This window comes from Blastococcus sp. SYSU DS0510 (genome assembly GCF_054050835.1).
Genome location: NZ_JBJHAC010000009.1, coordinates 55740 through 112194, shown reverse-complemented (window position 1 = coordinate 112194; position 56455 = coordinate 55740). Strand labels below are relative to the sequence as shown.

At 75.8% G+C, this 56455-nt stretch carries 58 protein-coding genes (2 of these 58 only partly in view); 30 read left to right on the top strand and 28 right to left on the bottom strand.

Features of this window, described 5'->3' with window-relative positions:
• Positions 1–544: the 3' portion of an N-acetyl-1-D-myo-inositol-2-amino-2-deoxy-alpha-D-glucopyranoside deacetylase gene (mshB, locus tag ACI79P_RS09570; protein WP_456580806.1), read on the top strand. The gene continues 350 nt to the left of window position 1, outside the view; the window shows 544 of its 894 coding nt (coding positions 351–894); the start codon falls outside the window, past its left edge; its stop codon occupies positions 542–544.
• The gene (locus ACI79P_RS09565) at positions 541–969 is read left to right on the top strand and encodes a hypothetical protein (RefSeq protein ID WP_456580805.1); all 429 of its coding nucleotides are present in this window, start codon (positions 541–543) and stop codon (positions 967–969) included. Before mshB ends, ACI79P_RS09565 begins: the two co-directional genes overlap by 4 nt.
• Here ACI79P_RS09565 and ACI79P_RS09560 read toward each other — a convergent pair.
• Together ACI79P_RS09560 and ACI79P_RS09555 are read right to left on the bottom strand one after the other, a co-directional pair.
• Positions 923–1675 carry a GNAT family N-acetyltransferase gene (locus ACI79P_RS09560; protein WP_456580804.1) on the bottom strand — a complete coding sequence of 251 codons (753 nt, stop codon included), beginning with the start codon at positions 1673–1675 and terminating at the stop codon, positions 923–925. The two genes, ACI79P_RS09565 and ACI79P_RS09560, sit on opposite strands and share 47 nt — an antisense overlap.
• A gap of 46 nt (positions 1676–1721) precedes the next feature.
• A complete protein-coding gene (locus ACI79P_RS09555; protein ID WP_456580803.1) occupies positions 1722–4556 on the bottom strand; it encodes an EAL domain-containing protein in 2835 nt (944 codons plus the stop codon).
• A gap of 242 nt (positions 4557–4798) precedes the next feature.
• Here ACI79P_RS09555 and fdxA point away from each other — a divergent pair, with 242 nt between their 5' ends.
• The 3 genes from fdxA (at position 4799) to ACI79P_RS09540 (ending at position 8175) form a co-directional block, all read left to right on the top strand.
• Positions 4799–5125 carry a ferredoxin gene (fdxA, locus tag ACI79P_RS09550; protein WP_012947287.1) on the top strand — a complete coding sequence of 109 codons (327 nt, stop codon included), beginning with the start codon at positions 4799–4801 and terminating at the stop codon, positions 5123–5125.
• Entirely contained in the window at positions 5122–6243 is a 1122-nt protein-coding gene (gene dapC, locus ACI79P_RS09545) for a succinyldiaminopimelate transaminase (protein ID WP_456580850.1), read from the top strand. Before fdxA ends, dapC begins: the two co-directional genes overlap by 4 nt.
• A 444-nt stretch (positions 6244–6687) precedes the next feature.
• Positions 6688–8175: a PxKF domain-containing protein gene (locus ACI79P_RS09540; RefSeq protein ID WP_456580802.1), complete on the top strand. Its 1488-nt coding sequence runs from the start codon at positions 6688–6690 to the stop codon at positions 8173–8175.
• An 83-nt stretch (positions 8176–8258) separates the two neighbouring features.
• On the opposite strand, the gene ACI79P_RS09535 is transcribed toward ACI79P_RS09540, so the two are convergent.
• The 3 genes from ACI79P_RS09535 to ACI79P_RS09525 form a co-directional block, all read right to left on the bottom strand.
• Positions 8259–8933 carry a response regulator gene (locus ACI79P_RS09535; protein ID WP_456580801.1) on the bottom strand — a complete coding sequence of 225 codons (675 nt, stop codon included), beginning with the start codon at positions 8931–8933 and terminating at the stop codon, positions 8259–8261.
• Positions 8930–10324 (bottom strand): sensor histidine kinase, encoded by a 1395-nt coding sequence (locus ACI79P_RS09530; protein ID WP_456580800.1) that lies wholly within the window; start codon positions 10322–10324, stop codon positions 8930–8932. The genes ACI79P_RS09535 and ACI79P_RS09530 overlap by 4 nt, the downstream gene beginning before the upstream one ends.
• Before the next feature lie 180 nt (positions 10325–10504).
• Positions 10505–11158, bottom strand: coding sequence for a hypothetical protein (locus tag ACI79P_RS09525; RefSeq protein WP_456580799.1), 654 nt, complete (start codon positions 11156–11158; stop codon positions 10505–10507).
• A gap of 132 nt (positions 11159–11290) precedes the next feature.
• On the opposite strand from ACI79P_RS09525, the gene ACI79P_RS09520 reads away from it, so the two are divergent.
• Positions 11291–12388, top strand: a complete 1098-nt coding sequence (locus ACI79P_RS09520) for an alpha/beta fold hydrolase (RefSeq protein ID WP_456580798.1) — start codon at positions 11291–11293, stop codon at positions 12386–12388.
• A gap of 18 nt (positions 12389–12406) precedes the next feature.
• Here ACI79P_RS09520 and dapD read toward each other — a convergent pair whose 3' ends face one another.
• Positions 12407–13387, bottom strand: coding sequence for a 2,3,4,5-tetrahydropyridine-2,6-dicarboxylate N-succinyltransferase (gene dapD, locus ACI79P_RS09515; protein ID WP_456580797.1), 981 nt, complete (start codon positions 13385–13387; stop codon positions 12407–12409).
• A gap of 267 nt (positions 13388–13654) precedes the next feature.
• Here dapD and dapE point away from each other — a divergent pair, with 267 nt between their 5' ends.
• The 5 genes from dapE to ACI79P_RS09490 all read left to right on the top strand — a co-directional run bounded on the left by dapE (position 13655) and on the right by ACI79P_RS09490 (position 17373).
• Positions 13655–14767 (top strand): succinyl-diaminopimelate desuccinylase, encoded by a 1113-nt coding sequence (dapE, locus tag ACI79P_RS09510; protein ID WP_456580796.1) that lies wholly within the window; start codon positions 13655–13657, stop codon positions 14765–14767.
• Positions 14764–15594, top strand: coding sequence for an LOG family protein (locus tag ACI79P_RS09505; RefSeq protein WP_456580795.1), 831 nt, complete (start codon positions 14764–14766; stop codon positions 15592–15594). The genes dapE and ACI79P_RS09505 overlap by 4 nt, the downstream gene beginning before the upstream one ends.
• 1 nt (position 15595) lies before the next feature.
• Positions 15596–15964: a DivIVA domain-containing protein gene (locus ACI79P_RS09500; RefSeq protein WP_456580794.1), complete on the top strand. Its 369-nt coding sequence runs from the start codon at positions 15596–15598 to the stop codon at positions 15962–15964.
• Positions 15957–16409, top strand: coding sequence for an SRPBCC family protein (locus ACI79P_RS09495; protein ID WP_456580793.1), 453 nt, complete (start codon positions 15957–15959; stop codon positions 16407–16409). Before ACI79P_RS09500 ends, ACI79P_RS09495 begins: the two co-directional genes overlap by 8 nt.
• A gap of 61 nt (positions 16410–16470) precedes the next feature.
• The gene (locus ACI79P_RS09490; protein WP_456580792.1) at positions 16471–17373 is read left to right on the top strand and encodes a DMT family transporter; all 903 of its coding nucleotides are present in this window, start codon (positions 16471–16473) and stop codon (positions 17371–17373) included.
• 4 nt (positions 17374–17377) lie between these two features.
• On the opposite strand, the gene ACI79P_RS09485 is transcribed toward ACI79P_RS09490, so the two are convergent.
• From ACI79P_RS09485 to ACI79P_RS09470, 4 genes are read right to left on the bottom strand one after another with little or no spacing between them, the layout of a single operon-like run.
• Positions 17378–17890, bottom strand: a complete 513-nt coding sequence (locus ACI79P_RS09485; protein ID WP_456580791.1) for a hypothetical protein — start codon at positions 17888–17890, stop codon at positions 17378–17380.
• Entirely contained in the window at positions 17887–19125 is a 1239-nt protein-coding gene (locus ACI79P_RS09480; protein WP_456580790.1) for a molybdopterin-dependent oxidoreductase, read from the bottom strand. The genes ACI79P_RS09485 and ACI79P_RS09480 overlap by 4 nt, the downstream gene beginning before the upstream one ends.
• On the bottom strand, positions 19122–19793 hold the full coding sequence (locus tag ACI79P_RS09475) for a TIGR04282 family arsenosugar biosynthesis glycosyltransferase (RefSeq protein WP_456580789.1): 672 nt from the start codon (positions 19791–19793) through the stop codon (positions 19122–19124). The genes ACI79P_RS09480 and ACI79P_RS09475 overlap by 4 nt, the downstream gene beginning before the upstream one ends.
• Positions 19790–20443 (bottom strand): glycosyltransferase family 2 protein, encoded by a 654-nt coding sequence (locus ACI79P_RS09470; RefSeq protein ID WP_456580788.1) that lies wholly within the window; start codon positions 20441–20443, stop codon positions 19790–19792. Before ACI79P_RS09470 ends, ACI79P_RS09475 begins: the two co-directional genes overlap by 4 nt.
• A gap of 93 nt (positions 20444–20536) precedes the next feature.
• Here ACI79P_RS09470 and ACI79P_RS09465 point away from each other — a divergent pair, with 93 nt between their 5' ends.
• A complete protein-coding gene (locus tag ACI79P_RS09465) occupies positions 20537–21904 on the top strand; it encodes a hypothetical protein (protein WP_456580787.1) in 1368 nt (455 codons plus the stop codon).
• A gap of 10 nt (positions 21905–21914) precedes the next feature.
• Here ACI79P_RS09465 and ACI79P_RS09460 read toward each other — a convergent pair whose 3' ends face one another.
• Positions 21915–22979 carry an NAD-dependent epimerase/dehydratase family protein gene (locus tag ACI79P_RS09460; RefSeq protein WP_456580786.1) on the bottom strand — a complete coding sequence of 355 codons (1065 nt, stop codon included), beginning with the start codon at positions 22977–22979 and terminating at the stop codon, positions 21915–21917.
• Between the two features lie 76 nt (positions 22980–23055).
• Between ACI79P_RS09460 and ACI79P_RS09455 the strand changes: the two genes are divergently transcribed.
• Together ACI79P_RS09455 and ACI79P_RS09450 are read left to right on the top strand one after the other, a co-directional pair.
• Complete coding sequence (locus tag ACI79P_RS09455; RefSeq protein ID WP_456580785.1) at positions 23056–23622, top strand: DNA-3-methyladenine glycosylase I; 567 nt, start codon at positions 23056–23058, stop codon at positions 23620–23622.
• A 117-nt stretch (positions 23623–23739) separates the two neighbouring features.
• On the top strand, positions 23740–23907 hold the full coding sequence (locus ACI79P_RS09450) for a DUF3117 domain-containing protein (RefSeq protein WP_012947303.1): 168 nt from the start codon (positions 23740–23742) through the stop codon (positions 23905–23907).
• Between the two features lie 100 nt (positions 23908–24007).
• Here ACI79P_RS09450 and ACI79P_RS09445 read toward each other — a convergent pair whose 3' ends face one another.
• Positions 24008–24688, bottom strand: coding sequence for a class I SAM-dependent methyltransferase (locus tag ACI79P_RS09445; protein WP_456580784.1), 681 nt, complete (start codon positions 24686–24688; stop codon positions 24008–24010).
• Between the two features lie 202 nt (positions 24689–24890).
• Here ACI79P_RS09445 and ACI79P_RS09440 point away from each other — a divergent pair, with 202 nt between their 5' ends.
• Both ACI79P_RS09440 and ACI79P_RS09435 read left to right on the top strand, forming a co-directional pair.
• Positions 24891–26354: a hypothetical protein gene (locus ACI79P_RS09440; RefSeq protein ID WP_456580783.1), complete on the top strand. Its 1464-nt coding sequence runs from the start codon at positions 24891–24893 to the stop codon at positions 26352–26354.
• A 190-nt stretch (positions 26355–26544) separates the two neighbouring features.
• The gene (locus ACI79P_RS09435) at positions 26545–27399 is read left to right on the top strand and encodes a methyltransferase domain-containing protein (RefSeq protein WP_456580849.1); all 855 of its coding nucleotides are present in this window, start codon (positions 26545–26547) and stop codon (positions 27397–27399) included.
• Positions 27400–27409: 10 nt separating this feature from the next.
• Here ACI79P_RS09435 and ACI79P_RS09430 read toward each other — a convergent pair whose 3' ends face one another.
• From ACI79P_RS09430 to ACI79P_RS09420, 3 genes are all read right to left on the bottom strand, one after another.
• Positions 27410–28912: a phytoene desaturase family protein gene (locus ACI79P_RS09430; protein ID WP_456580782.1), complete on the bottom strand. Its 1503-nt coding sequence runs from the start codon at positions 28910–28912 to the stop codon at positions 27410–27412.
• 37 nt (positions 28913–28949) lie between these two features.
• On the bottom strand, positions 28950–30611 hold the full coding sequence (locus ACI79P_RS09425) for a SpoIIE family protein phosphatase (protein WP_456580781.1): 1662 nt from the start codon (positions 30609–30611) through the stop codon (positions 28950–28952).
• Between the two features lie 135 nt (positions 30612–30746).
• Positions 30747–31865: a spore photoproduct lyase family protein gene (locus tag ACI79P_RS09420; protein WP_456580780.1), complete on the bottom strand. Its 1119-nt coding sequence runs from the start codon at positions 31863–31865 to the stop codon at positions 30747–30749.
• Positions 31866–31917: 52 nt separating this feature from the next.
• Here ACI79P_RS09420 and ACI79P_RS09415 point away from each other — a divergent pair, with 52 nt between their 5' ends.
• Positions 31918–32694, top strand: a complete 777-nt coding sequence (locus ACI79P_RS09415; RefSeq protein ID WP_456580779.1) for a LamB/YcsF family protein — start codon at positions 31918–31920, stop codon at positions 32692–32694.
• A gap of 4 nt (positions 32695–32698) precedes the next feature.
• Here ACI79P_RS09415 and ACI79P_RS09410 read toward each other — a convergent pair whose 3' ends face one another.
• Positions 32699–33427 carry an ANTAR domain-containing protein gene (locus ACI79P_RS09410; protein WP_456580778.1) on the bottom strand — a complete coding sequence of 243 codons (729 nt, stop codon included), beginning with the start codon at positions 33425–33427 and terminating at the stop codon, positions 32699–32701.
• Positions 33428–33510: 83 nt separating this feature from the next.
• Here ACI79P_RS09410 and ACI79P_RS09405 point away from each other — a divergent pair, with 83 nt between their 5' ends.
• Complete coding sequence (locus tag ACI79P_RS09405; protein ID WP_456580777.1) at positions 33511–34140, top strand: 5-oxoprolinase subunit B family protein; 630 nt, start codon at positions 33511–33513, stop codon at positions 34138–34140.
• The gene (locus ACI79P_RS09400; protein ID WP_456580776.1) at positions 34141–34986 is read left to right on the top strand and encodes a 5-oxoprolinase subunit C family protein; all 846 of its coding nucleotides are present in this window, start codon (positions 34141–34143) and stop codon (positions 34984–34986) included.
• Positions 34987–35148: 162 nt separating this feature from the next.
• Here ACI79P_RS09400 and ACI79P_RS09395 read toward each other — a convergent pair whose 3' ends face one another.
• The 8 genes from ACI79P_RS09395 to glgA form a co-directional block, all read right to left on the bottom strand.
• Positions 35149–35952, bottom strand: a complete 804-nt coding sequence (locus ACI79P_RS09395) for an ABC transporter ATP-binding protein (protein ID WP_456580775.1) — start codon at positions 35950–35952, stop codon at positions 35149–35151.
• On the bottom strand, positions 35949–37046 hold the full coding sequence (locus ACI79P_RS09390; protein ID WP_456580774.1) for a FecCD family ABC transporter permease: 1098 nt from the start codon (positions 37044–37046) through the stop codon (positions 35949–35951). The genes ACI79P_RS09395 and ACI79P_RS09390 overlap by 4 nt, the downstream gene beginning before the upstream one ends.
• 13 nt (positions 37047–37059) lie before the next feature.
• Positions 37060–38040: an ABC transporter substrate-binding protein gene (locus ACI79P_RS09385; protein WP_456580773.1), complete on the bottom strand. Its 981-nt coding sequence runs from the start codon at positions 38038–38040 to the stop codon at positions 37060–37062.
• A 256-nt stretch (positions 38041–38296) separates the two neighbouring features.
• On the bottom strand, positions 38297–38788 hold the full coding sequence (gene lepB / locus ACI79P_RS09380) for a signal peptidase I (RefSeq protein ID WP_456580772.1): 492 nt from the start codon (positions 38786–38788) through the stop codon (positions 38297–38299).
• Positions 38789–39075: 287 nt separating this feature from the next.
• Positions 39076–40410 (bottom strand): sensor histidine kinase, encoded by a 1335-nt coding sequence (locus tag ACI79P_RS09375; RefSeq protein ID WP_456580771.1) that lies wholly within the window; start codon positions 40408–40410, stop codon positions 39076–39078.
• Between the two features lie 9 nt (positions 40411–40419).
• Positions 40420–41094, bottom strand: coding sequence for a response regulator (locus tag ACI79P_RS09370; RefSeq protein ID WP_456580770.1), 675 nt, complete (start codon positions 41092–41094; stop codon positions 40420–40422).
• Positions 41095–41315: 221 nt separating this feature from the next.
• Complete coding sequence (locus ACI79P_RS09365) at positions 41316–41726, bottom strand: response regulator (protein WP_456580769.1); 411 nt, start codon at positions 41724–41726, stop codon at positions 41316–41318.
• A 423-nt stretch (positions 41727–42149) separates the two neighbouring features.
• Positions 42150–43340 (bottom strand): glycogen synthase, encoded by a 1191-nt coding sequence (gene glgA / locus ACI79P_RS09360; protein WP_456580768.1) that lies wholly within the window; start codon positions 43338–43340, stop codon positions 42150–42152.
• A gap of 326 nt (positions 43341–43666) precedes the next feature.
• On the opposite strand from glgA, the gene glgC reads away from it, so the two are divergent.
• On the top strand, positions 43667–44887 hold the full coding sequence (gene glgC / locus ACI79P_RS09355) for a glucose-1-phosphate adenylyltransferase (protein ID WP_456580767.1): 1221 nt from the start codon (positions 43667–43669) through the stop codon (positions 44885–44887).
• Between the two features lie 75 nt (positions 44888–44962).
• Positions 44963–45244, top strand: coding sequence for a hypothetical protein (locus ACI79P_RS09350; RefSeq protein WP_456580766.1), 282 nt, complete (start codon positions 44963–44965; stop codon positions 45242–45244).
• 3 nt (positions 45245–45247) lie between these two features.
• Here ACI79P_RS09350 and ACI79P_RS09345 read toward each other — a convergent pair whose 3' ends face one another.
• On the bottom strand, positions 45248–45907 hold the full coding sequence (locus ACI79P_RS09345; protein WP_456580765.1) for an O-methyltransferase: 660 nt from the start codon (positions 45905–45907) through the stop codon (positions 45248–45250).
• A gap of 196 nt (positions 45908–46103) precedes the next feature.
• On the opposite strand from ACI79P_RS09345, the gene sigE reads away from it, so the two are divergent.
• The 4 genes from sigE to ACI79P_RS09325 all read left to right on the top strand — a co-directional run bounded on the left by sigE (position 46104) and on the right by ACI79P_RS09325 (position 49243).
• The gene (sigE, locus tag ACI79P_RS09340; protein WP_456580764.1) at positions 46104–46691 is read left to right on the top strand and encodes an RNA polymerase sigma factor SigE; all 588 of its coding nucleotides are present in this window, start codon (positions 46104–46106) and stop codon (positions 46689–46691) included.
• Positions 46688–47257, top strand: coding sequence for a zf-HC2 domain-containing protein (locus tag ACI79P_RS09335; RefSeq protein ID WP_456580763.1), 570 nt, complete (start codon positions 46688–46690; stop codon positions 47255–47257). Before sigE ends, ACI79P_RS09335 begins: the two co-directional genes overlap by 4 nt.
• Before the next feature lie 32 nt (positions 47258–47289).
• Positions 47290–48819 carry a S1C family serine protease gene (locus ACI79P_RS09330; protein ID WP_456580762.1) on the top strand — a complete coding sequence of 510 codons (1530 nt, stop codon included), beginning with the start codon at positions 47290–47292 and terminating at the stop codon, positions 48817–48819.
• Positions 48820–48880: 61 nt separating this feature from the next.
• Positions 48881–49243: a twin-arginine translocase TatA/TatE family subunit gene (locus tag ACI79P_RS09325; protein ID WP_456580761.1), complete on the top strand. Its 363-nt coding sequence runs from the start codon at positions 48881–48883 to the stop codon at positions 49241–49243.
• A 218-nt stretch (positions 49244–49461) separates the two neighbouring features.
• On the opposite strand, the gene ACI79P_RS09320 is transcribed toward ACI79P_RS09325, so the two are convergent.
• A complete protein-coding gene (locus ACI79P_RS09320; protein WP_456580760.1) occupies positions 49462–50613 on the bottom strand; it encodes an Mrp/NBP35 family ATP-binding protein in 1152 nt (383 codons plus the stop codon).
• A 154-nt stretch (positions 50614–50767) separates the two neighbouring features.
• On the opposite strand from ACI79P_RS09320, the gene ACI79P_RS09315 reads away from it, so the two are divergent.
• Both ACI79P_RS09315 and ACI79P_RS09310 read left to right on the top strand, forming a co-directional pair.
• On the top strand, positions 50768–51457 hold the full coding sequence (locus ACI79P_RS09315) for an AzlC family ABC transporter permease (protein ID WP_456580759.1): 690 nt from the start codon (positions 50768–50770) through the stop codon (positions 51455–51457).
• A complete protein-coding gene (locus tag ACI79P_RS09310; protein ID WP_456580758.1) occupies positions 51454–51765 on the top strand; it encodes an AzlD domain-containing protein in 312 nt (103 codons plus the stop codon). Before ACI79P_RS09315 ends, ACI79P_RS09310 begins: the two co-directional genes overlap by 4 nt.
• A gap of 86 nt (positions 51766–51851) precedes the next feature.
• On the opposite strand, the gene ACI79P_RS09305 is transcribed toward ACI79P_RS09310, so the two are convergent.
• A complete protein-coding gene (locus tag ACI79P_RS09305) occupies positions 51852–52397 on the bottom strand; it encodes a DUF1003 domain-containing protein (RefSeq protein WP_456580757.1) in 546 nt (181 codons plus the stop codon).
• Entirely contained in the window at positions 52390–53628 is a 1239-nt protein-coding gene (locus ACI79P_RS09300; RefSeq protein ID WP_456580756.1) for a magnesium transporter MgtE N-terminal domain-containing protein, read from the bottom strand. The genes ACI79P_RS09305 and ACI79P_RS09300 overlap by 8 nt, the downstream gene beginning before the upstream one ends.
• A gap of 24 nt (positions 53629–53652) precedes the next feature.
• On the opposite strand from ACI79P_RS09300, the gene ACI79P_RS09295 reads away from it, so the two are divergent.
• From ACI79P_RS09295 to ACI79P_RS09285, 3 genes are all read left to right on the top strand, one after another.
• A complete protein-coding gene (locus ACI79P_RS09295; protein WP_456580755.1) occupies positions 53653–54528 on the top strand; it encodes a PhzF family phenazine biosynthesis protein in 876 nt (291 codons plus the stop codon).
• A complete protein-coding gene (locus ACI79P_RS09290) occupies positions 54525–55493 on the top strand; it encodes a DMT family transporter (RefSeq protein ID WP_456580754.1) in 969 nt (322 codons plus the stop codon). Before ACI79P_RS09295 ends, ACI79P_RS09290 begins: the two co-directional genes overlap by 4 nt.
• Before the next feature lie 104 nt (positions 55494–55597).
• Positions 55598–56455 carry the 5' portion of an HpcH/HpaI aldolase/citrate lyase family protein gene (locus ACI79P_RS09285; protein ID WP_456580753.1) on the top strand. The gene runs 96 nt beyond the window's last position, so the window shows 858 of its 954 coding nt (coding positions 1–858); the start codon lies at positions 55598–55600; its stop codon lies off the right edge, out of view.

Sequence of the window (56455 nt, the reverse complement as noted above, 5' to 3'; positions counted from 1 at the left end):
GGCGGTGGCGCACGCCGTCGCCGTGGTCCGCGAGGTGCGCCCCCAGGTCGTCGTCACCTACGACGAGTTCGGCGGCTACGGCCACCCCGACCACATCCAGGCCCACCGCGTGGCCATGCGGGCGGTCGAGGCCGCGGCCGACCCCGGCTACCGCCCCGACCTCGGCGCGGCCTGGGACGTCGCGAAGGTGTACTGGAACGCCATGCCGCGGTCGGTGGTCCGGGAGGGCATCGAGGCCATGGCCGCCCTCGGCGAGGCTTCCCCCTTCGACGGGCTGGGCGACCTCGACGAGGTCCCGTTCGTGGTGCCCGACGAGGTGGTCACCTGCGCCGTGGACGCCCGGGCGTACGCCGGCCGCAAGGACGCCGCCATGCGCGCCCACCCGACCCAGATCACCGTCGACGGTCCGTTCTTCGCGCTGTCGAACAACCTCGGCCAGGAGGTGCTCGGCGTCGAGTACTACCGCCTGGTCCAGGGCGAGCGCGGGCCGGCGTCCGGCCCGGACGGCCGGGAGGACGACCTCTTCGCCGGCCTCGAGGTGTGAGCCGCCGGGGCCCGGTCACGGTGGGCCTCGGCGTCTGCGCGGTGCTCGTCGCGGCGTGGCTGGCGGTCGTCGAGGTGCTGTGGCTGCCGCTGCGGGTCGGTGGCGTGCTGGTGCCCGTGTCGGTGCCGGCGGCGGTGGTGGGCAACGTCCTGCTGGTGTCCGCGGCGCTGCGGCTCAGCGGGTCGAAGGTCGTCGCCGCCCTCCCCGCCGCGACCTGGCTGGTCGTCGTGGTGGCGGCCATGGCCCGGCGTCCCGAGGGCGACCTGCTGCTGGTGTCCGGCGGCGCGCTCGGCATCGTGAGCACCGCCTTCCTGCTGCTGGGGGTGCTCGCCGCGGCCCTCGCCGTGGGCCTGGCGCTGGGCGCGCCGGCCCGCCGGGTCACCCCCGCGGCGCCCACCGGTAGTGGTAGCGGTGGTGCTTGGTGAACCCCAGCCGGGCGTAGAGGGCCAGGGCGGGGGCGTTCGACGCGGTCACCTGGAGCAGGCAGGACGTCGCCCCGCGGGTGCGGGCCTCGGCGGCCAGCGCCGCCATCACCGCCGTCGCCAGGCCGCGCCGCCGGTAGCCCTCGTCCACGGTCACCGCGCTGACCACCAGCCAGCCGTCGCAGACCACGCCCCGGGCGACGGCGGCCGGCCGGGCCGACGCGGGATCGGGCCGGACGGAGGCGAACAGCGGCCGCTCGGCGTTGCGCAGCACCGCCTCGGCCGTGGCCGGGAGCGCCGCCCCGCGGTGCCGGTAGCCGGCGAGCCAGGCCGTGTCGGGGGCGTCGTCGAGCAGCAGCGGCACGTCGGCGGCGGGCCACGGGCCGGCCGGCGCGATGAGCACCAGGGTGTCCTCGTCGCGGGTCCAGCCGGCGGCGGCGAAGGCCTCGCCGGCGGCCTCGGCGCCCGGCGTCGGGACGGCGGCGCACGGGCGCAGCCCCCGCCCGGCGTACCAGGCGGTCACCGCGGCGACGGCCGAGGGCAGGTCGTCCGGCGGGTCCCCGGTCACCAGCACCGAGTTCGCGCGACCGGTGAAGCCGCCCCCGGCACGCAGCAGCCAGTCGCCGTACGGCTCCTCCTCCAGGCCGCGCCAGGTGCGGGCGGCGAGCCGTTCCAGCTCGGCGACCCGGGTGGTGGAGGCGGCGGTCACGGCGACGATCATGACGCGCGGCGCCGCGCGGGGCGTGGGCGCCCCGTCAGTCGCGCGGGGGCGCCGTCGTGCCCAGCGCGGCCGGCAGGGGGCGGGCGTTCAGCCAGCCCAGCACCCGCTCGGCCGGCATCGGCCGGGAGATGTGGTAGCCCTGCGCGACGTCGCAGCCCCACTCGCGCAGCGCGGCCAGGGCGTCGGCGTCCTCGACCCCCTCGACGACCATGCTCATCCCGAGGTCGCGGCTCAGCTGCAGGGTGCTGCGCACGATCGCCGCCGCCCGCGGGTCGGACGTCAGGTGCGTGACGAAGCTGCGGTCGAGCTTCAACTCGTCCACCGGCAGCGCCCGCAGGTAGGACAGCGAGGAGTAGCCGGTGCCGTAGTCGTCGACGGACAACCGCACGCCCAGCCGCCGCAACCCGGCCATGACCTGCTGGCTGCGGGCGGCGTCGGCCATCAGGACGTCCTCGGTGATCTCCAGGACCAGCGCGCCGGCCGGCACGGAGCAGGTCTCCAGCAGCATCGCGACCTGCTCGGGCAGGGCGACGTCCTGCAGGTTGGAGACCGAGAGGTTGACCGCGACCGACAGGTCGTGGCCGTGGGTCCGCCAGCTGTGCAGGTCCCGCAGCGAGCGCTCGAGCACCCGCAGCGCCAGCCGGCGCATGAGGCCGGCCTGCTCGGCCAGGGGCAGGAAGACGTCGGGGTAGAGCAGCCCGCGCTCCGGGTGCTCCCACCGGACGAGCGCCTCCAGGCCCACGACGGTGCCGGTCCGCAGGTCCAGCTGGGGCTGGTAGTGGTTGCGCAGCTGCTCGCCGTCGAGGGCGGAGCGCAGCTGCTCCAGGGTCTGCAGCCGGTCCCGGGTGGCGGGGGTGCCGTCGGGGGCCCACAGCTCGTAGCCCAGGCGCCCGCGCTTGGCCGCGTACATGGCGGTGTCCGCCCGGGCCAGGAGCAGCGAGCGGTCGCGGCCGTGGTCCGGGGAGAGGGCGATGCCGATGCTTGCGTCCACGTGCAGCGACATGCCGGCGAGGACGAAGGCGTCGCGCAGCGCGGCGCCCAGCGCGTCGGCCACCTCGCGGGCCCGGTCGACGTCGGCGTCGGGCAGCAGGACCGCGAACTCGTCACCGCCCATGCGGGCCAGCAGGTCGCCGGGGCGCAGCGCCCGCTCGAGGCGGGGGCCGACGAGGCAGAGCAGGTCGTCGCCGACGCTGTGCCCGAAGCTGTCGTTGATCTCCTTGAACCGGTCGAGGTCGATCATCAGCAGGGCGCACCGCCGGTCGCGGTCGCCGTAGACGGTGGTCTCCACGGTCTCGATGAACTTGCGGCGGTTGGCGAGCCCGGTGAGCGGGTCGTGGTGCGCCTCGGTGGCCAGCTGGGCCAGCCGCTCCTGCTCGGCGGCGCGCAGCTCGGCGTTCTCCACGACCAGCGCGCCCTCGAGGGTGACCTGGCGGACGGCGTCGCGCACCGACGGGCTCCAGGTGCGGGTGGCGCCGACCGATCCGGTGACGACCAGCCCCAGGAGCCGGTCGCCCGACATGAGCGGCACGCTGATGTAGGAGCTCACCTCGAGCGCCCGCACCAGCTCCGGGTCCAGCAGGTCGGTGGCGGCGGCGTCCTCCACGAAGACGGGCGCCCGCTCCTCGGTCGCCAGCCGCCACAGGGGGACGCCGGCCGCCGGCCCGCCGACCAGCTGGGCCTGCACGACCTGCTTGTGCTCCTCGGGCCAGTCGACGTGCCGGACCTCGCTGATGCGGTCGTCGCCGTCGACGAGGTAGGCGGCGCTCCGGTCGGTGCCGGCCAGCCGCTGGACGGCGCGGGCGAGCACCTCCGCGGCGGCGGCGGCCCCGGTCACCGCCGAGCCGTCGACGAGCAGCTGCCGGACGACGCGGGCGGTGGCGAGCGACGCCGCGCGGGCCTGGCTGGTGCGGGCCTGCTCGATGACGCCCCCGAGGTGCGCGCCGGCGGCGGCGGCCAGCCGGCGGACGTCCTCGGAGAACGGCCGAACCTGCGTGCTGTCCAGGGTGAGGACGCCGGCCAGGTCGGGGCTGCGGCCCAGGGGTACCGCGAGCGCGGAGGCGATGTGGAAGGAGTCGACCCACCAGCCCGAGACGAGGTCGGAGTCGCGGTCGGCGGTCAGGGGCGTGCCGGTGCGCAGCACCGTCTCGGCCAGCTCCAGGGGTACGGGCGCGGCGCGGAACTGCCGCCAGGTGGCCAGGTCCTGCCGGCCGTCGGCGTACGCCGCCATGCGGGGCACCAGCCGACCGTCCTCGAGCAGGAAGACGCAGGCGCGCTCGACCTCGCCCAGCTCGGCGAGCTGGCGGCAGGCGGAGCCGAGCAGGTGGTCCATCGACTGCGCCTGCGCGGCGGACTCGATCAGCTTCAGGAGGACGCCGGCCTGCTCCAGCCGACGCTGCTGGGCGCGCCGGGTCCACGCCTCGGCCAGCGCGGCGGCGATGCGGGGGGCGACCTGGCGGAGCAGGTGCGGGGCGGCGGCCGCGGCGGGCTCGACGGTGAGGACGCCGACGACCGCGCCGTCGAGCACCAGCGGCTCACCGTGCGCCGAGCGGATGCCGACCTCGGCGAGCTGCCGGTCCTCGGCGCGCCGGCCGTCCGCGTGGGCGACGACGGGCCGGCGGCCGGTGACGACGGCGGAGAGGAAGGGGGAGTCGCACAGGTTCGCGGGGGTGCGCAGGGCGGGGTGCAGGGGGAGCTGGCTGCGGGTGGCGCTGGTGGACTGCCGGAACGGGACGACGAGCTCGGTGGTGGCCTCGTGGACCCACACCGACACCCGGGTGGCCCCGGAGGACGCGCGCAGCCGGGAGAGCAGGTGCACCAGGGCGGCGTGCGCGTCGAAGGGGGACGCCGGCGGCTCCAGCCGCGGCGTCACCTCACCCTGCGTCGTCCCGGACACGTCGTCGAGATCGGCGCCCCGGCCCGCTGCTTGAGCGCTGAGCGGGAACCCACCCCCATGGGGGGACGCCCGCCGGCAGGCCGCCGGGGTGCCCCGCTCGGGGGACGTGGCGGGTGGCCCGTGGAACGCAGACCGGGCCCGGAGGTGATACTAGGGACGCATCTGACGCGACCGGCCTCGCCCGGCGCGCCGCCCGAACGTCCCCGGGAGGGAACCCCGTGACCTACGTCATCACCCAGGCCTGTGTCGACGTTCTCGACAAGGCGTGCATCGACGAGTGTCCGGTGGACTGCATCTACGAGGGCGACCGGATGCTCTACATCCACCCCGACGAGTGCGTCGACTGCGGCGCGTGCGAGCCGGTGTGCCCGGTGGAGGCCATCTACTACGAGGACGACGTCCCGGACAAGTGGAAGGACTTCTACAACGCCAACGTGGAGTTCTTCTCCGACCTGGGCAGCCCGGGCGGCGCCGCGAAGACCGGGAAGATCGGCAAGGACCACCCGCTGGTGGCCGCGCTCCCGCCCCAGGGCGAAGGTCACTGACCGCTCCGGTCCCCGGCACGCCCCGCGCGCTGCCGGACTTCCCGTGGGACTCCCTGTCCGGGGCGCGGGCGCGGGCGGCCCAGCACCCCGCCGGGGTGGTGGACCTGTCGATCGGCACCCCGGTCGACGACACCCCCGCCGTGCTGCGCGAGGCGCTGGCCGGTGCGGCCGACGCCCCGGGCTACCCGACGGCGCTCGGCACCGTGCCGCTGCGCACCGCCGCCGCGGGCTGGCTGGCGCGGCGGCTGGGCGTGCAGGTGGCCGACCCGCTCGGTGCTGAACCGTCGCTGATCCCGACGGTCGGCTCCAAGGAGCTCGTCGCCCTCCTGCCCACCCTGCTGGGGCTGCAGGGCGGCGCGAGCACCGTCGTCGTCCCCGAGGTCGCCTACCCGACCTACGAGGTCGGCGCCGTGCTGGCCGGTCTCGCGGTGCGCCGGAGCGACACGCCTCCGGCCGAGGGGGCCGGCGTCTCCCTGGTCTGGCTGAACTCCCCGGGCAACCCGCACGGCCGGGTGCTGGGGGTCGACCAGCTGCGTGCGTGGGTCGACTGGGGCCGGGCGCACGGGGTCCCCGTCGTCGCCGACGAGTGCTACATCACGCTGGGCTGGGACGTGGAGCCCCGCTCGATCCTGCACCCCGACGTCGCCGGTGCCGACCACACCGGCCTGCTGGCGGTGCACTCGCTGTCCAAGCAGTCGACGGCGGCCGGCTACCGGGGTGGCCTGCTCTCCGGCGACCCGGAGCTGGTGCGCCGGGTGTGGGAGGTGCGCCGCCACCTCGGGCTGCTGGTCCCGGGGCCGGTCCAGGCCGCGATGGCGGCTGCGCTGGACGACGACGCGCACGTCGACGCGCAGCGGGAGCGGTACCGCCGGCGGCGTGACCGGCTGGCCGCCGCGGTGCGCGCGGCGGGGATGCGCATCGACCACTCCGAGGCGGGCCTCTACCTGTGGGCCACCCGCGACGAGGACTGCTGGGCCACCATCGACTGGCTCGCCGGGCGCGGCATCGTCGCCGCTCCCGGAAGCTTCTACGGACCGGCCGGCGCGCGGCACGTCCGGCTGGCGCTCACCGCGAGCGACGAGCGGATCGAGGCCGCCGTGGAGCGCCTGCGCGGTTGAGAGCCGGCCACGCCGACGTCCGCCTCCGGCCGGGGCGAGGTCGCGGCGTCCAGAGGATGGGCGGATCCCGTCCCGTCCGGGTGGGTCCTGCTCGGTGGTGGCGCCGTGTGCCGTCGCCGGGCGGTGACGCCTCCACGGAGCGGCGCCCGGGGGCTGCCCGCGTGCTGAGGCGTTGAGGGATCTCAACGCCTCAGCACGTCGGCCGGTGACGACGGACGCGGGTGGATGCACCAGGCGAAACCGCAGGTCAGCCGGTGACCGGCTCGCTCCGGGACGGTGCCCTCGCGGCGGCGCCTCCGTGCCGCGACAGGGGCGTTGAGGGATGTCAACGCCTCGCCCTCTGGTGCCTCGGTTCGCTGCGGTCGCAACCTTCTCCCAACGCACCAGCACGGACCATCCGATGCAGGAAGAGGGATCCCCATGCTCCGCAGGAGAACCGCGACAGTGGCCCTGGCGACCGCCGGCCTGATCGCGATGCCGTCAGCCGCCTTCGCCGACACCGTCGACATGGCCCCGACCTCCATCACCGACGACGCCGGCTCGACCGTCGCGTTCACGGTCAAGCTGCTGGCTGACGCGCAGGGCGAGGCGCAGGGCGACGTCCCCGGCTGCAACGCCACCACCACCGCTCCCGTCCGCATCGACCTGACGTCGGACAAGTCGTGGGCGACCACGAACCCGGCGTTCGTGAGCGTGACCGACTGCACGAGCGAGCACAGCGTCAACCTCGTCCTCGCTGCCGGCGCTCCGGACGGCGAGCACGCCAAGATCACCGGTGTCGCCACCGGTGGTCGCCAGGACGTGGCTGTGCAGGTCAAGGTGCAGGGGCAGATGACGACGCAGCTGTTCGACTCCACGTTCCGCCAGGACTTCATCAACGTGCACGTCGACAACCCGACCGTGACGCCGCCGCCCCCTCCTCCGGCGCCGGACGCCGACGGTGACGGGATCCCCGACGCTTCGGACAACTGCACCACCGTCGCGAACGCCGACCAGGCCGACGCGGACGGCGACGGCCTCGGCAACGCGTGCGACAGCAACTCGTACGCCCCCGCAGTCGGCACCCAGGCCGGAGCCGCCAACGGCAACGAGGGAACCGTCGGTAGCCCGGCGACGTCCGGGTCCTTCACCGACCAGGACGGCAACAGCACGCTGACGATCACCAAGGTGGACGGCGCGGGCACGGTCGTCGACAACGGGAACGGCACCTTCTCCTGGAGCCACACCACCACGGACGACGCCTCCGGGAGCGTCACGGTCCAGGCCTCGGACGGCGAGCACGACTCCGTGACGCAGACCTTCTCCTGGACGGCTGCCAATGTCGCCCCCGTGATCACCGGCGTCACGCAGACCCGCGTCACCAACTGCGCCGTCACCCTCGGGGTGACCTACACCGACGCGGGCTCGGCCGACACCCACACCACCTCGGTCCTGTGGGCGGACGGCAGCACGGACCTCGCCCGGACGTTCACCGCTGCCGGCAGCTACGACGCCACCGTCACCGTGACCGACGACGACAGCGGCTCGGACGTCGAGACGGTTTCGGGTGTCCGCGCCTACAACACCGCCAGCGCGATCATGCAGCCGATCAACAGCACCGGCTCCCGCAGCGGCTTCAAGGCCGGCAGCACCATCCCGGTCAAGATCACCGTGACCGGCTGCGACGGCGCCGCGGTCAGCAACCTCACCCCTGCTGTGAACCTGGTGCAGGGTGACACGACGCCCGACGTCACGGTCAACGAGGCGGTCATCAGCGAGGTGGCCACCAACGGCAAGCTGATGCGCTGGGACGGGAGCCAGTACATCTACAACCTGTCGACCAAGCTGAGCCAGTTCACCAACGCCGCCCTGACCCAGGGCACGTACACCGTCTCGGTGAGCGACCCGAGCTTCGCGGCTCCGGTCAAGGCAGCGTTCGACCTCCGCAAGTGACGTGAGCGGGCCGGCCCGCACACGCTGAGACAGGGCCGGGCCCGGGGGGCGATCCCCGGGCCCGGCCTCCGTCTTGTCCGTCGCTACGGGCGGAAGCGGTTCTCCGAACGGTTCGACTCCTGCCGCGAGAGCTGCACCGCGGATTGCCGGTCCTTCACCTGCAGCTTCTTGAGGACGGCGGCGACGTGCGACCGCACGGTGACGGGTGCCACGAACAGCTTCTTGGCCATCTCCTCGGTCGACAGCCCCTCGGCCATCAGGTCGAGGATCTCCGCCTCCCGCTCGGTCAGCTCGATCTGCTTGGCACGGTTGGGCAGGAACAGCCGGCGCCGGGCCGGCGGCTGGAACTCCGCCACGACCTGCTGCACCAGCCAGCGGGGCAAGGTCGTCTCGCCGGCCAGCGCAGACCGCAGTGCCGGGCCGATGCGTTCGGGGTCCATGCCCTTGACCAGATAGGCCGAGGCGCCGGCCCGCAATGCGTTGAACAGGTCTCGGTCGTCCTGCGACGCCGTCAGCATGACCACCGTCGTGCCTGGCAGGGTGCAGCTGATCTCCGCCGCGGCGGCGATACCACCGCCCGGCATGTGGATGTCCAGCAGGCACACGTCGGGGCGCAGTTCGCGCGCCTCCGCGACGGCGGCGTGTGCGCTGTCCACGTCGGCGACGACCTCGAAGCCCTGTTCCTCCAGCGCCTCGCGGACGACCGCCCGCGTCGGCGCGTGGTCGTCGGCCAGCAGGACCTGCAGCACGTCGCTCACGGCCAGTTCACCCGCACGGTGGTGCCCTCCCCTGGAGCGGAATCGATCCGGAGCGCCGCCCCCAGCGCCTCGGCCCGCTGCCGCATGCTCGTGAGGCCGAATCCTCCCGGCCGGGCGGTGGAGGAGTCGAAGCCGCGTCCGTCGTCGATGATCGCCAGGCACGTCGGATCGGACGTCAGCCGGATCTCGACCCGCTGCGCGGCCCCGTGCCGCACCGCGTTGCGCACCGCCTCGGCGGTGATGCGCAGCAGGGCCTCGGCGCGCGTCCCGTCCACGTCCGCCGCTGACCCGAGCTGGGTGATGACCTTCACGTCGTACCGGTGGGACATGTCGTCGGCGAGCCGCTGCAGGGCCACCGAGAACGGCTCGCCGGGAGACGCGGTCAGGGCGCTGATGGCTTGTCGTGCCTCGTCCACGGCCCGCGCGGCGGCGGCGCCGATGAGCTCGGCCGTCGCCCGGTCCGGCCGGGTGGCCAGGCGGCGGGCCTGCGTGGAGATGTAGGTGAGCTCCTGGGTCAGCCCGTCGTGCAGGTCACGCGCCATGCGACGTCGGTCCTCGAGAACCGCTGTGCGCACGCGGAGCTGCCAGTACGAACGGATCTCACCCACCGCGCCCACCAGCAGGAGCAGGTAGAAGCCCAACCGGAGGAAGTCGCCGGTGTGGACGAAGTCGGAGTAGAGCGAAGGGAAGAGCAGGTAGTGCACCCGGGCGAAGGCGGCCAGCACGCAGCCGGCACCTATCCACCGGATCATCTGGTCGCCGGTGCGCGCGCTCTGCCGCGTGAAAGCGACCGCCGCCAAGGCGTACAGCCCCGCACCCACGCCCTGCACCGCGAGGACGGTGGGGTGAGCGACCAGGCGGGGCCCGCTGGCGTCGCCGAGCGTTGTCGGGGGGTCGACCATCGGGGGCAGCGCTTCGCCCAGCGCGACGCCTGCGGCGGTGAGGGCGACGACGACCGCTGCGATGCCCGCCGTCGTCGCCAGGGACATCCAGCGGGTCGCGTGCCGGGCGACCGGCACCAGCGCCGCTGCGGTCAGCACGACGGTCCCCAGCAGGCGGATCGCCAGGGCCTCCCACCGCGCGAAGTGGTCCTCCCGCGGGGCCACTGCGCCGGGCAGCGCGGTGAGCACCAGGTTGGCCACGGCCACGGTGCACAGTGCCAGCACGATGAGCAGGTCCTGGACACGGCGACCGTCCCGGAACCGCCCGTAGACGAGGAGGGCGGTCAGGAGCGCGACCACCGCGTTGAGGGTTTCCAGAACCGCGCGGAGAGCCGGAGCCTGGTAGGCGAAGCTCATCGACGGCAGCGCCACCACTGCCGCCGTGGCTGCGGCCGCTGCCGCGGCGGTCCACCCGGCGGCGGCCCCTGGACGAGCCCCCGTGGCTGTCACGTTCTGAGCCTAGGGGCTCGTCACCGGGGCAGCAGCCGTGCGAGCTGGAGAAATGTCCCGGTGACCCGGTCGGGGGATCGACGGTCGGCGCACGGTGAACGTCGGGACGCGGAGAGCCATGACCCCGTGCGTGGGCGCCGCCGGCCGGCGCGGGTCGCGAGCGCCATCAGCCGGCTCGGGTCACGCGCAGGGCAGCTCGCCGGCGCCCGGCCGCAGGGCCGCGGTGAGGTCGACCGCCATCGCCTCGTGCTTCTGGTAGAGCTCCGGGAAGCCGGAGCGCTGCACGGCCTGGGCGACCTCGGTGAGCCGGCCGGTCTCCCATCCGGGAACGGTCACCAGCCGGTCGTAGAACTGGCCGGCGGCGTACACCGGGTCCTGCACCTGCTCCGGTGTGCCCCAGCCCTGCGAGGGGCGTTGCTGGAACAGGCCGAGGGAATCCCGGTCGCCGTAGTCGAGGTTGCGCAGGGTCGACTCCTGCATCGCGGTCGCCAGCGCGATCACCACGGCCCGGTCCGGCAGCCCGCGGTCGCGGCCCACCTGCGCGATGGTGGCTGCGTTCTGCATCTGCTCGGCGGAGAGGGTCACCGACGAGCCGGGCAGGGTGCAACTCCCGGAAGCGGGGAGTTCGACGGTGATGTCGGCCCGCCAGGCCACCGCGGCGAACAGGGCGGCGCCCACCAGCAGCGCCGGCCACCAGCGCAGCACGCCCGGTCCGCGCTTCCCACGCCGGTGCCGGGTGGCTCCGGAGGCCGGGCGGCGCCGGTTCGCCGGGCGGCGGGTCGTCCTGCGCGCCGGGGCAGCGGCACCGTGGGTCGCGGCTCGGACGGTGGTCATCGCCTGCCGACTGTAGGTGCCGGACCTGACGGTTCCCTGGACGCGGCCACCCCGCGCCGTGCCGGGGGCGGTGGGACGGCCACCTCCCGGCGGCTCGGGCCGATAGCGTGTGCCCGCCGCCGAGGAGGAGCCATGGCCGACGTCCTGCTGCCCGGGATCACCGCGACCCGGGTGACCACCCCACGACTCACCCAGAACGTCCTGCACCCGGCCGGCGTGGAGCCCGGCGGGGCCGGCGGCGAGGTCGTGCTGTTCGTGCACGGCAACGTGAGCTCCGCACTCTTCTGGCAGCAGCCGCTGCTGGCCCTGGCCGAGGAGGCGCGGGTGCGGCCGGTCGCGGTGGACCTGCGCGGCTACGGCGAGACCGACCCGCTGCCCGTGGACGCGCGCCGGGGTGTGCGCGACTGGGCCGACGACGTCGCCGCGCTGGTGGAGACCCTCGGCCTCGAGCGGGTGCACCTGGTCGGCTGGAGCATGGGCGCGGGCGTCGTCCTGCAGTACCTGCTCGACGCGCCCGAGCGGGTGGCCTCCGTGGCGCTGGTCGCCCCGGTCTCGCCGTTCGGCTTCGGCGGCACGGCCGGGCCGGACGGGCGCCGCCTCGCCGCGGACGGCACGGGGTCCGGTGGGGGTGCGGCCAACCCCGACTTCGTCGCCGCGCTCGCCGCGGGCGACACGGGCGCGGACAGCCCGACCAGCCCGCGGTCGATCCTGCGGGCGTTCTACGTGGCGCCGGGGTCGCTGCCGCTGGACCCAGCGATGGAGGACGTGTTCGTCGCGTCGATGCTGTCCACCCGGACCGGCGTCGACCACTACCCGGGCGACTCCGCGCCCGGCTCGGCCTGGCCCGGCCTGGCGCCGGGGGAGCGTGGCGTGCTCAACACGATGGCACCCACGGTCATGGACCTGTCGGGGATCGCCGAGCTGGCCGGCAAGCCGCCGGTGCTGTGGATCCGCGGGGACGCCGACGCGATCGTCTCGGACACCTCCGTGTTCGACCTGGCGTACCTGGGGCAGCTGGGCGCGGTGCCGGGCTGGCCGGGGGAGGTGTGCCCGCCGCAGCCGATGGTGACCCAGACCCGAGCCGTCCTGGAGCGCTACGCCGCGGCCGGTGGCACCTACCGCGAGGTCGTCCTGCCCGGGGTCGGGCACTCGCCGCACGTCGAGCGGCCGCAGGAGTTCCTGGTAGCCCTGCTGGAGCACCTGGACGTCGCCGCGGACGCCGCGGCCTGACCTCCGCCGAGGCTTCGGTCAGTTGGCGTGGAGCTCGGCGTTGAGCGCGCCCCAGTCGCCGTCCCGCGGGAGGGCCTCGAGGGCGCCGCTGACGCTGTTGCGGCGGAAGAGGAGCCCGTTGCGGCCGGAGAGCTCGGCGGCCTTGACCACGGAGCCGTCGGGCAGGGTGACGCGGGCGCCGGCGGTCACGTAGCAACCGGCCTCCACGACGCAGCCGTCGCCGAGGGAGATGCCGATGCCGGCGTTGGCGCCCAGCAGGCAGCCGGCGCCGATCGAGATCACCTGCGTGCCGCCGCCGGAGAGGGTGCCCATGATGGAGGCGCTGCCGCCGATGTCGCTGTCCGCTCCGACGACGACGCCGGCGCTGATCCGGCCCTCCACCATCGAGGGGCCGAGGGTGCCGGCGTTGAAGTTGACGAAGCCCTCGTGCATGACCGTCGTCCCCTCGGCCAGGTGCGCGCCGAGCCGCACCCGGTCGGCGTCGGCGATCCGCACGCCGGAGGGGATGACGTAGTCGACCATCCGCGGGAACTTGTCGACGCTGAAGACCGTCACGTGGCCGACGGCGGCCCGCAGCCGGTGGGCGTTGAACGTCGCCGCCTCGACGGGACCGGAGCTGGTCCAGGCGACGTTGGTGAGCAGGCCGAAGACGCCGGTCATGTTCGCGCCGTGCGGCTGGATCAGCCGGTGGGAGAGCAGGTGCAGCCGCAGCCAGACGTCGTGGGCGTCCACCGGCGGCTGGGTGAGGTCGGCGATGACCGTGCGGACGGCGATGACCTCCACCCCGCGGGCCTCGTCGCGGCGCACCAGGCCCCCGTAGTCGGGGCCGAGCTCGCCGGAGAGCTCCAGCGCGCCGAGGCGTCGGGTCCCCGTGGCCGCGCCGGCGGGCGCGCCGAGCCGGGGCTCGGGGTACCAGGTGTCGAGCACGGTGCCCGAGGGGGTGACGGTCGCCAGACCGGCGGCTACGGCTGAGACGGGAGCGGGCGCTGCGGCGGTCACGCCGGGAACGCTACCGAGGCGGATCCGCGCGGGGGCGGGCCGGTCCGTGAGTTGCTGGAACGGCCTGGCTGCAGGGGCCCGGGGCGAGCGTCAGCGAGTTCCGGGGGGTGGTGAGGTGCTGGAACGGCCTGGCTGCAGGGGCCCGGGGCGAGCGTCAGCGAGTTCCGGGGGGTGGTGAGGTGCTGGAACGGCCTGGCTGCAGGGGCCCGGGGCGAGCGTCAGCGAGTTCCGGGGGGCAGCCAGGTCCTTTCACTAAGCTCGGCAGTCGTGAGTGCCCCGCCGCAGCTGGACCTGTCCGCCGACGTCCTCGCGCTGACCCGTGCCCTCGTCGACGCCCCCTCGGTGTCCGGCAGCGAGACGGCGCTGGCCGACGCGGTGGAGGCGGCGCTGCGGGCGCTCGGCGGGCTGGAGGTCGAGCGCGTCGGGGATGCCGTGCTCGCCCGCACCAACCTCGACCGCCCCACCCGGGTGGTCCTCGCCGGCCACCTGGACACCGTGCCGATCGCCGGCAACGTGCCCAGCCGGCTCGACGACGCCACCGGCCTGCTCTACGGCTGCGGCACCAGCGACATGAAGGCCGGCGACGCGGTCATGCTGCGGCTGGCCGCGGTGTTCGGCGTCCCCGGTGCGGAGCCGGCGCACGACCTCACGTTCGTCTTCTACGACAACGAGGAGGTCGAGGCCGTGAAGAACGGGCTCGGCCGGGTGGCCCGGGAGCGGCGCGGCTGGCTCTACGGCGACCTCGCCATCCTGCTCGAGCCCACCGACGGCGAGATCGAGGCCGGCTGCCAGGGGACCCTGCGCGCGGTGCTGTCCACGTCGGGCCGCCGCGCGCACAGCGCTCGGAGCTGGTTGGGGCAGAACGCGGTCCACGGGCTGGCCGGCGCGCTCGCCGTGCTCGCCGGGTACCAGGCGCGCGAGGTCGAGATCGACGGCTGCACCTACCGGGAGGGGCTGAACGCGGTCGGCATCTCCGGCGGGGTCGCCGGCAACGTCATCCCCGACGAGGCCTCGCTCACCGTCAACTTCCGCTACGCCCCCGACCGGGACGAGGACGCCGCCGAGGCGCACGTCCGCGGGGTGTTCGCCGAGGCGATCGCGGACGGCGCGACGCTCACCGTCGTCGACAACTCCGGGGGTGCGCTGCCCGGCCTGGCCGAGCCGGCCGCCGCCGCCTTCATCGCCGCCGTCGGCCGCCCCGCGCGCGCCAAGCTGGGCTGGACCGACGTCGCCCGGTTCGCCGCCTTCGGCATCCCCGCGATCAACTACGGACCGGGCGACCCGCAGCTGGCCCACACCCGCGAGGAGCACGTGCGGGTCGACCGGCTGCAGCCCTCCGTCGACGCCCTCACCGCCTACCTCTCCGGGAGGACCGCATGACCAGCACCCCACCGCCGGAGGGCCGGCGTCCGCGCCCGACCCGCCACCGCGGGCCGATCGTGCTCCGCGGCGGGGAGCCCGATCGGCAGCGGCAGGGGTCGACCACCGACCAGCGGCTCCTCGACAAGCGCGGGCCCAGCGACTGGGTGCACACCGATCCGTGGCGTGTCCTGCGCATCCAGAGCGAGTTCGTCGAGGGCTTCGGCCTGCTCGCCGAGCTGCCCCGCGCGGTCAGCGTGTTCGGCAGCGCCCGCACCCCGCGCGACCACCCGCACTACGCCGCCGGCGTGGAGATCGGGGCCGCGCTCACCCGTGCCGGGTACGCCGTGATCACCGGTGGCGGGCCGGGGGCCATGGAGGCGGCCAACCGCGGCGCCTCGGAGGCCGGCGGCCTGTCGGTGGGGCTCGGCATCGAGCTGCCGTTCGAGCAGGAGCTCAACGAGTGGGTCGACGTCGGCATCTCGTTCCGCTACTTCTTCGTGCGCAAGACGATGTTCGTCAAGTACGCGCAGGCCTTCGTGATCCTCCCTGGCGGCTTCGGCACCCTCGACGAGCTGTTCGAGGCGCTCACCCTCGTGCAGACCCGCAAGGTGACCCGTTTCCCGGTGGTCCTCTACGGCACGGAGTACTGGGGCGGCCTGATCGACTGGGTCCGGAACACGATGGCCGAGCACGGCGCGATCAGCCCCGGCGACGTGGACCTGCTGCACTGCACCGACGACGTCGAGGAGATCGTCGCGATCGTCCAGGAGGCCGAGCGGGAGCGGGCGGCCGGCGACAACGGCGGAGGGATGCGCGCCCCGGCGACCGGCCCGTCCGACGCCTGACGTGCTCTCCTTCCTCCTGTTCGTCGTCGCCGTCCTGCTGGTCGGGGGCGCGCTGTTCCTCGTCGCCTCGCTGCTGCTCGGCCGCGGCGAGACCCAGCCGCCGGCCGACCCCGACCGTTCCCCGGTCGAGCTGCCCGAGGACCGGCGCGTGGTCGCCGACGACGTGCGGGGGCTGCGGATCGCGGTGACCGCCCGGGGTTACCGCATGGTCGAGGTCGACTGGCTGCTCGACCAGCTGGCGCAGACCCTGGACGAGCGGGACGCCGAGATCGCGGCGCTCCGTGCCGAGCTGGCCGCACGCAGCCGGGAGGAGGCGCCGACCGACCCGGGCGCCGCGCCGGCCGACCCGGAGAGGACGCGGGATGCCTGAGCTGGTGGAGCGGGTGGAGGTGGCGGCGCCGCCCGAGCGGGTGTGGGCCGCGCTCACCGACTGGACGCGGCAGGGCGAGTGGATGCTCGCCACCGATGTCGAGACCGTGGACGGGCCGGCGCAGGGGGTGGGTGGCCGGCTGGCCGCCCGCACCGGGCTGCCGGTGCCCGGCCGCCCCCGCATCGGGTTCCTGGACACGATGGTCATCACGGCATGGGACCCCCCGCGACGGGTCGAGGTCCAGCACACCGGCCGGCTGGTCCGCGGGCCCGGCATCTTCGAGATCGAGGCGCGCGGCGGGCAGAGCACCTTCGTCTGGACCGAGCGGCTCGACCTGCCCTTCGGGGTGCTCGGCCGACTGGGATGGGTGCTGGCCCGGCCGGTCGCCCTGCTCGGCATCCGCTGGTCGCTCCGGCGCTTCGCCGCGTTCGCCCGCGACCACTGACCCGCTGCGGTGCGCCGCCGGCGGTCGGTGAGGATGGGCCGGTGCGGAACGGGAGGGCGCGGTGAGCCGGCGGGGATGGGCGCTGTTCCTCGCCATGTCGGTGATCTGGGGGGTGCCCTACCTGCTCATCAAGGTGGCGGTCGGGGAGGTGTCGCCGGTCACGGTCGTCTTCGCCCGCTGCGTCGTCGGTGCCGCGCTGCTCGTGCCCTGGACGGTGGCCCGCGGCCAGCTGCGGCCCGCCCTGCGGCACTGGAAGGCGCTGCTGCTGTTCACGGCGCTCGAGATGGCCGGGCCCTGGCTGCTGCTGTCCTACGCCGAGCAGACGTTGTCCAGCTCGCTCACCGGGCTGCTGGTGGCCGGGGTGCCGTTCGTGGCGGCGCTCGCGGCCCGGCTGGCGGGTGAGGACGAGCGGCTGACCCCCGTGCGGCTGGCCGGCATGGCCGTCGGCGTCGCCGGCATCGCCCTCCTGCTGGGCCTGGACCTTGACGGGGCGCAGCTGCTGCCGATCCTCGCCGTGGGGCTGGTGGTCCTGGGCTACGCGACGGCGCCGCTGGTGGTCAGCCGGGCGCTGCCCGAGGTGCCCGGCGTCGCCGCGAGCTCGATCGCGCTGCTCGTGACGGCGGTCGTCTACGCGCCCTTCGCCGTCCCGCGGCTGGGCCAGGTGACGGCGGCGTCGCCGGACGCGCTGCTCTCGCTGCTGACCCTGGGGGTGCTCTGCACCGCGGTGGCGCTGGCGCTGTTCTTCGCGCTCATCCGCGAGGTGGGGCCGCAGCGGGCGCTGGTCATCACCTTCGTCAACCCCGTCGTCGCGGTGCTGCTCGGCGTGCTGCTGCTCGACGAGCCGTTCACCCTCGGCCTGGCGCTCGGGCTGCCGCTGGTGCTGATCGGGTGCGTCCTGGCGACCCGGCGCGGCGCGCCCGGCCCCGAGCCGAGCGTGGCGGCGGTGGACGCCTCCGCCCGGTGACCGGTCAGCCGCGGCGGGTGCGCACGACCGCCCACACCGCGGCGACCGCCAGCACCCCGGCGACGACCAGCAGCAGGTTCAGGCCGTAGGAGTCCTGCGGCAGGAAGCCCGGCTCCTGCACGTCCCCCGGGTCCAGCGCGAACACCAGCGCCACCGCGACCAGCACCCCGGCGACGACGAGCCCGACGGCCATCGGCGCGCGGGCGGGTCGGGGGAGGAGGCGGTTGATCAGGGCGCCCCCGAGGACGACGAGAGGCGCGATGACGAGGTCGTGCAGCAGCGCGCTGCCGACGAACCACGGCACCCACGCCGACAGCGGCACCCGGTCGCCGGCGCCCAGCAGGCCGAGGATGCCCCAGCCGACGGCGGCGAACCCCGGCACCAGGAACAGCCACCGCCACCACGGGCGGGCCGCCGACGCGAGGGGCCGGGCGGGGTCGGAGGCGTCGCCGTCCCCTCGACCACCGTGCCCGACCCGCCCCGCCGCGCGCCCGTCGCGGGACATCCCGGTGCTCACGCCGGCCGCACCAGGGCCAGCCACTTCGTCTGCATCACGCCCGGCCGGTTCGGCGCGATGAGCCGCACCGGGTAGCCGTGGTCGAGGGCGAGCGGTTCGCCACCGAGCTGCAGGGCGAGCAGGGTGCGCGGGTCGGCGCTGTGCGGCGGCGCCACCACGCTGGTGCGGTAGAGCCCGCCGGTCTGCAGCGACTCGACGACGACCCGGGCGTTCCGCGGGAGGCCGGCCTCCTCGAGCAGGTCGGCCAGGCGGACCCCGGTCCAGCGGCCGGTCGCGCTCCAGCCCTCCACGCAGGCGATCGGCAGCGTCTCGGTGTGCTGGGGGCGCCGGCGCAGCTCGGCCAGCGACAGCTCCAGGCGGCGGGGCCCGTCGACCACCAGCCGGTAGCCGGGGTCGGTCGCGGACTCCTCGACCTGCGCCGCCTCCGCCGTCTGGTTGACCGGCAGGCCCTGGGGGCCGGCGTCCGGCAGCCGCGGCGCGAGCAGGGACACCGGGGCGAGGGAGGAGACCGTCTGGCCCAGCGTGGTGACGGTGACCGCCGCGACGGAGAGCCCGGAGGCGAGGACGAAGGCGCGGCGGTCGATGGCGCCCTCCTCCTCGGCCGCCTCCGCCGCGCACAGCTCCTCGGCCTGCCCGGGGGCCAGCCCGGCGGTGGCGGCCGGGGACCCGCGGCGGGCCAGGCCGCGCCGGATCTGCGGTGCCTTCGCGCCGACGTGCACCGCCACGGCGCCGATCGCGATCCACCCGGTCCAGTAGTGCGCGGTCGGGAAGAAGAAGCCGAACGGGTACCACTGCGCGATGTTGATCAGCCCCGTGAGCAGCTGCATCGCGGCGGTGCCGACGAGCACGAGGATCGACAGCCGGCCGACCAGCCGGGCGAGGGAGCCGGCCGGCGGCCACTCGAAGAGCAGCGGGTAGACCGTCCAGAGCTTGACCAGCAGCAGCGGGATCGCGGCGAGCCCGGTCGCCACGTGCAGCCCCTGGGTCAGCCGGTAGAGCCACACCGGGGACGACGGCCAGGAGAACCACTCCGGCCCCGACTGGACGAGGTCGCTGACCAGCCCGGTCAGGAAGGACACCAGGAAGGCCAGCCCGAGCCAGACCCCGACCCGCGCCGCGCGCCGCTCGGAGTGCAGAGGGCTGGGGAAGGCGCCGGCGCGGAAGGGACCGCGCCGCAGCTGCTCCGGGGGGTCGGGCAGGCGGGCGCCCAGCAGCCGGTCGAGGCGGCTCGTCACGACGCCGTCCCGAGGGTGGCGGCGAGCCCGGTCACCACCTGGCGGGTCCGGGTGCCGGGAGCGCACCGCTCCGCGACGGCCAGCGCGTCCGGGAAGTGGTCGATGTCGGTGAGCACCGGCAGGTCGAGCACGGTGAGGCCGGCCGCCTCCAGCGCCGCGCGGGTGCGGACGGCGGTGTCCTCGCGAGACATGGGGACGCCGGGCAGCATCTGGGCGGCCCCGGGCGCGTGCAGGCCCAGCGCCCACCAGCCGCCGTCGGGGGCGACGCCCAGCACCGCCGAGCCGGGGCCTGCCCGGACCAGGCGCTCGAGGCAGCTCGCCAGCAGGTCGGGGGTCACCTGCGGGGTGTCCATCCCGATCAGCAAGGTGGGCACGGCGCCGCCCGGCCCGGCCATGGCGTCGGCGAACGCGGCCGCGAGCCGCACGCCGAGGTCGCCGTCGGCCTGCGGGACGACGACGCAGCCGGTGAGGTCCAGCTCGCCCGGGGCACCGTCCAGCGCGACGACCCGCCGTGCGACGGGCGTCGCGCGGACGGCGTCGAGGGTGTCGCCGACCGCGGCCGCGGCGATCGCCGCCGCCTGCTCGGGCGTGCACGGCGGGCTCAGCCGGGTCTTGCTGCGGCCGGGGACGGGGGCCTTGGTGATGACGAGGAGCTGGGTGGGGGTCACGACGAGAGCACCTGCCGCATGTCGCGGATCGTGCGCACCGTGCCGAGCACGGTGCCGGTGACCTTGGAGCGGGTGCCCTCGGCGCGCGGCGCGTAGGGCACGTCGACCTCGCGCACCCGCCAGCCGGCGTCGGCGGCGCGGGTGACCATCTCCAGCGGGTAGCCGAAGCGGCGGTCGGTGATGCCGAGGCCGAGCAGGGCGGTGCGGCGGGCGGCGCGCATGGGGCCGAGGTCGTGCAGGGCCAGGCCCGTGCGGCGGCGCAGCATCACGCCCAGCGCCAGGTTGGCGACCCGGGCGTGCACCGGCCAGGCGCTGCGGCGGGTCGGCCGGCGGCGGCCCAGCACCAGGTCGGCGTCGCCGGCGAGCACGGGGTCCGCGACGAGCGGCAGGTCGGCGGGGTCCATGGAGCCGTCGGCGTCGCAGAAGCAGACGACGTCGTCGCCGGCCGCCTCCAGCCCCGCGTGCGCGGCCGCGCCGAAGCCGCGCTGCGGGACGTGGACCACCGTGGCGCCGTGCTCGGCCGCGATCGCCGGGGAGCCGTCGGTCGAGCCGTTGTCCGCCACGATCGCGCGGTAGCCGGGTGGGAGCCGGCCGAGCACCCAGGGCAGCGCGCCGGCCTCGTCGAGGCAGGGCAGGACGACGTCGGGCACCCCAGGACACAACCACGGACGCGCCGGTCGTGCCCGCCGACGGGGTCCCCGGCCGGCGGGCGGCCACGGGGGCGGGGCCCTACTGTCCGGCTGATGACCGAGGCGACCACGGAGGCACCGCGGGCGACGGCCCCGGTCGCGGGCGTCCGCTGGTGGCGGCCCTGGGTGGGCCTGCTGCTCGCCGTTCTCCTGGTCGCGGGCACGGCGCTGGCCGGCCGGGCGCTGACCCGCGACGGCGTCGACCTGCACCTCATCGGCGGCTACGTCATCCGGGGCCCCTGGGACCCGCTGGTGTCCCCACGGGTCCTCCTGCCCGCCGCGGTGGGGCTGGCCCTCGTGCTGTGGGGGCCGGCCGCGGCGCGGCGCGCGCGGTGGCCGGTGCTGCTCGCCGGCGCGGCCGCGGCGACGGCGGGGTGGGCGGTCGCCCTCGCCCTGGCGAGCGGGTGGGGCCGGCTGACCGAGCCGCTGGGCAGCCCGTACGAGTACCCGTACGACGTCGGCCGGGTGGGTGGGCTGGGGGAGTTCCTGCGCACCTTCAACGACTCGGTGCTGGCCGACTCCGCCGACCCCTGGACGACGCACGTGTCGGGGCACCCGCCCGGCGCGCTGCTGGCCTTCGTGCTGCTGGACCGGGCCGGGCTCGGCGGTCTGGGCTGGGCGGCGGCGATGTGCATCGCGGCCGGCGCCCTCGCGGTGCCGGCCGTGCTGGTGACCGTGCGCGCGGTCGCCGACGAGCCGGCGGCCCGGGCGGTGGCGCCGTTCCTGGTGCTGGCGCCGACGGCGGTGTGGGTGGCCACCAGCGCCGACGCGCTGTTCGCCGGGGTGATGGCCTGGGGCGTCGCCCTGCTGGCCACCGCGGCGGCGCGGGGGCGGGGTGGGGGAGCAGCCGCCCGTGCCCTGGCCGGTGGGCTGCTGCTCGGGCTGGCCCTGCACCTCTCCTTCGGGCTGGCGTCGCTGGGCCTGCTCGCCCTCGCTGTCGTGGTGGTGCAGCGACCCCGGCTCGGCTGGGCGGGCGTCGCGCGGGTGCTCGCCGTCGCGGCCGGTGGGGTGGTCCTGGTCTTCGCGCTGTTCGCCGTCCCCGGCTACGACTGGTTCGAGGGGCTGTCCCTCACCGCCGCGCGGGTGCGCTCCGGCCCGTCCTACGCCGACCGCCCGCTGGCGTTCTTCCTGGTCGGCAACCTGGCGGCGGCCGCGGTGGCGGCGGGCCCCGCGGCGGTGGCCGGGCTGGCCTGCCTGCGCCGGTCGGCGCTCGCGCTGCTGCCGCTGGCGGTGCTGGCCGCGATGCTGGTGAGCGACCTGACCGGGCTGGTCCGGGGGGAGACCGAGCGGATCTGGCTCCCCTTCACGGTGTGGCTGCCGCTCGCCGCGGCGTTCCTGCCGCCGCGGCAGGCGCGGGTCTGGCTGGTGCTGAGCGCGGTCACCGCGCTGGTGGCGGAGGTGGCCCTGCGCACCGAGTGGTGAACCGGCCGGCTCAGCCGCGCGGGGCCGGGCGCAGCTCCGCGGTGGCGAACTCGCGCATGCCGTCGAGGAAGTCCACCCGCGCGCGGAACCCCAGCTCGGCCTCGGCCCGGGCCGGGCTCGCCACCACGTGCCGCACGTCCCCGAGCCGGTACCCGCCGGTCACCTCCGGCTCCGGGCCGCCCATGGCGTCGGCCAGGGCCCGGGCCATGTCGCCCACGGTGTGCGGCCGCCCCGACGCCACGTTGTAGGCGCGCAGCGTGGACTCCGCGGGCGGGTGCTCCAGCGCCCGGAGGTTCGCCGTCGCCACGTCCGACACGTGCACGAAGTCGCGCTGCTGGCCGCCGTCCTCGAACACCGCGGGGGCGCGGCCGGACTCCAGCGCGCTGCGGAAGATGGACGCGACGCCGGCGTAGGGGGTGTCCCGCGGCATCCGGGGGCCGTACACGTTGTGGTACCGCAGCGCGACGACGCTGCCGCCGGTGGAGCCGGCCCAGGCGGCCGCGAGGTGCTCCTGGGCGAGCTTGGTGGCCGCGTAGGTGGTGCGCGGGTCGGGCGCGTCGTCCTCGGTGACCAGGTCCCAGCCGAGCTGCCGCCCGCAGCGGGGGCACGGCGGCTCGAAGCGGCCGGCGTCGAGGTCCGCGCGCCGGCGGGGCGCCGCCGGGACCGGCCCGTGCTCCGGGCAGGAGTACCGGCCCTCGCCGTAGACGACCATCGAGCCGGCCAGCACGAGCCGGCCGATGCCGGCCCGGGCCATCGCGGCCAGCAGCACCGCGGTGCCCAGGTCGTTGATGCCCGCGTAGAGCGGCATGTCCTGCACGTCGACACCCAGGCCCACCATCGCCGCCTGGTGGCACACCGCGTCGACGCCGTCCAGCGCGCCGTCGACCGCCGTCGCGTCGCGGACGTCGCCGACCACCAGGTCCGCCCCCTCCGGGAGCGGGGGGCCGTCGGGGTAGTCGGGGTGGACGGCGGGCAGCAGGGCGTCCAGCACGCGCACCTGGTGGCCGGCGTCGAGGAGGGACGCGGCGACGGCCGAGCCGATGAAGCCGGCACCGCCGGTGACGAGGACGTGCACGAGCGGGGACGCTACTGGGGCCGGCCGGGCCCCGCCGCCCGGCGGGAACGTCGGTGGCCGGCGCTAGCGTCTCCGCGTGCAACGCTGCGCCTGGGCCACGAGCGCCCCCGAGTACGTCACCTACCACGACGAGGAGTGGGGCGTCCCGCTGCGCGGCGACGACGCCCTGTTCGAGCGGCTGTGCCTGGAGGCCTTCCAGTCGGGGCTCTCCTGGATCACGATCCTGCGGAAGCGGCCGGCGTTCCGGGCCGCCTTCGCCGGCTTCCGGATCGACGCCGTGGCCGCCTTCACGGAGGAGGACCGGGCACGACTCATGGCGGACGCGGGCATCGTCCGCAACCGGGCCAAGATCGACGCGGCGGTCGCCAACGCGCGGGTGGCCGGGCAGCTCCCCGAGGGGCTCTCGGAGCTGCTCTGGTCGTTCGCGCCGGAGGGCCCGCGCACCCGCCCGCAGACCCTCGACGAGGTGCCGGCGACCAGCCCCCAGTCGGTCGCCATGGCCAAGGAGCTCAAGCGGCGCGGCTTCGTCTTCGTCGGCCCGACGACCGCCTATGCGCTCATGCAGGCGACCGGGATGGTGGACGACCACGTCGCCGGCTGCTTCCGGGCGGCACCCCCGGAGCGCGACGCGCCGTCACCCTGACGGGCCTCGTGTTGGACGGACGGCCCTCATACGGGATCATTGACCACGGAGCTCACAGCATCGGACACCGCGCGCCTGTCAGCAGAGGCAGACGTGCGGCTGGCGAAGGAGGCACGCATGGCGGCCATGAAGCCGCGCACGGGTGAAGGTCCCCTCGAGGTCACCAAGGAAGGGCGCGGCCTGGTCATGCGGGTACCGCTGGAAGGCGGCGGGCGTCTGGTCGTCGAGCTGTCGCCCGACGAGGCGGCCGCGCTCTCGGAGGCGCTGAAGGGCGCCACCAGCTGATCTCGGCGCGGTCCCGCCAGGCGGCGGCTCCGCGCAGGACACGACCCGGCCCCGGCCGACGGCAGCTCGCCGTCGTCCGGGGCCGGGTCGTTCTCCGTGCTCAGGCGGCGCCGGGCACCGGGCTGCGGCGCAGGGCGGCGAACCAGCGCCCGCCGTCCTCCCAGGACTCCACGAGGCGGAGGCCCGCCGCCGTCGCGATCCGCTCGACGGCGTCGCAGCCCACGTGCGCCCAGTCGAACCAGGAGCTCACCTCGCCGGCCCGCTCCAGCCGCAGCCGCGTCGTCCGCTGGCCCGCCCCGGGGCCCTCCGTCTCGACCAGCACCAGGCCGCCCGGGGCGACGATGGCCCGGCAGCGGCGCAGCAGCGCGGTCGGGTTCCCACCGATGCCGATGTTCCCGTCGGCCAGCAGCGTCGTGCCCCACAGCCCCTCGGCGTCGACCGGCTCGAAGACCGACCGCCGGATGACCGTGGCGCCCGAGCTCCGGGCCAGCCGCAGCGCCGTCGGCGAGATGTCCAGCCCCACCGCGTGCACGCCGCGGCGGGCGAGCTCGGCGGCCAGCCGGCCGGGCCCGCAGCCGACGTCGAGGACGGTGCCCCGGGCCCGGGCGAGGAAGCGGCGATCGACGTCGTCGGCCTCGCCGGTCCACCGGTCGAGCGCACCGGCGAGCGAGTACGTGCGGCCGTCGGCGTCCCGCACCGACCAGGGCACCGGCGCGGGTGCGTCCGCGGTTCCGGCGGACTGCAGGGCCGCCGCGTAGAAGTCGGTGGCTGCAGAGGGCATGGGGCTCTCGCTCTCCCGGTGCGCGGCGGACGGTGACCGGCCGCCGCACCGAGGTCGCGGGACGTCGGGAGGCGGGCGTGCTCCTGCCCATAGCCAGAATCGGACGTGCTCAATCCAGTGACGCCGCTGACCTGCGTCTCCGGGGTGCTGCGCTGGCCTCGCGGGGGGTGCCGCGAGAAGCTGGGCGGGTGGAGGAGGGCGCATGAGCGAGGACCGGGGGGTCGTGTTCCCCGCAGGGGCCGACGGGCGGCGGAGCACGGCGGCCCTCGGCCGGGCCGTCGTCGCGGACGCGCTACGCCCCGCCGACGCCGCCGGCGCCCTCGCGGCCGAGCGGGAGACCAACTGGCGGGCGGGCTACCTGACCCACTTCCGCCGGCTGGTCGAGGCCGGGCTGCCCTCGCCGGACGCGGCACGGGCCATCGCCGGGGCCGGGCTGACCTCCCTGCACGCGCGCATGCGGGTGGCCGGCCCCGAGGGGGAGACCGAGCTGGCGGCGCTCGCCGCCGCACCCGCCGCCCGCGTGCTGCGCACGGTGCAGGTGACCGGCACCGCCGAGCCCGAGCGTGAGCTGTCGCTGCCGTTCCGCGGCGGGCGGCTGCGGGGTGACGCGCTGCAGCGCCGGCTGGACGACTGGGTCGCGGCGGGGGTCGTGGAGCCGTCGTGCGCCGACGCGGTGCGGACCGTCGCGGCGCACCCCGAGTGGCTCGCGCTGCCCGACCGCACCGTGGTGGTGCTGGGCGCCGGCGCCGAGATGGGTCCGCTCACGGCGCTGCTGCGCTGGGGGGCCCGCGTCGCCGGTGTGGACCTGCCCCGCGCGCCGCTGTGGGAGCGGGTGCTCGACATCGCCCGCGCGGGCGCCGGCACCCTGCTGGTGCCGACGCCGGAGCCGGGCGACGAGCCCGATCCGGCGCGGGCGGGCGCCGATCTGATCGCCGAGGTCCCGGCGGTCGCCGACTGGGCCGCCGGGCTGCCCGGGCAGGCGGTGCTGGGCAACTACGTCTACGCCGACGGCGCCACGAACGTGCGGGTCTCCGCGGCGGTGGACGCGCTGACCGTGCGCCTGGCGGCCGAGCGGCCGGAGCTCGCGCTGGCGTTCCTCGCCACGCCGACCGACGTCTTCGCCGTCCCCGCCGACGCGGTCGCGCAGTCGGTGGAGGCCTATGCGCGGCGCTCCCGCACGGCCAAGCTGCTGGGCCGCCCGCTGCGGACGGTCTCGGGTGGCCGCCTGCTGCAGCGTGCCTACGTGCCCGGCACCGACCCCGGCATCGCCGACAGCCTGGTCGCCCAGCAGGGCCCCAACTACGCGCTGGCCAAGCGGCTGCAGCGCTGGCGGGCGACCACCGCCCGCGCGGCGGGCGCCACCGTGTCGATGAACGTCGCCCCGCCCACGCGGACCCGCTCGGTGCTGAAGAACCGGGCCCTGGCCGCGGCCTACGCCGGCGCCCACCGGTTCGGGGTGGAGATCTTCGAGCCGGCCACCTCCAACGTGCTCATGGCCGCGCTGCTGGTGCACGACCTGCACACCGGCGGCGGCCCGGCGCAGGAGCACCCGTGGCAGGACGAGGCGCACGAGGCGGCGCACGGCGGGCTGTGGCGGGCGGCCTACCAGCCGCGCAGCGCGCTCGGGCTGGCCGCCCTGCTCGGCTACGGCGCCGCCCGCGGCTGACCCCCCGGCCCTGGTTGATGGGAGCGAGATGACCCGGCTGTTCGGTGCACGGACCCTGCTGACGATCCTGCGGACGGGCAACGCCCGCGCCCGCCTGCGCGCCACGCGGGACGGCCAGGCCGCCATCCGGCTGAACCTCGGGGCGGCCGGGCTGACCACCGGGGTCCTCGACGCGGTCGGGGACGGGGCGGTGGCGGCCCCCGACCTCGCCCGCCGGCTCGGGGTGGCCGACGAGGCGCTGCTGGGCGCCTTCCTGGAGGTGCTGGCGGCAGCCGGGCTCCTGCGGCAGGACGCCGGCCGCTGGTCGCTGACGGCCGCCGGCCGGGCCGTGGTGGGTGACGACCTCGTGCGCGCCTCGTACGAGGCGTTCGCCGGGTTCCACACCGACGTCTACCGCGACCTCGGGAGGCTCCTGGCCGGCGGGCCCCCGCGGAGGGACGTCGCCGAGCAGGGGACCGTCATCGCGCGGATCTCGGCCGCCTTCGAGCCGTTCGTCGACGACCTCCTGCGGGAGGTGGTGGCCGCGGTCGGGCCGCGGCGGGTGCTCGACGTCGGCTGCGGCGCGGGGCTCCAGCTGGCCACGATGCTGGCCGCGGCGCCCGGGGCCGAGGGCATCGGGGTCGACGCCGACGCCGGTGCGGCGGCGCTCGCCCGGCGCACGCTCGAGCAGCGCGGTCTCGGTGGGCGGGCCACGATCGTGCCGGCCGACGTCCGGGGGCTGGCCGACGACGGCCCGTTCGACCTCGCGCTGCTGGCGAACGTCGTCTACTACCTGCCGGTGGAGGAGCGCGTCGCCCTGTTCACCGACGTGGCCGGGCGGCTCTCCCCGGAGGGCACGCTGCTGGTGGTCACGACGGTGGCGATGCCGCAGCTGTTCAGCCGGCACTTCGACCTGCTGCTGCGGGCGCAGGAAGGGGCCATGTCGCTGCCCACGGCCGAGGACCTCGTGGGCGGTCTGCGCGCGGCCGGCCTGCGACCGCAGGAGCCGAGGCGGATCGCGCCGGGCGCTCCGGTCCTCGCCGTGGCGGCGGTCCGGCCGTCCTGACCGCCGGGTCTCAGGCCGGGCCGACCAGCCCGGCGACGATCTCGGCGGAGAGCCCGACCAGCGGCAGCCCGCCGCCGGGATGGGCCGACCCGCCGACCAGGAACAGCCCGGGGACGCGGGAGGCGTTGCCCGGGCGCAGGAACGCCGCGCGCGAGCCGTTGCTGGAGCTGCCGTAGATGGACCCGCCGACGCTGCCGGTGGCACGTGCCAGGTCGGCCGGCGTGCGGACCACGCGCCAGCGCAGCCGGTCGCGGACGTCCAGCCCCCGCCGGGCGAGGACGCCGAGCACGTGGTCGGCGTACCCCTCGGCCAGCCCCGGGGCGTCCCAGTCCACGCCGTGCCCCGGGTCGTGCCGCGGCGCGTTGACCAGGACGAACCACGACTCGCTGTCGCCGTCGGGAACCAGAGCGGGGTCGTCGGGCGCGCTGACGTAGACGGTGGGGTCGGGCACCGGGCACGGGAGGCCCGCGTGGCGGCCGGTGCCGAAGACGGCGTCGAACTCCGGGTCGTAGTCGGACGGGAAGAGCACGGTGTGGTGGTGCAGCCCCGGGGTGCGGCCGCGCAGCGCCAGGAGCAGCACGAACCCCGACAGCGACGGCGTCGCCCGGCCCAGGTCCCGGCGGACGCGCCGGGTACGCGGGTCCGGCGCGAGCAGGTCGGCGTGCAGGGCGGCGGCGTCGACCCCCGAGACGACGACGTCGGCCGGCAGCCGCTCGCCGTCGGCCAGCTCCACACCGCCGACCCGGTCGCCGTCGACGAGGACCCGGCGGACCGCGCAGCCGGTGCGCAGCACCGCGCCGTGCCCGACCGCCCGGTCCAGCACCGCGAGCCCGAGCCGGTGCAGCCCGCCGCGCACGTACCAGGAGCCGAAGGCCTGCTCGGCGTACGGCACGGTCGCCAGCACCGCGGGCGCGCGGCGCGGGTCCGAGCCGGAGTACGTGGCGTAGCGGTCCAGCAGGGTGCGCAGGTGCGGGTGGCGCAGGTGCCGACGGCCGAGACCGCGCAGCGACTGCCACGGCGCGATCGCCGCGACGTCCGCCGGACGCCGGGCCAGCCGCGCCAGCGTCGTCGCGCCGGCCAGCGGGGTGCGCAGGAACGGCTCCTCGCTGATCCGCCACATCGCGGCCGCCCGCTCCATGAGCGCGGCCCACTGGGCGCCGGTGCCGGCGCCCAGCGTGTCGTCGAGCGCGGCCGGCACGGCGTCCGCGCGGCCCGGCAGCGTCAGCCGGGTCCCGTCGCCGAACCGGTAGCCGACCGCGGGGTCCAGCCGGACCAGGTCGACGGCGTCCTCGAGCCGGCCACCGGTCGCGGCGAACAGGTCTCGGTACACCCGCGGCAGGGTGACCAGGCTCGGCCCGGTGTCGAAGGCGTGCCCGTCGCGGGCGTACCAGCCGAGCTTCCCCCCGACGTGGTCCGCCTGCTCCGCGAGGGTGACCGCGTGGCCGAGCGCCGCCAGCCGCGCCGCGGCGGACAGGCCGCCGAGCCCGGCTCCCACGACCACCACCCGCGCCACGGGCCCACCGTAGCCAGCGCGGCGGCGCCGGCCCGGGTCAGCGTGGGACGGAGAGCGCCAGGACGGCGAGGTCGTCGTGCTCGTGCCGGGAGCCGAGCAGCTGCCGCTCCACCGCGTCGGAGACCGCGGCGACCGTCTCCCGCGCCGCACCGGTGGGCGCGCCGGCCACCACCCGCAGCAGGGCCTCCTCGCCGTACTGCACGCCCCGGTCGTCGCGCGCCTCGGTCACGCCGTCGGTGTACAGGACGAGCGTCGCGCCCGGCGGGAGGTCGACGATCTCCTCGGCGTGGACCGCCTCCGCGTCGATGCCCAGGGGGCGACCGGGGGTGCCCACGAAGGAGGCGGTGCCGTCGGGACGGCGCAGCACGGGGAGCGGGTGGCCGGCCACGCTGATCGAGGCCCGGTGGCCGTCGGCCGAGGGCGCCAGGAGCAGGCAGCAGGCGGTGACGAACCGCAGCGGCCCGCTGCCCTGCTCGTGCAGCAGCGCGGCGTCGACCGCACCGAGGATCCCGGCGGCGGTGCCGGACGCCGCGGCCGCCCGGGCGGTGTGCCGGGTGATGGCGGTGACCGCGGCGGCCTCCGCGCCCGTCCCGCAGACGTCGGCGATGAGGACCATCCACCGGCCGTCGGGCAGGGGCATGACGTCGTAGGTGTCGCCGCCGACGAGCGCCGCTTCGCCACCGGCCCGGTAGGTGGCCGCCAGCTCCACGCCCGGGATGGCCGGCAGGTGTGAGGGGAGGAGGCTGCGCTGCAGGGTGTCGGCCAGCTCGCGCACCACCGACTCGGCGCGCAGCCGGGCGAGGAACTGGCCGATCTGCCGGCCCGCGTGGCCGAGCACCTCCAGCAGCTCCGGCGGCACGGGGCGGGACTGCGCCGAGAAGAGCTCGCAGACGGCGAGCAGCGTGTCGCCGCGGAGCACCGGGAAGGCGACGCCGGTGCTGAGCCCGTCGGCGCGGACGACGTCCCGGCGGACCACGCGGGCGTCGGTGGCGAGGTCCTCGGCGACCACCGGGACCCGCTGCTGCCAGGCCTTCCCGGGCAGGCCCTCGCCGCGCCGGAAGACCCGGCCGGGCGCGTCGGCCGCCAGCGCCGGGACGGCGGCCCCGGGGGCGGCCCAGGTGCCCGCGTGGACCAGCCGCCCGTGCTCGACGTCGGCCTCCCACAAGAGCGCGGCGTCCCAGTCCAGCTCGGTGCACAGGGTCGGCAGCAGCTGCTCGAACGCGACGTCGGCGTCCGGGGCCTCGGTCAGCGCCGCCGTCACCCGCAGCGTCGCCGCCAGGTAGCGGCTGACCTCGAACTGCCGCTCCAGCAGGATGGTGGTGCTGGCGTCCCGGAGGACGGCGACCACGAAGGCGTCCGCCGCGTGACCCGCGGCCGTCGTCAGTCGGGACAGCGTCAGGTCGACCGGCACCTCGTGCCCGGCCGCGTGCAGGGCAGGCACCCGCGTGGTGGCCCCGACGAGCTTTCCCTCGCCCGTCGCCCGGTACCGGGAGAAGCCCTCGGCGTGGCCGTGGCGCAGTCGATCGGGCATGAGCACCTGCAGCGGGCGGCCGGTGACCGCCGCCGGCTCGTGCCCCAGCAGGCTGCTGACCGACGGGCTCACGTACGCGATGCGTCCTTCGCCGTCGGCGACGATCACCGTGTCCGGCAGGGCGGCCAGGAGGGCGTCCGCAGGCAGCATCGGGGCTGTCCCGGGCATGGTTCCTCCTCGAGCACGACGACCCACGACGGGTCCTCCACGCTCCGCCACGGTCGAGAGCTTTTCACACACATGGTGAGTGCGCCGCCACGGATCGTCGACATGTGACCATGTCGACACGGCGACATGTCGCCGTCAGAAGGCATACCGGATGGCCAGCCACGGCGCGCGCCGGGCGACCAGCTCGCGCAGCCGGGCCACGGCCGCCCGCTTGACCGCCGCGCGGTAGCGCACGTTGTCCTGCCCGTTCTGGCTGCGCTTCGGCTCCTGCAGGTCGGGCCGCCACAGCAGCTGCTCCGCGGTGGGGTGCCAGCCGAGGTTCACCTCGTGCAGGGCCTCGTTGTGGGTGAGCAGGATGACCTCGGCGGCGGCCTGCGCCTTCGCTGCGGCCCCGAGCTCGTCGTCCAGGCGCTCGAGCAGGGATCCCCACGCCTCCTCCCAGCCCGCGCGGAGCACGACCGGCGAGAGGTTGAGGTGCACCTCGTACCCGGCCGTGACGAAGTCGTCGACGGCCGCGATGCGGTCGGCCACCCGGCTGGTGCGCACGTCGAGCACCCGCGCGTCGTCCTCGGGCATGACGGAGAAGCGGACCCGCGTGCGCCCGCGCGGGTCGAGGTCGAGCAGCTGCCGGTTGACGTACTTGGTGGCGAAGGAGGCCTTCGCCGTCGGCAGGTCGCGGAAGGTGGCCACCAGGTCGGCGACGTTGTCGCTGACCAGCGCGTCGACCGAGCAGTCGCTGTTCTCACCGATGTCGTAGACCCAGCTCTCCGGGTCGCACTGGTCGGGCTCGGCCTTGGGCCCCTGCCGGGCCACGTGCCGGCGCAGGTGCCCCGTGATCTGGTCGATGTTGGTGAAGACGGTGATGGGGTTGGCGAAGCCCTTGCGCCGGGGCACGTAGCAGTAGGCGCAGGCCATCGCGCAGCCGTTGGCGGTGCCGGGGGCGATGAAGTTCGCCGAGCGGCCGTTGGGCCGGGTGACCAGGCCCTTGCGGACGCCGAGCACCAGCGTCTCGGTCTTGACCCGGACCCAGCGGTCGACGTTGCCGGCGTTGCCGTGCAGGTCGGGGATCTGCCAGTGCGAGGGCACCTCGACGACCTCCGCACCGGGGAAGCGGCCCAGCACCTGCCGGCCGCGGGGGGAGTCCAGCGCGGCCGGCTCGGCGTAGACGCGGCGGACCTGCAGCAGGTGGTTCGGCGGCATCGGTGCCGGCGGCGGCTCGACGTCGAAGAGCGTGAGCGGCTCGGCGGCTCCCATACGGGGTGCAGCGCCGGCGGGGCGGTCCCCATTCCGGTGCGAGACTGCGCGCGTGACCGCACCCGGCGCCCCTCGCATCGACCTCAACGCCGACCTGGGCGAGGGGTTCGGCGTCTGGCGCCTGGGCGACGACGACGCGCTGCTGGAGGTCGTCAGCAGCGCCAACGTCGCCTGCGGCTTCCACGCCGGGGACCCCGTCACGATGCGCCGCGTGTGCACCGCCGCCGTCGCCGCCGGGGTCGCGATCGGGGCGCAGGTGTCCTACCGGGACCTCGCCGGGTTCGGCCGGCGCTTCGTCGACGTGGCGCCGGGTGAGCTCGCCGCCGACGTCCTGTACCAGCTCGCCGCGCTGGACGGCGTGGCCCGGGCGTGCGGCGGCCGGGTCTCCTACGTCAAGCCGCACGGGGCCCTCTACAACGCCGTGGTGCACCACGCGGCGCAGGCGGGCGCCGTCGTCGAGGCGGTCGCGGCCTACGACCCGGGGCTGCCCGTGCTGGGCCTCCCCGGCTCGGTGCTGCTCGGCAGCGCGGCGGCCGCCGGGCTACCGACGGTGGCGGAGGGCTTCGCCGACCGGGGCTACACCCCCGAGGGCACCCTCGTGCCCCGAGGGTCGGCGGGCGCGCTGGTGCACGACCCGGAGGCGGTGGCCGAGCGGGCGGTGCGGATGGCCGCCGAGGGCGCCGTCGTCGCGGTCGACGGCAGCCTGGTGCGGGTGGAGGTGGGCTCGGTGTGCGTGCACGGGGACACCCCGGGAGCGGTGGACCTCGCGCGCTCGGTGCGGGCGGCGCTGGAGGCGGCCGGGCTCGCCGTGGGGCCGTTCGCGGGCTGAACGGTCACTCGCGCGGGCGCAGCTCCTCCATCGGCCGGCGGCCGGAGAGGAGCGCGGCGGCGATCTCGTCGACCGACCGACCGGAGGCGTAGGCGTCGGCGCGGAGCACGGCCAGCGCCTCGGCCGGGTCGACGTCGTGGGTCATGCTCAGCTTGCCCACCGCCTCCCACACCGCCGCCCGCTGCCGCGGCGCCGGGCCGTGCAGCCACTCCGGCCCTTCCGCCGGGGTCCAGGTCGACCACACCGCGGCGTCGCTGAGCGCCGAGGTCACCAGCTCGCCCACCGCCACGGCCTCGAAGACGTCGAGCTCCACCACGCCGGCCGACCGCGTGAAGTAGAGGTCGAGCGCCCCCGCCCCGGCGGGGCCGGGGCCCAGGGGCAGGGCGACGACGGCGCGGAACGGCGTGCTGCCGAGCAGGAGGTCGGCGAAGACCGGCCAGCGGCGCCGGAGCTCCTCCTCCACGGCGAGCACCGGCTGGCCGGTGCTGTCGGCCGTCGCGCACGGTCCCTCGCCGGCGGTGAACTGCAGGCGTTCGGCGTTCGAGGCCTCGGGGCCGCTGGCGCCCAGGGGGAGCCGGCGACCGGTGCCGTCGACCACGCTCAGGCCGGCACCGTCGACGTGGAGCAGCTCGGCGCACGCGCGGCTGAGCCGCAGCGGCAGCCCCTCCGGCCCGGCCAGCCCGGGATCGGACTGCCGCGCCAGGGCCGCGTCGAACCGGCTCCCGATGGTCACGCCCGATTGTCCGCCCGCGTGGCGCGGGGCACATCCCGGAACCGGGCCTCGCCGGCAGGGAGGCGGTGCCCGATCATGGCCCGGTGGGCGGTGGCGGGCGGGTCGCGCGGGCGGTGGCCCACGGCGACCGCGCGGTGCTCGTCGAGGCCGCGGACCCCGCCGACGTGCCGGGGCTGCACGCTGCGCTGGTCGCCGCCCCGCTGGCCGGGCAGGTGGACCTGGTGCCCGCCGCGCGCACCGTGCTCGTGCTGCTGGACCGGCCGGTGACCGACCTCGACGTGGTGGCCCTGCGGGGCCTGGTACCCGCCGCCCCGGAGGGCGGGCCGGCCCGCGCCCCCGTGGTGCTGCCGGTGGTGTTCGACGGGCCGGACCTCGCCGAGGTCGCCCGGCTCACCGGCCACCCGGAGGAGGACGTCGTCGCCGCGCTGACCGGGGCCGCGCTCACCGTGGCCTTCGGCGGGTTCGCCCCCGGCTTCGGGTACCTGACCGGGCTGCCGGCGGAGCTGCACGTGCCGCGCCGGACCACCCCGCGCACCCGGGTGCCGGCGGGATCGGTGGCGCTGGCCGGTCCGTACGCGGGCGTGTACCCGCGGGCCTCGCCCGGTGGGTGGCAGCTGGTCGGGCGCACCGATGCGGTGCTCTTCGACGTCGACCGGGACCCACCGGCGCTGCTCGCCCCGGGCACGGCCGTCCGCTTCGAGGCGGTGGGCTGAGTGCTCACCGTGCTCACGCCCGGCCCATTCACGACGGTGCAGGACGCCGGCCGCACCGGCTGGGCCTCCATCGGGGTGCCGCGCTCGGGCTCCGCGGACCGGGCGGCGGCGGCGCTGGCCAACCGGCTGGTGGGCAACGACCCCGCGGCCGCGGTGCTGGAGGTCACGGCCGGCGGGCTGCGGGTGCGCGCCGAGCGCACCGTGCTGGTGGCGGTGACGGGGGCGCCGGTACCGGTCGTCGTCGACGGGCGGCCCGCACCGTTCGCGGCGCCCACGACCCTGCGGCCCGGCACCGTGCTGGGGCTGGGCACCCCGCGCGCCGGCCTGCGCAGCTACCTCGCGGTGCGGGGCGGCATCGACGTCCCGCCCGTGCTGGGGTCGCGCAGCACGGACACGCTGTCCGGCCTGGGCCCCGCCGTCCTCGCCGCGGGCACACGGCTGCCGGTCGGCGGGCTGGCGGGCGAGGAGCCGGTCGTGGACGTCGCCCCCGTGGGCGCACCGCCGGAGCGGCCGGTGCTGCGGGTGCTGCCCGGCCCGCGGCGCGACTGGTTCGACGACGCCGCGTGGCCGGCCCTGCTCGCGAGCTCCTGGCGGGTCGGCGCCGACAGCGACCGGGTCGGCCTGCGGCTGGCCGGCCCCCGGCTGGCGCGCGCCCGCGACGGCGAGCTCGCCAGCGAGGGGCTGGTGCCCGGCGCCCTCCAGGTGCCGCCGGACGGCTCGCCCGTGCTGTTCCTGGTCGACCACCCGGTCACCGGTGGCTACCCGGTGCTCGCCGTCGTCGTCACCGCGGACCTGCCGGTGGCCGCGCAGCTGCGGCCCGGTGACGTCGTGCGCTTCCGAGCGTGACGAGCGGGGGCCCGGAGGGTTCCCCGAGGAACGCTCACAGCAACTCCGCGGAGCGGGTCACGGCGAGCGGGGGGCCGGAGGCTTCCCCGAGCTGGGGCGGGTAGGGCTCGTCGCAGGCGGGGGACGACTCGTGGTCGCGGTGTCGTCCGGAGGACGACGGTGTCACCGCACGGGGAGGACGGCCGGGCCGTGCGGCCCGGGGACGATGCGGGCCCGGGCGCCGTAGTGCTCCGACAACACCGCCTCGGTGAGCACCTCCTCCGGGCGACCCTCGGCGACGACCCGCCCCTCGGCCAGGAGGGTGAGCCGGTCGGCGTACTGCCCGGCGAGGGTGAGGTCGTGCAGGGTGCTCACCACGGTCAGCCCGTCCTGCCGGCGCAACCGGTCGAGCAGGTCGAGCACCTGCTGGGCGTGGCCGAGGTCGAGGGCGGCGGTCGGCTCGTCGAGCAGGAGCACCCGCGGCTGCTGGGCCAATGCCCGCGCGAGGACGGCGCGCTGCTGCTCGCCGCCGGAGAGGGTGACCACGGCGCGGTCGGCGAGCCCGTCGAGCTCGAGCCGCCCCATGACGTCGGCGACGACCTCCCGGTCCACCCGGCGGGGCGCGGCCAGCAGGGGGCGGTGCGGGGTGCGCCCGAGGAGGACGTAGTCGCGGGTGCTGATGCCCTCGGGCAGCACCGGGAGCTGCGGGGCGTAGGCCAGCAGGCGGGCCCGGTCGCGGCGCGGCAGGCCGCCGACGGGCCGGCCGTCGATCCGCACCTGGCCCTCGTGGGGGTGCAGCCTCAGCACCGAGCGGAGCAGCGTGGACTTGCCCGACCCGTTGGGGCCGATGATGCCCAGCCAGCCGCCGGCGGCCACGGTGAACCGGACGGCGGAGAGCACCGGGCGCCGTCCGTAGCCCGCGTCCAGCCCCACCACCTCCACCCGCGCGCCGCCGGTGGGCGGTGGGGCCGCTGCCTGCCCGCTCACCGCCGTCGCGCCCCCGCCCACAGCAGGCCGGCGAAGAACGGGGCGCCGACGAACGCGGTGACCACGCCCAGCGGCAGCTCGGCCGGCGCCAGCACGGTGCGGGCGAGGAGATCGGCGAGTACCAGGAACGCCCCGCCCGCGAGCAGGGACACCGGGAGCACCCGGGAGTTGGCGCCGCCCACCAGCCGCCGGACGATGTGCGGCACGACCAGCCCGACGAAGCCGATCAGCCCGCTCACCGCGACGGCGGAGGCGGTGGCCAGCGAGGCGGCGACCACGACGAGCAGCCGTAGCCGCCCGGGGTGCACCCCGAGCGAGCGCGCCTCGTCGTCGCCGACCGCCAGGACGTCCAGGGGCCGGGCGCACAGCAGCAGGGTCCCCACCGCCACCCCGAGGTAGGGCAGGACCAGGCCGACGTCGGACCACTGGGCACCACCCAGGTGCCCGAGCAGCCAGCCGTAGATCTCCCGCAGGTCGTCGGTGTTCTGCTGCTGCACCAGTGTCTGCGCCGCGGCCAGGAACGCGGCGACCGCGATGCCGGCGAGCAGCAGCGACGCGCTGTGCGAGCCTCCGGCCGCGTGGCCGAGGGCCAGGGCGCAACCCACGCCGACGAGCGCGCCGACGAAGGCGGCGAGCGGCACGACCCCCACGGGGCCGACCTGCTGGCCGGGCGCGTAGGCGATCACCAGCGTGGCGCCCAGGCCGGCTCCGGCCGCCGCGCCCAGGAGGTAGGGATCGGCGAGCGGGTTGCGGAACACGCCCTGGTAGGCGGCGCCGGCGACGGCGAGCGCGGCACCCACGAGCGAGGCGAGCACCACGCGCGGCAGCCGGAGCTCGACCAGCACCGCCGCACGGGTGCCCTCCAGCGCGCCCGGCACGGAGAGGCCCAGCGGCGCGAGGGCGCGGTCGAGCAGCGTCGCGACGACCGCGCCCGGCGGCAGGGGCACCGCGCCGACCCAGATGCCGGCCAGCACGGCGGCGACCAGGACGGCGGCGGCGCCGGTCCCGGCCAGGAACGCCGAGCGCCGCGACCGCACGGCACCCGGACCGGCCGCGGTGCGGCCGGTCCGGGTGCCGGGGGCTGCGGTGCTCATGCCGGTGCCGTCCTCAGCCCTGCAGGGCCTCGGCGACGGTCTCGGCGAAGTCCGCGACGCGCGGACCCCAGCGGGACGCGACGTCGTCGTCGGCCTCCACGATCCGGCCCTCGACCACCGCCGGGACGCTGCCGAAAGCCGGTCGCTGGGCCACCGCCTCCGCGCTCTGACCGCAGCACTTGGTGTCGGCGAGCACGATGATCTCCGGCGCCTGGTGGACGACGTACTCCGCCGACAGCTGCGGGTAGCCGCCGCTGGGGTCCGAGGCGCCGTCGGCGATGTTCTCCAGGCCGAACATGCTGTAGATGCTGCCGATGAACGTGCTGCTGTCCGCGGAGTAGAGCTCCGGGCCGAGCTCGTGGAACACCCGCTGCCCGGCGGCATCGGCCGGCACCGAGTCGACGGCGGCCTGGATGCGGTCGCGCACGTCGGCGACGACCTCGGCGGCCTCCTCCGGGTGGCCGGTGGCCTCGCCGAGCAACTCCATCTGCCCGTAGGTGTCGTCGAGGTCCTCGGCGGCCTCGAGGAGCAGCACCGGGACGTCGAGGGTCTCGAGGGCGTCGACGATGCCGTTGGTGTCGTTGCTGAGCACCACGAGGTCGGGCTCGTACCCGGCGATGGCCTCGGCGTTGGGCGTGAATGCCGACAGGTCGGTCGTCGGCGCCTCCGCGGGGTAGGTGGAGTTGTCGTCGACGGCCTGGACCTGGTCGCCGGCGCCGATGGCGAAGAGCATCTCGGTGGCGGAGGGCGACATCGAGACGATCTCCTCCGGGCGCTCGTCGAGCGTGACCTCGCCGTTGTCGCCGGTCACGGTGACGGGGAAGCCGCCGGCGGCCGAGGACGGTGCCGCCTCGTCCGCGGCCGTCTCCGGGGACCCGCCGCCGCAGGCGGTCAGGGCGAGCAGCGGAGCCGTCAGCAGGCCGAGGAGGGCAGGGCGGAGCCGCCGCGGGGCGTGCGCGCTCGTCCGCGCCGCGCGGGGGGATGTGCCGGGCAAGGGGGGCCTCCACGAGGAGGCGGCGAGCGTCGTCGCCCGAGCTGGTCCGACGCTCGATGCGCGACCCTTGCCGCGAGGGTCGGATGCACGGCGCAGGGCAGGCGATCTGGCTCGGCTGGTGGAGGGCCTTCACAGTTGCGGGACAGCGCCGGATTCGCACCGGACTTCGCTGCCGCTGCACCGCCGGCGGGGAGCCGGCGGGCAGAAAGGTACCAGCGGACCCGTCCCGGCCGCCCCGGAACGCAGCCGGCGGGGATCAGCAGGGGGTGGTCGCCGGCGCCTGTGGGTGGGGCCAGGCGGTGGCGAGGACGACCCCGCGGAGCCGCTCCTCGTCGACCGGGCCGAAGACCCGCGAGTCGACCGAGCCCTCCCGCTCGTCGCCGAGCAGGAAGACCGAGCCGTCCGGGACGCTGACCGGCCCGAACCAGACGCCGTCCAGCCGCGCGGGATCGCTCCAGGGCTCGCAGACGGCGGCGCCGTCCACCACGAGGACGCCGTCCTCGACCGCGACGGACTCCCCGCCGAACGCCACGACCCGCTTGACCAGAGGCGCGGCGCCCGGTGCCGCCGGGTCGGCCACCACGACGTCCCAGCGGTCCACCGACACCGGCCACCGGAGGACCAGCACGAGGTCCCCGACGTCCAGTGTCGGCGCCATGCTGCCCGAGGTGACCCGCACCAGCTGGACGGGGAACAGGCCGAGGACGGAGAGGACCAGGCAGACCAGGGCTCCGGCGCCCAGGCGCACCCCCAGGGAGGATCGGCGACGGACCGCGGTGCGCGGCGCCGCGTGCCGTCCGGTCGGGCGGGGACCGCGGTCAGCCACGGCATCCGCGCCGGCGGCCGGCGGCGCCCGGTCCGGGCAGGGACGGCTCCGGAGAGGCGCACCGCGTGCGGCCGGGGACGTGCATCTCGGGTGCTCCTCTCCGCCGCCGCGGTCTGCGCCGTCTGTGCGAGGGTGCCGCGCCGTGGGAAGCCGGGGCAGCCGGGCCCGGGGCATCCGGCTCCCCCCAATCCAGGGGGTCGCGGCGCAGGTCAGACCTCGTGGTCGACCGGCAGGCGGACCGTGATGCAGGCCCCGCCGCCCGGGCGCTCACCCGTCTCGAGCCGGCCGCCCAGGGCGGCCACGCGGTCGGCCGTCAGCTTCAGCCCCAGGTGGCCTTCCGGGCTGCCGCTGTATCCCGGTGGGAAGCCGACGCCGTCGTCGGCGACCACCAGCCGCACCGCGGTGCTGCGCCCGCTGTCGTCCGCCTCGAGCGTCACCCAGACGCACTGCGCCTGGGCGTGGTGGGCCACGTTGGCGAGCGTCTCCTTGGCGGTCCGGTACAGGGTCGCGGTCTGCTGGGGGCCGAGCGGGGGCAGTGGCCCGGTCCGCACGTCGACGGACACCCCCTGCTCCTTGAGCGGGAGCACCAGGTCGTCCAGGGCCCGCGGGAGCCCGTCGGCCGAGAGGTCGGGAGGGTAGACGTCGAGCATGACCCGGCGCAGCGACGCGACGGCCGTGCGCACCACGCCCGCCAGCCGGTCCACCATCGCCCGGCGCTCCTCGGGGACGGTGGAGCGCAGCGCGCTGAGGGCGTAGCTGACGCCGGCGAGGTCCTGCACCGGGCCGTCGTGCAGGTCGGCGGCGATGGCCCGCCGTTCGCGCTCGGACGACTCGAGGGCGGCATCGGCGAGGGCGGCGCGCTCGGCGTCGTTCCGCCGGACCCGCTTGGCGAGCGAGGCGGCGATGGGGACCTGGACCGCCTGCAGGAGCACCAGGCCGCCGAGCGCCAGCGGCAGGATCTGACCCCGCAGCCGGGCGGCCTGCCGGGCGATGACCGTGTGGTCGTAGTAGATCTCGAGCACGAGGTTCTCACCGTTCCCCGACAGGGGGGCATAGACCTCCAGGACCGGCCCGGAGTCGTCCCCGTTGTAGGTGGCGTCGGGGGAATCGTCGATCTCGGCGACGATGCGACCGTCGAGCGCGGCCCGCAGCTCCTCGCTGAGCGGTTCCTGCAGACCGATCAGCTGGCGCTCGCTGGAGTAGACGACCCAGCCCTCGTCGTCCCAGATGACGATCACCTCGATCGACGGGTCCAGGAGGCGGCTGGCGACGGCCCGCTCGAACTCGATCCGGTTGGCCACGGACCCGTTGAGGTATCCGGGCACGAGCGGGCCGAGCGCCAGGGTGGAGATGCGGGTGGTGGTCCGCTGCACCTCCTCCAGGGCGTTGGACCGGGCGATGCGCTCGCTGATGAGCACGGTGGCGGAGGACACGGCGACGAGCGCCAGGACGGCGGCGACGGAGAAGAAGGTCAGTTCCCGCCCGATCCGCGATGCGGGCCGGCGGCGGTACCACGCTCGCTGGTACGGGTCCCCAGCTGTCATCCTCCGCGTTCAGCGTTCGCGGGTGGGCGGCAGCAGGCCGACCTCTTGGGCCTTGATCACGGCCTCCAGCTGCGACCGGACGCCGAGCTTGGTGTGCAGGGACTTCACGTAGCCCCGGCAGGTCTCCACGGTGATGCCCAGCAGGCGGGCGATCCCCTTGACCGGCATGCCGCGGCCCAGGCAGTCCAGCACCTCCTTCTCCCGCCGGGTGAGCACGGGGGGAGGCGCGGTGCGCCCGGTCGGGGCGGAGGGGGAGCCGCCCGCGAAGGCGGAGGGGGCGACGATCATCTGCCCGAGCCGGACCCGGGAGAGGACGTCGATCATCTCTTCCAGGGAGCCGTTCTTCGGGATGTAGGCCGAGGCGCCGGCCTGGGCCGCCCGGACCACCCAGGTGGGGTCGCAGTGGCCGGTCACGACGGCGACGATCGTGCCGGGAGCCACCTCGCGGATCTGGCGGGTCGCCGTCAGCCCGTCCTGCCGCGGCATCTCGATGTCCATGATGACGATGTCGGGCCGCAGGTCCCGGGCCATCGCGACGGCCTGCGCCGCCGAGGTGGCCGTGCCGACGGGCTCCATGCCCGCAGACCGCAGGGCGCCGGCGAGCAGTTCGGCGAATGTTCGGTGGTCGTCCACGACCAGGATTCGGGCTGCGTCGACGCGGGTCGGACGGTCGGACAGGGTCATGAGCGGCACGGTCGACTCCCAGCTGTCGCGGCCCCCCGGGGGGAGGGCCTCCGTTGCCGGGCGAGTATGCGGGTGGCCAGGCGGTTGTGGTACGGCAACGGCCAGTACCGGGACCTTGGTCCTCACCGCGTGATCTTGATCACCGTCGCGCCCTCGCGCTGCGTCGTCACCGCGGTGCTGTGCGTTCCCGCCCGCGCGGCTACGACGCCGCGGGCGTCCGGTCAGATGGGGCGCCCTCCGCAGGCCGCGGCCTCGGGCCAGGCGCTGCCCCCGTGGGCCACCGTGCGGATGTGGTCGGCGAGGGCGTCGGAGTCCTCACCCTTGGCGAGGAAGCCGGCGGCGCCGAGCGCCCTGGCCTCCTCCATGACGCTCGAGAGGACCGTGCCGGTCAGCAGCACGATCCTGACGCCGGGGCACTCGTGGCGCAGTTGGGCGGCGGCCTCGAGCCCGGTCATCCGAGGCATGACGTGGTCGAGCAGGGCGACGTGCGGACGGGTGGACCGGGCGGCCGGCAGGACCTCGTCGCCGTCGGAGCAGGTGGCGACGACCGCGATGTCGGCGGTGGAATCGAAGAGATCGCAGAGCGCGAGCCGGACACCTGTGTGGTCGTCGGCGATCAACAGGCGGATCACGTGCCCCCCTGTCCTGAGGTGGCGGCCGGGTGCACCGAGGGCCCGGTGCCGGGCGGCGGAGGGAAAGAGTCGGCTGGGAGTGTGGATGCCCGGACCGGCTGAGCGTCAACCGCGCAGTGACGGCGCGCGGTGCATCCGGGGGGCGACGGGGGCGGTGGTGCCGGCCCCCGGGCGGTGGTCCGCTGCGGCAGGACGGGCTCGGGCCCTCGGAGCCGGGACCTGGCTCCGAGGCGGATCCTGCCCGGGTGGGGAGCGGCTCGGCGGTTGCATGCGGTCCTCCTGTGCGCACGGGTTCCGGATCCGCCCGGACGGGGCGGGACGATGCGCAGAGTCTCGGCACGCCGAGGCCCGGTCGACAGCCGAGGGGTGGGGACGTGCCTGCCCCCAATGTGAGGGGCCGCTCACTCCGCCACCTCCCGTCGCTCACCGGCGGGCGCCGAGGACCTCCGTGTAGACGTCCACCGTCTGACGGGCGATCGCGGCCCAGCCGAACTCGGCGACGACCCGCTCGCGGCCCGCCGCCCCCATGGCGGCGGCGCGCCCGGGGTTGGCCAGCAGCTCGGCGGTGCGCGCGGCCAGATCGGCGGCGAACCCGGTCGGGTCGGCCTCGTCGTACGGCACCAGCAGGCCGGTGCGGCCGTCGTCGACGACCTCCGGGATGCCGCCCACGGCGCTGGCCACGACGGCCGTCCCGCAGGCCGCGGCCTCGAGGTTGACGATGCCGAGCGGCTCGTAGACCGAGGGGCAGACGAACACGGTCGCGCCGGTGATCAGCGGCACCAGCTGCTCGCGCGGCAGCATCTCCTCGATCCACACCACGCCGTCGCGGCGGGCCTGGAGCGCGGCGACCGCGTCGGCGACCTGCTGTCGCTCGGCCGGGGTGTCGGCGGCCCCTGCGCACAGGACGAGGCTGGCGTCGGCGGGCAGCTGCTCGGCGGCGGCGAGGAGGTGCACCAGCCCCTTCTGGCGGGTGATCCGGCCGACGAAGAGCGCGTACGCCCGGTCGGGGTCCACCCCCAGCCCGCGGACGACCTCCGGCGCGTGCACCGGCCGGTACGCCTGCGCGTCGACGCCGTTGCGGACCACGTGCACCCGTGCCGGGTCCAGCTCGGGGTAGACGGCGAGCACGTCCTCGCGCATGCCCGAACTCACCGCGACGACCGCGTCGGCGGCCAGGTAGGCGGTGCGCTCGGCCCAGGAGGAGAGGCGGTAGCCGCCACCGAGCTGGTCGGCCTTCCACGGCCGGCGCGGCTCCAGCGAGTGCGCCGTGACCACGTGCGGCACGCCGTGCACGAGCGAGGCGAGCAGCCCCGCGGTGTTGGCGTACCAGGTGTGGCTGTGCACCAGGTCGACGCCGGCCAGCGCGGCGGCGATCTCGACGTCGACCCCGACCGCCTGCAGGGCGCCGTTGGCCTCGGAGAGCCCCGGCGGCACGGCGTGCGCGGTCGCGTCCGGCCGCGCCCCGCCGAAGCAGTGGACGTCGACCTCCACGTCCTCCCCGCCGCCGGCAGGGCCCGGCAGGGCGCGCAGGGCCGCCACCAGGTGCTCGACGTGCACCCCCGCGCCGCCGTAGACGTCCGGCGGCCACTCTCGTGTGACGATCCCGATGCGCACGCGGTCACCCTAAGAGGACCCCGCTGCCCCCCGCCGCTCGCAGGCTCACGGCGGGACCCTGCAGCGGGGCCGTTCCATCACGTCACGTGCTCACGGCGGGACCCTGCAGCGGGGCCGTTCCATCACGTCACGTGCTCACGGCGGGTCCCTGCAGCGGGGCCGTTCCATCGGGTCACGTGCTCACGGCGGGTCCCTGCAGCGGGGCCGTTCCCCCGGGTCACCGGCTCGGGGCGCTCTGTGGCGGCGATCACTCGTTCGGGGTCGGCCGGGCCGCGGGGCGGGGGTTGCGTGCGGCGGGGGGACGGCCCAGCCGCTACGTTGCGGACATGCGCGGCGGTCCACGGGTTCTCGGCATCGTCCTGGCGGGCGGTGAGGGAAAGCGGCTGGCTCCGCTGACCCAGGACCGCGCGAAGCCGGCCGTCCCCTTCGGGGGCAACTACCGGCTCGTCGACTTCGTGCTCTCCAACCTGGTCAACGGCGACATCCGGCACATCGCCGTCCTCACCCAGTACAAGAGCCACAGCCTCGACCGGCACATCACCCAGACCTGGCGCATGTCCAGCCTGCTCGGCAACTACGTGACCCCCGTGCCGGCCCAGCAGCGGCTCGGCCCCCGCTGGTACACCGGCAGCGCCGACGCGATCTTCCAGAGCCTCAACCTGATCTACGACGAGCGCCCCGACGTCGTCGTCGTCTTCGGGGCCGACCACGTGTACCGGATGGACCCGGCCCAGATGGTCGACCAGCACCTGCAGACGGGGGCGGGCGTCACCATCGCCGGGCTGCGGGTGCCGCGGCGGGAGGCGACGGAGTTCGGCGTCATCGACTCCGACGCCGAGGGGAAGGTGCGGGGCTTCCTGGAGAAGCCGGCCGACCCGCCGGGGCTCCCCGACTCGCCCGAGGAGAGCTTCGCCTCCATGGGCAACTACGTCTTCACCACCGACGCCCTGCTGGAGGCGCTGCGCGCCGACGCGGAGGACGCCGACTCGGTGCACGACATGGGTGGCTCGATCATGCCCATGCTCGCCGAGGCCGGGGAGGCGTGGGTCTACGACTTCTCCACCAACGTCGTGCCCGGTGCGACCGAGCGGGACCAGGGCTACTGGCGTGACGTCGGGACGATCGACTCCTACTACGACGCGCACATGGACCTGGTGTCGGTCTCGCCGGTCTTCAACCTCTACAACGACCGCTGGCCGATCTACACCCTGCCGCCGCAGCGCCCGCCGGCGAAGTTCGTGCTCGGTGGCCGGGCCGAGGAGTCGATGGTCAGCGCCGGCGCCATCATCGGCGGTGGCTCGGTGCGCAACTCGGTGATCTCCCCGGGGGTCCGCGTGGAGCGGGGCGCGCGGGTCGAGGACAGCGTCGTCATGGACGGCGCCTACATCGGCGAGGGCGCGCAGGTCCGGCGGGCGATCCTGGACAAGAACGTGGTCGTGCCGCCCGGCGCGCGGATCGGCCTGGACCACGAGCTCGACCGCGAGCGCTACCACGTGAGCGCCGGCGGGATCACCGTCGTCGGCAAGGGCATCCGCGCCTACGTCTGAGGGGATGGCAGGCCCGATGCCGCGGGACGTCGACGTCGTCACGAGACGGAGCCACCGGTCGCCGTCGGGTCGCGCGTGGACTTCGTGGCCCGGTTCCTCCGCCGGCGGCTGGCCTGCACCTACGAGGTGGCCGAGCTCGTGCCCGGCGAGCGGCTGGTGATGCGCACGCCCCAGGGGCCGTTCCCCATGGAGACCACCTACACCGGGGACGCGCTCGACCCGGACCGCACCCGGATGACGCTGCGCAACCGCGGGCGCCCGGAAGGCTTCTCCGCGTCCCCGTTCCTGGCCGCCGCGATCCGGCTGGCCAACCGCGCCGATCTCGCCCGCCCGCGCGAGCTGCTCGAGCGGTCGTAGCGGTCAGGCGCGCTTCGTCGCCACCAGGAGGCCGGAGCCGATCGGGAGGACGGCGGGCAGCAGGGTCTCGTCGTCGCGGATGGTTCGCGCGATCTCCCGCCAGGCCACCGACTGCGGGTCCCGGGCGGTGCGGTCGGTGACCCGGCCGCCCTCGAGCAGCCCGTGGCAGGTCAGGTTGCCGCCCACCCGCACCAGGGCGAGCAGGGCCGCGAGGTGCTCGGCGTACTCCCGGGGCGGGCCGGCGCAGCAGACCATGTCGTAGCCGCCGGGGGAGAGCCGGGGGAGGACCTCGCCGGGGGTGCCGAAGATCAGCCGCGCCCGGCTGGCCGGCACCCGGGCCTCGGCCAGGGCGGTGCGGGCGGCGCGCAACTGCTCGGGGTCGCCGTCCAGCGCGGTGAGCACGCCGTCGGGCCGCATCCCGCGCAGCAGCCACAGCGCGGCCAGCCCCCCGCCGCTGCCGATCGAGACCACCGAGCGGGCGCCGCTGGTGGCGGCCAGCACGGCCAGGGTGGCGCCCACGGGCGGCTCCACCGGGGCGGGGCCCGAGAGGAAGTGCGCCCGCCTCCGGGCGGCCTGCATCTCGGGCGACTCGGTGGCGAAGCGGTCGGCGTAGGCGGCGCCCTGGTCGGTGCCGCCCGGGGGTGGCAGCTGATCGGCGCTCATCACCGGCCGAGGGTAGTGGCCCGGGGCCCCCGGGCCGTGTGCGCGGGCGGACCTGTGCGTCTCCTGGGAGTCGCGGTGCGCGGGAACACAGGTGAGCCCGCCGTCCGTTGATCAGGACGTGCGCCTGATGCGATCCGTGTCCCGCCCCGCCGACGCCGCGGAGGTCGCCGGCGGTCCTGTCTGCGATCCTGGTGGCGTGCCCGAGTCAACCGCTCCCGAGCCCGCCGCCGCGGCGGAGCACGAGGGCTGGGTGGCGCCCAGCTGGGAGCAGGTCGTCCGTGACCACTCCGCGCGCGTGTACCGGCTGGCCTACCGCCTGTCGGGCAACCCGCAGGACGCCGAGGACCTGACCCAGGAGACCTTCGTCCGGGTGTTCCGCTCGCTGGCCGACTACTCGCCGGGCACGTTCGAGGGCTGGCTGCACCGCATCACCACGAACCTCTTTCTCGACATGGTCCGCCGCCGCCAGCGGATCCGGTTCGACGCGCTGCCCGACGACACCGAGCGGCTGCCCGGCCGGGCACCGAGCCCCGAGCAGGTCTACGCCGATACCCACCTTGACCCGCAGGTCCAGGCGGCCCTCGACGCGCTCTCCCCGGAGTTCCGGGTGGCCGTGGTCCTCTGCGACATCGAGGGCCTCACCTACGAGGAGATCGCCGCCACGCTGGGCATCAAGCTCGGCACCGTGCGCAGCCGCATCCACCGGGGCCGGGTGCAGCTGCGCGAGGCGCTGGCCCACCTCGCGCCGCGCCGTGCCGGTGTCCCGGGGGAGGTGGGGGCGTGAGCATCCCGGAGAGCCACCTGGCCCAGGAGGCGATCGCCGCGCTGGTCGACGGCGAGCTCGGCGCCGGGCCGGCGGCGCGGGCGGCCCGGCACCTCGCCGGCTGCGCCAGCTGCCGCATGGCCGTGACCGCGCAGCGCGAGGCCAAGGACGCCCTGCACGGTTCGGCCGACGTCGCCATGCCCGGTGACCTCATGTCCCGGCTCTGCGCGATCCCCTTCACCGCCGAGGTGCCGGGCGCCGGCTCCGGTCCCGGGGCCATGAGCGCCTCGGCCGGGGAGCTGACGGTGACCGGCAGCTCCGGCGCCTTCTCCCTCGACCTCACCGAGAGTGCGCACCGTCGCGGGTCGGCGGGTGCCCGCTGGTTCCGCCGCGGGGTCGCCGGCACCATGGTCGGCCTGGGTGCAGGCGTGACCGCGCTGGCGCTCACCCTTCCCGGTGACCCCGGCCGCGCGCCGGCGGCAGACCCCGTGCAGCCCGAGCAGCAGACCGAGGTCGTGCCACCGGTGCTCCGGACCGTCACCGTCGGCAACGCCGGCGGGCTCGGCTCACCGGGCGGCACGCCCTGAGCAGCACCCGGCACGACCCGTCCGACGGACCGGTGCCCGGCGACGCCGGCGCGTACGCGCGCCCCGACGGTCAGTCGGGGGCCTTCGACGAGTCGACGGCGCCCCGGCTGGAGCCCCGCGCCGTGGACGCTCCCCGGCCGACCGCCGCGCAGGCGGGCGCCTTCGGGCGGCCCGAGCGGGTGGCGGGCAGCTTCGCCGGCGACCGCCCGCCGCCGGCGCCGCGCCCCGTCCCACCCCCGCCGCCCGAGGCGCTGCTGCGCGCCTTCGGTCCGCCCGCGCCGGGCCGCGGAGGGCTGCAGGAACCCCCCGGCGGGCGCCCGGGTCGGCGGCGCACCGCCACCGGGCCGTGGTGGAAGGCCGACGCCCGCGAGGACCCGTGGCGCGACCCGTCGTCCCCGGCGGGCCTCGGCGCCCCCGCCGTCTACGACGACGAGGAGACCCAGCCGGGCCCGGTCGTCATCGACCCGCAGGGCCGCCGCAAGGTGCGGCTGCGCGACCTCTCGGTGCGGCTGACCACGCTCGCCGTGCTGGGACTGCTGCTCGTCGGGATCCTCGGCGGCGGGGTCGGCTGGTACCTGACACGGACCGCCGACGAGACGCCGCTGTTCACCCCCGGCACGACGTTGGCGCAGGTCGACCCCGGCCGCACCGGCGAGCAGAGCCCGGTCTCCGACATCGCCGAGGCCGTGATCCCGGCCGTCGTTTCCATCGAGGTGCGCGTCGGTCAGGCCGGTGCCACCGGTTCCGGGGTCGTCATCGACGGCGAGAACGGTTACATCGTCACGAACAACCACGTCATCTCCGGCGCCGACGGCATCGAGGGCGCCGAGATCCGGGCGGTCTTCTCCGACGGCAGCGGCTCGGCCGCACGCATCGTCGGACGCGACCCGGCGAGCGACCTCGCCGTCATCAAGGTGGAGAAGCCCGGCCTGGTGACGGCGACCCTCGGCCGGTCGGCCGACGTCATCGTCGGCGATCCGGTCGTGGCCATCGGCTCGCCGCTGGGGCTCGCCGGCACGGTCACCAGCGGGATCGTCAGCGCGCTCGACCGCCCGGTCCGGCTCTCCGGCGAGGGCACCGACACCAACGCCGTCATCAGCGCCGTGCAGACCGACGCGCCGATCAACCCGGGCAACTCCGGCGGGGCGCTGGTGGACGCCGAGGGCGCGCTCGTCGGCATCAACACGGCGATCGCCTCCACCGGGGCGGGCGGGTCCATCGGCCTGGGCTTCGCCATCCCGGTGGACACCATGAAGCGGATCGTCGAGCAGCTCATCGCGACCGGCTCGGCCGTGCACGCCACGCTCGGCGTCAACGCCCGCTCGGTCACCGACGGCACCCGCGACGGCGCCCTCGTGGTCAACGTCGAGCCGGGCAGCCCGGCGGCCCAGGCGGGGATCCGCGAGGAGGACGTGATCATCGCCGTCGACGACACGAGGGTCGGCAGCTCCGAGGAGCTCTCCGTCGCCGTCGACGCCCGGCAGCCCGGCGACGTCGTCGTCGTCGAACTCGTCCGGGGCGGCAGCTCGCGCACGGTCGAGGTGACGCTCGGGGCCGCGTAGGCCGGCGGGGCGGCTACGCTGACCACCGTCAGCGCTGGCGGCCGGAGGAGCGGGGAGCGCGGTGTTCGACTCGATCGGCTGGGGCGAGATCCTGGTCCTGGCGCTCGCGGCTCTCTTCATCTTCGGCCCCGAGCGGCTACCGGACCTCGCGAAGGAAGCGGCGGCCGGGCTCAAGCGCATGCGCGGTGCCATCACCGGTGTCCGCGCGCAGGTCAACGACTCCCTGGGGGAGGACTTCGAGGGCCTCCGCGACCTGGACCTGCGCAAGTACCACCCGCGCACCTTCATCCGCGAACAGCTGCTCGGCGACGACGAGCCGCCGGTCTCCGCGGCCAGGGCGGGCGGCGCGACGGCCGCGACGGTGGTCGCCGCCCAGGCCCGCGACCGCAGCGTCCCCCCGCCCTTCGACGTCGACGCGACCTAGTCCCAGGGGCCGGCACGGGTTTGCCAGGCCGCGCGCTCGCCCCCGCCGCCGGGATCAGGTGACCTGATCGTCGAGCGTCCTCCCTCAGGGCAGACGGTGCGGGAGGACGCGCCGCGGGGAGGGAGGACGACGGCGCGAGCGGACGGGGCCGGTCCTGAGACGCCGCGGGGCCGGTCCCCGGACGTCCGGGAACCGACCCCGCGAGGGTCGTGCACTGCTCAGCGGCGGACCGGGGTCAGCCCCAGCGACATGCCCGAGAGCCCGCGCTGGCGGACGGCGAGGCCTTCGGCGATCTTCTCCAGCGCCTGCGCCGCGGGGGAGTCGGGGTCGGCGAGCACGATCGGCGCACCGGCGTCGCCGGCCTCGCGCAGCCGGGTGTCCAGCGGGATCTGGCCGAGCAGCGGCACCCGGGCACCGAGGGTGCGGGTCAGCGCGTCGGAGACGGTCTGCCCGCCACCGGAGCCGAACACCTCGACGCGCGAGCCGTCGGGGAGGTCCATCCAGCTCATGTTCTCGATGACGCCGACGACCTGCTGGTGGGTCTGGGTGGCGATCGCGCCGGCCCGCTCGGCCACCTCGGCGGCGGCCAGCTGCGGGGTCGTGACGACGAGGATCTCGGCGTTCGGCAGCAGCTGCGCGATGGAGATCGCGACGTCGCCGGTGCCGGGCGGGAGGTCGAGCAGCAGCACGTCCAGGTCGCCCCACCAGACATCGGCCAGGAACTGCTGCAGGGCGCGGTGCAGCATCGGCCCGCGCCACACGACCGGGGTGTTGCCCGGGGTGAACATGCCGATCGAGATGACCTTCACGCCCATGGACTGCGGCGGCATGATCATGTTGTCGACCTGCGTGGGCTTGTCGTCGACGCCGAGCATCCGCGGCACCGAGTGGCCGTAGATGTCGGCGTCCACGACGCCGACCGAGAGCCCGCGCTTGGCCAGGGCCGCGGCGAGGTTCACGGTGACGCTGGACTTGCCGACGCCGCCCTTGCCGGAGGCGACGGCGTAGACGCGGGTGAGCGAGCCGGGCTGCGCGAAGGGGATCACCGGGTCCGCGGCGTCGGTGCCGCGCACCGTCTTCCGCAGCTCGGCGCGCTGCTCGTCGTTCATCACGTCGAGGGCGACCTGCACCGAGGTCACCCCCGGGACCGCGCCCACGGCCTGGGTGACCCGGTTGGTGATCGTCTCCCGCATCGGGCAGCCGGCGACGGTCAGGTAGACCTCGACGGCGACCGAGCCGTCGGGCCCGATCCGCACGTCCTTGACCATGCCGAGCTCGGTGAGCGGGCGGTTGATCTCGGGGTCCTGGACGGTGGCCAGAGCGGCGTTGACGGCGTCGAGCGCGGGTGTGCCGGTCAGCTGGTCGGACATCGTGTTCGTCTGTCTCCTCACGAGCGGGGGACCGGCGTCCGGTGGTCGCGGCCGGAGCGGCGACCCGCGCGATCGGTCGCCTGCCACTCTACGGCGGCACGCGGACCCGACGGCCCGGCGGAGGGTGATCTGGGGCGCAACTAGGGTCGTCGTCGTGCAGCCCGACCGTGCCGAGACCCTGCGGGACGCGGTGGGCCTCGGGCTCGCCGTCGGCCTCTACGGGGTGGCGTTCGGCGCCGCGGCCGACGCCGCCGGGCTGGACCTCTGGCAGGCGGTGGTGCTGTCGGCGGTGATGTTCACCGGCGCCTCGCAGTTCGCGCTCATCGGCGTGCTCGGCGCCGGCGGCAGCCCGCTGGCCGCCGTCGGCAGCGCGTTGCTGCTGGGCACCCGCAACACCGTCTACGGCGTGCGCCTGGTGCCGCTGCTGCGTCCCCGGGGCGCGCTGCGCCGGGCGGGCTCGGCGCACTGGGTCATCGACGAGACGACGGCCCTCGCGCTGGCCGCACCCGACCGCGCCCTGGCCCGCCTGGCGTTCCTCGTCGGGGGCGCCACCCTCTACCTCACCTGGAACGTGACGACGGCGGTCGGCGCGCTGGGTGCCGCGGCGCTCGGCGGCACGGCGCGGGCGGCCCTGGACGCCGTCGTCCCGGCGGCGTTCCTGGCGCTGCTGTGGCCCCGGCTGGGACGCGGCTTCGCCGAGCCCGCGGTGCAGCGACGAGTCGCGGTCGGGGGAGCGGTGGTCGCGCTCGCGCTCACCCCGTACGTGCCGCCCGGGGTGCAGGTGGTCGCCGCGGTCGTCGCCGTGGCCCTGGCCGGGCGCCCGCGACGGGCGGTGGCCCCGTGAGCGCGACCTGGACCGCGGTGCTGGTCGCCTCGGCCGGCTGCTACCTGCTCAAGCTGGCGGGGCTCTCGGTGCCCGCGGCCTGGGTGGAGCAGCCGTGGGTGGCCCGGGTCGTGGATTTCGTGCCCGCCGCGCTGCTGGCCGCGCTGGTCGTCGTCCAGGGGCTGACCAGCGGCGACCGGATCGTGGTGGACGGCCGCCTGGCCGGCCTGGTGGTCGCCGCGTTGGCCCTGGCGCTGCGCGCGCCGTTCATCGTGGTGCTGCTGCTCGCCGGCGCGGCGGGCGCGGGGGTGCACCTCCTCACGGGCTGACGCGCGCGTCGCTGGTCCACCCGGTGCACGGCGTGGTCGACGCCGTGGTGGCACTGCTGCTCGTGGTCGTCCTGGGCCGGGCCTGGCTAGACCGGGGCCGCGCCGCCGCGCGCCTCGGCCTCCTCGCGCTCCCGCCTCTTGCGCTTCTTCTCGCGCTTCTCGCTGTCGTCGCCGTCCTCGCTGGCGAGGCGGTTGAGCTCGCCGCGGATGAAGTCGCGGGTCGCGAGCTCGCCGACGGCCACCCGCAGCGCCGCGAGCTCGCGGGCCAGGTACTCGGTGTCCGCGCGGGTCGACGCCGCCCGAGCCCGGTCCTCCTCCGCCTGCACGCGGTCGCGGTCGGTCTGCCGGTTCTGCGCCAGCAGGATCAGCGGCGCGGCGTAGGCGGCCTGGGTCGAGAAGGCCAGGTTGAGCAGGATGAAGGGGTAGGGGTCCCAGCGCAGCCGCACCGCGAAGACGTTGAGCGAGATCCAGACGACGACGAGGATCGTCTGGACGGCCAGGAACCGGCCGGTGCCGAGGAACCGTGCGATGCCCTCGGCGAACTGGCCGACGGCGTCTGGGTTGAGGCGCAGGAAGCTGCCGAACCGGTGGGCGCCGCTGCGGGGGACGTCGAGCCGCGGGCCGTCAGCCACGGCGGGCCCGCTCCCGCCAGTCGTCGGGGAGCAGGTGGTCGAGGACGTCGTCCACGCTGACCGCGCCCACCAGCCGGCCCTGCGCGTCGACGACCGGGGCCGCGACGAGGTTGTAGGTCGCGAAGTAGTGGGTGACCTCGGCCAGGGGGGCCTCGGGCTTGAGCGGCTCGAGGTCGTCCAGCACGCCGCTCACCAGCGTGGAGGGTGGCTCGCGCAGCAGCCGCTGGATGTGCGCGAGCCCCAGGTAGCGGCCGGTCGGCGTGGCCGACGGCGGGCGGCAGACGTACACCTGGCTGGCCAGCGACGGGGTGATCTCCTCCTGTCGCACCCGCGCCAGCGCCTCGGCGATCGTCGCGTCCGGGGAGAGGATGACCGGCTCGCTGGTCATCATCCCGCCCGCGGTGTCCTCGGAGTACTTGAGCAGCTGGCGCACCGACTCGGCCTCGTCGGGCTCCATCAGCTCCAGCAACCGGTTCCGGTCGACGGCGTGCAGCTCGGAGAGCAGGTCCGCGGCGTCGTCGGGGTCCATCTCCTCGAGGACGTCGGCGGCCCGGCTCTCCTGGAGGGTGCCGAGGATGGTGATCTGCTCGGCCTCGGGGAGCTCGCCGAGGACGTCGGCCAGCCGCTCGTCGTCCATGGCCTCGGCGACCTCGTGCCGCCGCTTGATCGGCAGCTCCTGCAGGGCGTGGGCCATGTCCGCGGCGTTGAGCTCGCGGTAGGTGGCGATCAGCGTCTCGGCGCCCTGCCCGGTCTGCGGCAGCGCGAGCCCGGTCACCTCGTCCCACTCCAGCTGGTGGAGCTGGCCGCGCCGGCCGAGCCGGCCGGGCTCCTGGACGGCGACGCGGGAGAGCAGCCAGTCGCCGGTGCGGGTCTGCTCGATGGCGGCGTCGACGACCGACGCGGGGCGCCCGGACTCGTTGATCGTCACCCGCCGGTCGAGCAGCTCCCCGAGCACCAGGGTCTCTCCGGCCCGCTGCTCGAACCGCTTGAGGTTGAGCGTGCCCGAGGCGAGCAGCACCGCACCCGGGTCCAGGGTCGTCACGCGGCCCATCGGGACGAAGATCCGTCGCCGCGCGACCACCTCGACCACGAGGCCGAGCACCCGGGGGCAGGCCGTCCCGACGCGCAGGCCCACGACGACGTCGCGCACCTTGCCGACCCGGTCGCCGTTGGGGTCGAAGACGGTCAGCCCGGCGAGCCGGGAGACGTACGCCCTCGTCGCCGTGGTCACGGTCGGAAGGCTACCGTCGGGGCCGTGGCTGCCCCGGTCGAGCTGGACTACGAGGTCGTCGACGTCTTCGCCCCGCGTGCGTTCGCGGGCAACCCGCTGGCCGTGGTGTTCGCGGCGGACGAGCTGACGACGGAGCAGTGCCAGGCCCTGGCGAACGAGTTCGCGCTCTCGGAGACCTCCTTCCTGTGCGCCCCGACCGAGCCCGGGGCCGACTACCGGGTGCGGATCTTCACCCCCTACGCCGAGCTCCCGTTCGCCGGCCACCCGAGCGTCGGTGCGGCGCACACGCTGGTGCGCACCGGGCGGCTGCCGGCGGGCCTGCTGCGCCAGGAGTGCGGTGCCGGGGTGCTCGACGTCGTGGTGGACGGCGAGGGCGCGACCCTCTCCGGCGGCCGGCCCACCCTCGACGACGGTCCCCCCTCCGCCGCGCTCGCCTCGGCGCTCGGCCTGGACGCGGACGACCTCACCGGTGTGCCCGCCGACGTCGCCGGCTGCGGCCTGCCGTTCGCCTACCTCTCCGTCTGCCCCGACGCCGTCGACCGCGCCGTCCCCGATCCGAAGGCGCTCGCCGGGTTGGACGTGGGGGAGGGGGTCTCGGTGCTCTCGTGGGACGCCGCCACGGCCACCGCCCGCGCGCGGGTGTTCGCCCGCGACCTGGTCTGGGGCGAGGACCCGGCCACCGGCTCGGCGGCCCTCGGCGCCGGGGTGTGGCTGGTGGAGAGCGGCTTGCTCGCCGGTGAGGGCACGTCCGGCTACACCGTGCGGCAGGGGGAGCGGATGGGGCGCCCCTCGGTCCTCGAGTGCACCGTCACCGCCGCGGGCGGCCGGGCGGTCGCCGCCACGGTGCGTGGCGCGGTCGTGCCGGTCGCGTCCGGCCGTATCCGGGTGCCCCGCTGGTGAAGGAGCCCGTTCCCCTCGCACCTCGCTCTGCTCGGCGCGAGCCTCTGGACGGGGCCGGCACCGCCTGGGCGCTGCACCGTCCGGGGGGCCGGGAGTTCGGCCTGCTCGCCCTCGCGGTCGTCGGCGTCTCGCTGTCGGCGCCGCTGACCGCGATGGTCGCCGCGCCGATGCTGGCGCTGGCCTTCTGGCGCAACGCCGCCGGCGCCGCCCTCCTCGTCCCCGTGCTCCTCACCGGTGAGCGGTCCACCCTCACCGGGCTCCGGTGGCGCGACCTGCGCAGCTCCGTCGTCGCGGGGCTCTTCCTCGCGGCGCACTTCGCCGCGTGGCTGCCCAGCCTGTCGATGACCACCGTCGCCGCCTCGGTCGCGCTGGTCACCACGACGCCCATCTGGACGGCGCTCGCCGCGCGGGTCTCCGGGGTGCGGCTGCCGGCCGCGGTGTGGTGGGGGCTGCTCCTCGCGTTCGCCGGCGTCGTCCTCATCGTGGGGGTGGACGTGACGGTGAGCGCGGAGGCGCTCGCCGGTGACGCGCTGGCCGTGCTCGGGGCGATCTGCGCGGGCGGGTACGTGCTCGCGGGGGCCCGCGCGCGGCGGCGGCTGGCTACCTCCGCGTACGCCGTCGTCTGCTACTCGGTCTGCGCGGTTGTGATCGCCGTCGCCGCCCTGCTCGTCGATGCGCCGCTGACCGGGTTCGAGGCGCGCGACTGGTGGCTGATCGCGGCGATCACCGTCTCCGCCCAGCTGTTCGGCCACACGCTGCTGAACCTGGTGCTCTCCTCCGTGGGCCCCACCGTGGTGAGCCTCGCCGTCCTGCTGGAGGTGCCGGGCGCGCTGCTGTTCGCCCTGGTGCTGCTGCAGCAGGTGCCGCCGCTGCTCGCGCTCCCCGGGGTGCTCCTCGTGGTGGCCGGGGTGGCGCTGGTGGTGCGGGCCGGCCGCCCGACGACGCTGGTCGAGCCCGCCACCTGAGCATTGCCCCGGCCGCCCGACGGCCGATGATCAATGCGGGTCCGTGGCCGGGGATCGGCGCCGCTACCCTCCGGTGACCAACGTCGTCGACCAGCGGAGGCACCGTGGCCGAGCTCCGATCCCGTCGTTCCAACCTCGCCGTCCCGGGCAGCAACCCCCGGTTCCTGGAGAAGGCCAAGGGCCTGCCGGCCGACCAGGTGTTCCTCGACCTGGAGGACGCCTGCGCGCCGCTGGCCAAGCCCGGCGCCCGCAAGAACATCGTCGCGGCCCTGAACGAGGGCGGCTGGGGCGACAAGATCCGGACCGTCCGCGTCAACGACTGGACGACGGAGTGGACGTTCCAGGACGTGCTCGAGGTCGTGGGCGGCGCCGGCGCCAACCTCGACTGCATCATGCTGCCGAAGGTCCAGGACGCCGCTCAGGTCAAGGCGCTGGACATGCTGCTCACCCAGATCGAGAAGGCCAACGGGCTCGAGGTCGGCCGCATCGGTATCGAGGCGCAGATCGAGACGGCGCAGGGCCTGATCAACGTCAACGACATCGCCTTCGCCAGCAACCGCATCGAGACGATCATCTTCGGCCCCGCCGACTTCATGGCCAGCATCAACATGAAGTCGCTGGTCGTGGGCGCGCTGCACCCCGACTACCCGGGCGACCCGTTCCACTACATCCTCATGCAGATCCTCATGGCCGCCCGCGCCCGGGGTGTGCAAGCCATCGACGGCCCCTTCCTGCAGGTCCGCGACGTGCCCGCCTTCGAGGAGGTCGCCAAGCGGTCGGCGATGCTCGGCTTCGACGGCAAGTGGGTGCTGCACCCGGGCCAGATCGACGCCGCCAACGAGATCTACGCGCCGTCGCAGGAGGACTACGACCACGCCGAGCTGATCCTCGACGCCTATGACTGGGCGACGTCGGAGGCCGGTGGCAAGAAGGGCTCCGCGATGCTCGGCGACGAGATGATC

What these genes read in the sequence shown, in the direction of transcription:
- ACI79P_RS09450 (WP_012947303.1), top strand. Translation starts at nt 23,740, where the DNA reads ATGGCGGCCATGAAGCCGCGCACGGGTGAAGGTCCCCTCGAGGTCACC.
- ACI79P_RS09345 (WP_456580765.1), bottom strand. Translation starts at nt 45,907, where the DNA reads ATGAGCGCCGATCAGCTGCCACCCCCGGGCGGCACCGACCAGGGCGCC.
- ACI79P_RS09425 (WP_456580781.1), bottom strand. Translation starts at nt 30,611, where the DNA reads ATGCCCGGGACAGCCCCGATGCTGCCTGCGGACGCCCTCCTGGCCGCC.
- ACI79P_RS09440 (WP_456580783.1), top strand. Translation starts at nt 24,891, where the DNA reads ATGAGCGAGGACCGGGGGGTCGTGTTCCCCGCAGGGGCCGACGGGCGG.
- ACI79P_RS09375 (WP_456580771.1), bottom strand. Translation starts at nt 40,410, where the DNA reads ATGACAGCTGGGGACCCGTACCAGCGAGCGTGGTACCGCCGCCGGCCC.
- ACI79P_RS09390 (WP_456580774.1), bottom strand. Translation starts at nt 37,046, where the DNA reads ATGAGCACCGCAGCCCCCGGCACCCGGACCGGCCGCACCGCGGCCGGT.
- ACI79P_RS09320 (WP_456580760.1), bottom strand. Translation starts at nt 50,613, where the DNA reads ATGTCCGACCAGCTGACCGGCACACCCGCGCTCGACGCCGTCAACGCC.
- ACI79P_RS09505 (WP_456580795.1), top strand. Translation starts at nt 14,764, where the DNA reads ATGACCAGCACCCCACCGCCGGAGGGCCGGCGTCCGCGCCCGACCCGC.
- ACI79P_RS09420 (WP_456580780.1), bottom strand. Translation starts at nt 31,865, where the DNA reads ATGGGAGCCGCCGAGCCGCTCACGCTCTTCGACGTCGAGCCGCCGCCG.
- ACI79P_RS09445 (WP_456580784.1), bottom strand. Translation starts at nt 24,688, where the DNA reads ATGCCCTCTGCAGCCACCGACTTCTACGCGGCGGCCCTGCAGTCCGCC.
- ACI79P_RS09370 (WP_456580770.1), bottom strand. Translation starts at nt 41,094, where the DNA reads ATGACCCTGTCCGACCGTCCGACCCGCGTCGACGCAGCCCGAATCCTG.
- ACI79P_RS09520 (WP_456580798.1), top strand. Translation starts at nt 11,291, where the DNA reads ATGGCCGACGTCCTGCTGCCCGGGATCACCGCGACCCGGGTGACCACC.
- ACI79P_RS09465 (WP_456580787.1), top strand. Translation starts at nt 20,537, where the DNA reads ATGACCGAGGCGACCACGGAGGCACCGCGGGCGACGGCCCCGGTCGCG.
- glgC (WP_456580767.1), top strand. Translation starts at nt 43,667, where the DNA reads ATGCGCGGCGGTCCACGGGTTCTCGGCATCGTCCTGGCGGGCGGTGAG.
- ACI79P_RS09525 (WP_456580799.1), bottom strand. Translation starts at nt 11,158, where the DNA reads ATGACCACCGTCCGAGCCGCGACCCACGGTGCCGCTGCCCCGGCGCGC.
- ACI79P_RS09495 (WP_456580793.1), top strand. Translation starts at nt 15,957, where the DNA reads ATGCCTGAGCTGGTGGAGCGGGTGGAGGTGGCGGCGCCGCCCGAGCGG.